This is a genomic window from Yinghuangia aomiensis, from assembly GCF_039542225.1.
Lineage (GTDB): Bacteria > Actinomycetota > Actinomycetes > Streptomycetales > Streptomycetaceae > Yinghuangia > Yinghuangia aomiensis.
The window spans coordinates 1-55,859 of sequence record NZ_BAABHS010000029.1; the positions used below are offsets into that span (position 1 = coordinate 1).

Here is a 55,859-nt window from a genome sequence, read left to right on the forward strand (position 1 = left end):
TCAGCGGCGGCGCGGGCGGTCCCGCGGGCGGCGGAGGGCCGGTGCCGCCGGGCGGGTTCCCCGGCGGATAGGGCGGCGGGGCAGGCGGCTGAGTCACGGTTCCCGACGATAGCGCGCCCCCCTTGCCGCTCCCGCGATGTCCACTCCGCGCGGGGATCCCCGCGTATTGGGGATGCCGGGGACGCCCGGAGTCAGAACCGCGTCGGGTTGCCCAGGGTGATGTCGCCCTGGTCGGAGGAGATCGTGACCGGGACTTCGCCCATGCGCCCGTCCCAGAAGTGGCAGGTGAACCGAGTGCCGACCTTGACCACGATGGAAGCGGGGCAGCTCACCCTGGTGACGGGCGTGTCCCGGTAGCCCTGGACCTGGTCGGCCACCCGCTGCTGCAGCGCCCCGGGGTCCATGAGGCGCGGAGGTGGCGGCGAACCGAAGTCGCTGCCCGTCACTTTGACCGCCACCGCTACCGAGCAGGCGGCGATGACGAGCGAGGACGTTGCCATGACAAAACGCGCGGTGTTCTTCTGATCGGCCACGCGGACAGTCATATCTGCCCGTCCCCGGGCCGGCACACGCGGGTCTCCCGGGCCGTCGCCGAGGGGCGCGGCAAGGGCCCGCCCTGTCTTACGACATCGGGCGCGTCACGTCCTCGAGGAGTTCGAGGACGTGCCGGTACCGGTGCCCGGTGGCCCGGGTCATGCCGAGTTCGCAGGTCCGGTTCAGGGAGACGTGGGCGGATCCGGGGTGTGCGGCGACGGAGCGGGATTCCGCTGTCGTCGCGGATGCCGTCAATTCCGGGTGCAGGAGGCCGCGGTCGCCGGCGAAAGCGCAGCAGTCCCAGTCGTCCGGTTCCACGACGTCGTCCGCCGTCGCGGCGGCCACGCGGAGGAACGCCGCGCGGAGGTCGAGGCGGGTGGCGGAGCACGTGTGGTGGACCACCACGGAGGAAAGCCGCCGCGCGCTGGGCAGGCGCGGGAGGACGACGGCGTCGGTGAAGGCGACGGCGTCGACCACGGTGATGCCGTGTTCGGCGAGCACCTGGGTGAGGCCCTCGGTGCACGAGGCCGCGTCGACGACGACCGGCAGTGCTCCGTTGTCCGTGGCGTGCCGCAAGGCGGGGATGAGGCGGTCGCTCATGGCGGTGTGGCCGTCCGTCAGTCCCTTGGACTTCCACGGGGTTCCGCAGCAGAGCGAGGCGATGCCGGCGGGGATGCGGATGTCGACACCGGCCCGCTCGCACAGGGCGAGGAAGGCGTCGCGGACACCGCCGCCCGTGTCGTCGGCCCCGGCCGGGCCGAACATGGTGGTGACGCACGCCGGGAAGTAGACGGCTTGCGGGGCGGTCGCGGCACGTGCCTGGCGCGCGGTCCCGCCGCGCGGCAGTTCGGCCGACCAGGCGGGAATCGCTTCCGGCCCGAACACCGCCCGGCCTGCGGCCGCGACCGTGCGGGGCAGGCCCGCGGGCAGCGCGTCGGCGGTGGTCAGGGCGGCCGCGGCGGCCCGGGTGACGCCGTCCCAGTGCTTGGCGGCCGTGGTGCCGAGCTTCTGCGCGGAGCGGCCGAGCCGTTCGGCGCGCAGGCGTCGGGTGAGGTCGCCGGTGTCGATGAGGACGGGGCAAGCGGTCTGGCACATGCCGTCCACCGCGCAGGTGTCCACGCCGTCGTACTGGTACTCGTCTTCGAGGCGGGCCGCCAGTTCGGTGTCCCCGGCCGCCTGCGCGCGGGCGATCTCGCGGCGCAGCACGATGCGTTGCCGGGGTGTCAGGGTCAGGTCGCGGCTCGGGCAGCTCGGTTCGCAGTATCCGCATTCGACGCACCGGTCCACTTCGGCTTCCACGGTGGGGGTGGATTTGAGGTGGCCGAGGTGCACGGCCGGGTCGTCGGAGAGCAGGACGCCCGGGTTGAGAAGGCCTTGCGGGTCGATGAGTTGCTTGGTTTCGCGCATGACGTCGTACAGCTCGTCGCCGTATTGGCGGCGGACGTAGGGTGCCATGATGCGGCCGGTGCCGTGTTCGGCTTTGAGCGTGCCGCCGTGGCCGAGCACCAGGTCGACCATGTCCTCGGTGAACGCCAGGTACCGCTCGACGAGCCGGGGGTCGTCGAAGTCCTCGTTGAGGAGGAAGTGGATGTTGCCGTCTTTCGCGTGGCCGAAGATGACGCTGTCGGTATAGCGGTGGCGCCCGAACAGTTCGGTGAGTTCGGTGCACGCGGGCAGGAGGCGGTCGACGGGGACGGCGATGTCTTCGAGCAGCGCGGTGGTGCCCGAGGGGCGGGCGCCCGCGACTGTGGCGTACAGGCCCTTGCGGATGTGCCACAGGGCGGCGCGGGCTTCCGCCGAGCCGGTCAGGGCGGCGGGCTCGGCGAGCGGGAGTTCGCGGAGGAGGCGGTCGGCTGCCTCCACCCGTTCCCGGAGGGCTTCGGTGGTGGGCTGCTGGTGTTCGACGAGCAGGGCCGCGTGGGTGCGGAGGTCCAGGCGGCGCAGTCGGTCGGCGGCCTTCGGGTCGCGTTGCGCGACGCGCAGGCTTGTCGTGTCGAGGAGTTCGACGGCGGCGAACCCGGCGGCGACCAGGTCCGGCAGGGCCGCGGTCGCGGTCCTCAGGTCGTCGAAGAGCAGCAGACCGGTCGCGGTGTGCGGATGGGACGGCACGGTGCGGAAGGTGGCTTCGGCGACGAAGGCGAGCGTGCCTTCGCTGCCGATCACCAGGTGCGCGAGGATGTCGACCGGGCGGGTGTGGTCGACGAAGGAGTTCACGCCGTAGCCCATGGTGTTCTTGAGGGCGTACAGGCGGCGGATCGTCGCCAGCGACGACGGGTTCGAGCGGACCCGGTCGCGCAGCCGGACGAGTCCCGCGTGGACGGCCGGTTCGAGCGCGCGGAGGCGGTCGTCGGCGTCCGGCGCACCGGTGTCCACGACGGTGCCGCTCGGCAGGACGAGGACGGCCGACTCGAGCGTGCGGTACGTGTTGCTCTCGGTGCCGCAGGCCATGCCGCTGGAGTTGTTGGCGACGACCCCGCCGATGGTGCAGGCGGTCTCGCTGGCCGGGTCCGGGCCGAGCTTCCGGCCGTACCGGGCGAGCCGGGTGTTGACGGCGCGGACGGTCGCCCCGGGCTGGACCCGGACGCGCGCGCCGTCGTCGAGGACCTCGATGCCGCGGAAGTGGCGCCGGGTATCGACGAGTACCCCGTCGCCGCCGGCCTGCCCCGACAGGCTGGTGCCGCCGGAGCGGAACGTCACCGCCACGCCGTGCGCGGCGGTGGCCCGGAACAGGGCCGCCATGTGCGGGACATCCCGGGGCCGGACCACCGCCTGCGGCACGATCAGGTAGTGCGACGCGTCGTGCGCGGCGGCGAGCCGGTCGCTCGCCCGCGCCGCGACGGCGCCCGGCAGCACGCGGTCGAGGGCGTCCCGGAGGGCGGGATCGGCGGTGGGGAGACCGGTGAGCGGGCGGTCGGCGGCGGACCGCCGCCTGCGGCGGTGGGCGAGCGGCACGGTCACGTCCGCTTCGCCGGGGGGACGAGCGGGACGGGCCGTCCCTCCAACACGGCCAGTGCCCGGCGCACGTAGCCGCCGGCGTCGGCGAGCGCGGCCCGGCAGCGTTCGGGGCTCGGTGCGGGCACGTCGGAGCGGCGGGCCAGGAGGTAGACGACGGCGGTCTTGATGTCGCCGCACGCGTCGAGTGCCTCGGCGGCCTCCCCCCGGTCCGCGCCGGTGGCCTGGCCCAGGACTTCCAGCGAACGGCCGCGCAGCTTCGCGTTGGTGGCCTGGAGGTCGACCATGAGGTTCCCGTACGTGTGCCCGAGCCGCACCATCAGCGCGGTCGAGAACGTGTTCAGGATCAGCTTCTGGGCGCTGCCCGCCTTGAGCCGGGTCGAGCCGGTCAGCGCCTCGGGGCCGGTGTCGGCCACGAGGAGGTGGTCGGCCAGGTCGGCCAGCGGCGCGGACGGGTTGGAGGTCACCAGGGCGGTGGGGACGCCGAGGGCCCGGGCCGCGGTCAAGGCCGCGCCGACGTAGGGCGTGCGGCCGGAGGCCGCCAGGCCGATGACGACGTCCCCCGAGCGGATGTCGTCGGTGTCGGTGCCGTCCATGACGTCTTCGGCGTCTTCGACCGCGGTGACGAAGGCGCGGGCGCCGCCCGCCTGGTGGGCCACCACCGTGCCGGTGCTGCCGAAGGTGGGGGTGAGTTCGGCGGCGTCGAGGACGCCGAGGCGCCCGGAGGTCCCGGCGCCGTAGTAGTGGACGCGTCCGCCGGCTTCGACGCGGGCGGCCGACACGTCGACCAGCGCGGCGAGTTCGGGGAGCACGGCGGCGACGGCGCCGGGCACGCGGTCGTCCTCGGCGTTGATGAGCCGGACGAGTTCGAGCGTCGGCACGATGTCCAGGTCGTGGGTGCGGGTGTTGACCTCCTCGGTAGGGGAGATCACGCGGATGCGGGTCTGTTTCACGTGCGGTCTTCCTCCCAGGGGCCTTCGTCGATGTCGGCGCGGCGGCTGACGACGGCCCTGCGGGTGATTTCGAGCGCGGAGATCGCCCGGTCGTAGTTGCGTTGCGCGACGGCGGCGAACAGCACGTCGACGACGCTCAGGGCGGCGATCCGCGAGGCGGTCGCTCCGGAGCGGAACGTCGTCTCGCGGCCGGCGGTGGTGAGCAGCACGTCGGCGACGCCGGCGAGCGGCGAATGCGGTGCGCTGGTCAAGGCGATGGTGTGGGCGCCGCGGGCGGCCGCTTCGCCGATGGCGTCGACGGTGTCGAGCGTGGCGCCGGTGTGCGAGACGCCGATGGCGACGTCGTCCGGGCCGAGCAGGGCGGCCGCGGTGAGTGCGGCGTGCGTGTCGTGCCAGGCGTAGGCGATGAGCCCGATGCGGTGGAGCTTCTGCTGGAGGTCGAGGGCGATCACGGCGCTCGCGCCGACCCCGACGATGTCGATGCGGCGGGCCGCGGAAGTGAGGCGCACCGCCTCGGCCATCGCCGCGCGGTCGAGGATGCGGGCGGTGTCGGCGATCGCCTGCCGGTCGTGGTAGGTGATCGTGTCGATGATGGCGTCGAGGTCGTCGTCGCGGCCGATGTCGCCGCCGACCGTGCGCTTGCCGTCGGCGCGCTCTTGCTCGCGCCCCGACTCGGTGGCGAGGGCGACGCGCAGGTCGCGGTAGCCCTGCAGGCCGAGTTCGTGGCACAGGCGCAGCACGGTCGTCTCGGACGTCTGTGCGGCCCGCGCCAGTTCGGTGATCGTCTGGGCGGCGACCGTCGCCGGGTCGCGCAGGATGCACGCCGCGACCCGGCGCTTCGACGGCACCAGGGACGGTGCCAGGCCGCGCAGTCGCGTGAGCAGATCGTGGCGGCCGGACGGTGAGCCCGTCCGGGTGCCGGATGCCGCTGCCCGGTCCTCCGCGGCGGGATCCGCGGATGCCCCCTTGCGCGCAGTAGCCTTCGTCATTCCCCCGTCTCCTTCCCCACCCGTACGGCCGGTGCGGCCGTGTGCGCCGTCGCCTGCGCAGGTGATTGTGCAGCCTCCGCCGTTTCGGCGAAGCGGCGGCGCACCACATGGCAGGCGAGGCGGTGTTCCCCGGACGGCTGGGTGCCGTCCTTCCGGAACACCGGGACGGGGAGCAGCGCGGGCTCTTCGGTCCGGCACACGTCCTCGGCGAGCGGGCAGCGCGGGTGGAAACGGCAGCCCGTGGGCGGCGCGGCCGCGTCCGGCACCTCGCCGGTGACGCCGGTTTCGGCGACGGCCGCGTCCCTGGTGGGGTCGGGGATGAGCACGGCGGCTTGCAGGGCACGGGTGTAGGGGTGCAGCGGCTCGTCGGACACGGCGTCCCACGGGCCGATCTCGACGATCTTGCCGAGGTACATCACCGCGATCTCGTCGGCGAAGTGCCGCACCATGCCCAGGTCGTGCGAGATGAAGACGAACGTCAGCCCGAGTTCCTCGCGCAGGTGGACCAGGAGGTTCATGATCTCGGCGCGCACCGAGACGTCGAGCGCGGACACCGGTTCGTCGAGGACCAGGACGTCGGGGCGCACGGCGAGCGCGCGGGCGATGCCCAGGCGCTGGCGCTGGCCGCCGGACAGCTGGTGCGGGTAGCGCTCGGCGAGCGCCGCGACCAGGCCGACCTGTTCGAGGAGTTCCCCGACCCGGTCGGGTCCCGACGGCAGGCCGTGCACGTCGAGGACTTCGGCGAGTGCGGCGCCGACCCGCTGGCGGGGGTCGAGGGACGCGTAGGGGTCCTGGAAGACGAGCTGGATGGTCCGGCGCATGCGACGCAGCGGGCCCCGTTTGGCGTTGTCGATCCGGGTGCCGAGCACCTCCACGGTGCCGTCGTCGGGCCGTTCGAGCCGGGTCAGCAGGCGGGCCAGCGTCGACTTGCCGCAGCCGCTCTCGCCGACGATGCCCAGGACCCGGCCGCGTTCGACGCGGACGCTGACGTCGTCCAGCGCGTGGACGACGCCGCGGCCGGGCGAGCGGTAGTGCCGGACCACGCCGCGGACGTCGATGGCCGGGGTGTCGGCGGCACCGGCGGCGTCCGCGGCACTGCGGGAAACCTGCGGCGCCTCCGCGGTCTTACGCACCTTGCGCATGCGAGGTCACCTCCATCGGCGTGTTCTTCCACTCGTGCGGCGGGAACCAGCAGGCCGCGCTCGCGGACCCGCGGTTCACCAGGGGCGGTTCCTCCCGCGTGCAGCGGTCGGCGCGCTGCGGGCAGCGTGCCGCGAACGGGCAGCCGGGCGGCAGGTCGGACAGCAGGATCGGGGCGCCGCCGATCTGCGGCAGCAGGGCCTGGTGGGGGTGCTCCGGGGTGGGCAGCGACCGCAGGAGACCGCTGCTGTACGGGTGCTGCGGTTCGGTGAACAGGCTTCGGGTGCGGGAGAGTTCCGCGACGCGGCCGGCGTACATGACGGCGACGCGGTCGGCGATGCGGGCGACCACCCCCAGGTCGTGGGTGATCCACACGACGGCCAGTCCGTATTCGTCGCGGAGCCGGGCGACGGTGCCCAGGATCTGCTGCTGGATGGTGACGTCGAGCGCGGTGGTCGGCTCGTCCGCGATGAGCACCTTCGGCCGGGGGGCCAGGGCGCAGGCGATGAGGACGCGCTGCCGCATGCCGCCGGAAAGCTGGTGCGGGTACTGCCGCATCAGGGCCCGCGGCGACGGCAGCCCGACTTCGCCGAGGACTTCGAGGGCCCGTTCGTGGGCGTCCTCCTTGGACCAGCCGTGCGCGCGGAGGCCTTCGGTGACCTGCTTGCCGATGCGCATGACCGGGTTCAGGGAGGTCATCGGGTCCTGGTAGACCATGCCGATCTCCGCGCCGCGGACCTTGCGGCGCTCGTCCTCGGGGAGCGGCACCAGGTCGCGTCCTTCGAGGAGCACGCTGCCGCCGGTGACGTCGGCGCCGGCGGGCAGCAGGCCGGCGATGCTCAGCGCGGTGAACGACTTGCCGGAGCCGGATTCCCCGACCACGGCGACGGTTTCGCCGCGGGCGACGTCGAGGTCGACGCCGCGCAGGATCTCCAGGGGGCCGGACGCCGTGCGGACCGCGGTGCGCAGCCCGCGGACGGTCAGGACCGGGTCGCCGGTCGGCCGCGGCGCCGCTCCGGTGTCGCTCATCGGTGCACCGTTCTCGTGCGGCCCTGTGCGGGCCTTCGTCAGCTTGTCCGTCATGACCGCGACTCCCTCCGGGGATCGAGGGCGCTGCGCAGTCCGTCGCCGAGCAGGTTGAGGGCGATGACCGCGACGACGATCGCGAGGGCCGGGAACGTGAGCGTCCACCAGGCGTTCGCGACGGTGCTTCGGGCATCCGACACCATGAGGCCGAGGCTGGCCGCCGGCGGCTGGGTGCCCAGGCCGAGGAACGACAGCGACGATTCGGTGAGGATCGCCCAGGACAACGCGAGCGTCACCTGCACGACGATCGGGGCGCTGACGTTCGGCAGGACGTGCCGCAGCATGACGCGCGGGAGCGGTGTGCCCAGGACGCGCTGCGCCTTGATGTACTCGGCGTTGCCGACGGACAGCGTGGGTCCGCGGGACACCCGGGCGAAGATCGGCGTGTAGACGACGGCGATCGCGATCGCGGTGTTCTGCCAGCCGGTGCCGAGCGCCGTGACGACGGCGAGGGCCAGCAGGATCGCGGGGAACGCGAACAGGATGTCCACGAACCGGCTGACGACCTGGTCGACCCAGCCGCGGAAGAATCCCGCGCAGATGCCGAGCAGCGAGCCGATCACCGTGGCGATGGCGACGGACAGCACGGCCACGCGCAGCGAGGTCCAGATGCCGACCGCGACCCGCGCGGCGATGTCCCGGCCGAACTGGTCGGTTCCGAACCAGTAGGTGGCGGAGGGGCCTTGCAGGCGGTCGTCGGGATGCTGGGCGATGGGGTCGTGCGGCACCGCGCCGACCGCGCCGAGGACGGCGACCAGCACGAGGAATCCGGTGACGATCAGCCCGACCCGGCCGTTGCGGTCGCGCCAGACGCGGGCGAGCAGGCGGCTGCGGGTGGCGGCCGGTGCCGACGCCGGAACGGGCTCGGCCTCGGTGACGAGAGGTTGGATGCTCATGCCGCACGCGTCCTCGGGTCGATGGCCCGGTACAGCAGGTCCACGATCAGGTTGACCAGGACGAACAGCACGGCGATGACCAGCACCGTGCCTTGCACGACCGGGTAGTCGCGGTTGGTGATGGAGGTCAGCAGCAGCCGTCCCATGCCGGGGAGCGCGAAGATCTGCTCCACGATGACCGTGCCGCCCAGCAGGTAGCCGAACTGGATGCCGGTCAGGGTCACGATCGGGATCGTCGCGTTGCGCAGGATGTGGGCGCGGCGGATCCGGCCGGGGTGCAGGCCCTTGCCGCGGGCGGTGCGCACGTAGTCGGCTTCGGCCATCTCGACGTATTCCGAGCGGGTCGTGCGCATCACGTTGGCCGCGAACGGGATCGCGAGGACGAGCGACGGGTAGAAGACCTGGCTCAGGTTCTCCGAGACCGAGTTGGTCATCGGGATGAACGTGCCGGTGCTCGGGAAGTAGCTGAACACTTCGGCGAGGATCGTGACGACGGCGGTTCCGACGACGAACTCGGGGATGGCGAGGCCGACCAGGGCGGCGCCCTGGGTGGCGGTGTCGGAGGTGCGTCCGGCCCGGGCGCCCGCGAGGACGCCGAGCACGATGCCGGCCGCGGTGCCCATCAGGGCGGCCAGGGCGGCGATCTCGACGGTCACCGGCAGCGCGGTGCCGAGCAGCTCGGTGACCGCTTTGCCGCTGGTGGTGGAGAGTCCCAGGTCACCGTGCGCGATGCCGGAGATCCACGTCCACAGCTGCTCGAACCAGGACTTGTCGATGCCGTAGTAGTGGTTGAGGGATTCGCGCTGCGCCGGGGTCAGCGTGCCGGACTCGGTGCCGAGGGACGCGGTGACGGCGTCCCCGGGGATCGTGCGCAGCACCACGAAGACGACAACCGTCACCCCCAGCAGCGTGAGCACGGCGCCCCCGAACCGCGCGGCGAACCATCGCCAGGTCAACATGCGGTCGGCTCCTCTCGTGGTCGTGGTCGTGGTCGTGGTTGTCGTTGGGGTCGTGCGGTGGGGCCGGGGGCGCCCCGGCGCAGGCTCCGGTTCCCGCGCGCGGGGCGCCACCGGGTCACTTGACTGCTGCCAGCGAGGTCAGCAGTTCGTCCGGGCGCGGCGTGAAGCCCTGGACGCCGGACTTGACCATGTAATAGTCGTCCGAGCGGAACATCCACACCCACGGCGACTCGGTCAGCAGCTGCTTCTGGAGGTTGCCGTAGATGGTCTTCCGGGCCGCGTCGTCGTTGGTGGCGTTGCCCTGGGCGAGCAGGTCCGCCAGGGCCTGGGACTCCAGGCCCGCGGGCTTGCTCAGGCTGCCGCCGGCGCTGAAGTAGCGGCCGTACATCAGGTACGGGTCGTAGGAGCCGCCGTTGAGGGCGACCGCGGCCTCGTAGTCGGCGCCGAGCCACGCCTGCACGTACGGCGACGTGGGCAGCTGGCGCAGGTTGAGGCTGACGCCGATCTTGGCGAGCTGGGCCTGGAGGTTCTGGGCCTCGGCGCCCGCGGTGGCGTATTCGCCGGTCTCCACGATGGTGTCGAGGGAGAATCCGTTGCCGTAGCCGGCCGCCGCGAGCATCTGCTTGGCCTGGGCGGTGTCGCCGGGCTTGCAGGGCAGGCCGTCGGTGGCGGGGTACGGGAACGCCGGGCTGGTGATGGGCCCGGTGACCGTGCCGTCGCCGTAGGCCGCCGTCTTGAGGACCTGGTCCCGGTCGACCGCGCAGGCGATCGCCTGGCGGACCTGCTGGTTCTGCAGGGGTCCGCGGCGGCCGTTGAGCATCAGCGTGTGGTACGCCAGGGTCGGCTGTTTGACGAGGTCGAAGCCGCCGCCGGATCCGGCCTGCTGGGCGATGCCCGGGTCGGAGATCTGGCCGAGCTGGAAGGCGCCGGCCTTCATGCCGGACAGGATCGAGGCCTCGTCCGGGATCACCCGGAAGGTGAGGGTGTTGATCGCCGGGGCGCCGCCGTAGTAGGCGGCGTTGGAGGCCAGCACGACCTGCTGCCCCTGGTCCCACTGCTTCCAGGTGAAGGGGCCGGTGCCGTCGGGCTGCTTGCCGACGGTGCCCGCGGTGATGTCCTTGGCGCTCAGGATCGAGGTGTTCACCGACGAGAGCGAGTACAGCAGCGACGCGGCGGGCTTGCTCAGGTGGAGGACCACCGTGCCCTGGTCCGGGGCGTCGATGCCGGAGATGGCGGTCAGGTTGGAACGCCCGACCGCGCCGGTGGACTGGTTGAGGATCCGCTCGAGCGAGGCCTTGACGTCCGCCGACGTGAACGGCGTCCCGTCGTGCCAGGTCACGCCGGTACGGAGGGTGAACGTGACGGTCAGGTTGTCCGGCGCGATCGTCCAGGCCGAGGCCAGGTCGGGCTGGAGCGAACCGTCGGCGCCGGTCTTGACCAGCGACGAGTACACCAGGCCGAGCGTTTGCTGGGTCTGGAAGGCGGTGGCGAGCTGCGGGTCGAGCTTGTCGATGTCGCCCGTGCGGGCGACGGTGAAGGCCGAGACGCCGCCGCCGGACGACGACGAGGAGGAGCCGCTGCTGGGGGAGCAGGCGGCCAATCCCGTCGTGAGGGCGACGGCCGTGGCCGTGATGCCGGTCAGGAGGCGGAACCGGGAAGCGGGGCCTCTTCGGGTGCCGGAACGGGCTTTCCGAGCGGTCCCCCGACGCGGCGCGGTGCGAGCTGTCATGGCGACGTCCTTCGAAACAACGGAGCGGCGAACGGCCCTCACGTTAAATGTTCACCTGGATGACAGGCAATAGGTAAACCATTAACCTGTGGCACGTGCCACTCCCCCCGACACCCCCGCAGCCGGTCCGCCAGACGTCCGGCCCCCTGGCCGAGGCCGCCTCCGACCTGGTCGGAAGCACCTTCGACGGCCTCGCCCCGCCGGGCGCCCTCGTCGCCGTGGCCGCCCACGGAAAAGTCGCGTACGCGGCCACCGGCCATGCCCGCCGCTCCCCCGACGGCGCGGCGGCGCCGCACGAGCCGATGGGCTGGGACACCCGTACCGACGCCGGCTCGGTCACCAAGATCCTGGGCACCACCGCCGCCCTCATGACCTTGGCGAACCTCGGCCACCTCGGCGTCGACGACCCCGCGGCCCGCTACCTGCCCGGCCCCGATCCGGCCATCCGCCTGCGCGACCTGCTGGAGCACCGGGCGGGACTGCGGGAGTGGTGGCCGCTGTACCTCGACGGGCCCGGCGGCACCGAAGCCGCGGCCCGCGCGGCGCGGATCCCGCGACGGTACGCCGTGGGATCCGGGCGCCACTACTCCGACCTCGGCTTCATCCTGCTCGGTGAGGTCGTGGGGCGGATCGGCGGCGGCCTGGAGCGGTCGGTCGCCGAGCTGGTGATGACACCCTACGGGCTGACCGCGACCGGCTACCGGGCCCCGGTGCCGGGCGGGCCGGTCGCGGCCAGCTCGGCCGGCGACTGGGTCGAGCGCCGCATGATCGCGACGGGCACCCCGTACCCGGTCCCGGACACCATCGCGGCGGCCGCCGACGCCTTCCCCGGCTGGCGCGAGCACGACGTGGTCGGCGAGGTCAACGACGGCAACGCCTTCCATGCCTTCGAGGGCGCGGCCGGGCACGCCGGCCTGTTCACCACGGCCGCCGACCTGCTGCGCTTCGGCACCGGACTGTCCGACAGCCTGGCCGGGCGCGGCCCGATCCGCCCGGTCACCGCCGCGGCGTTCACCGCTCCGGGAGCCGACCCCGGCCAGGCGCTCGGCTTCCGGATCTGGCACGGCCCGTGGGGACGCGCACTCGGCCACACCGGCTTCCCCGGCGTGGCGGTCGCGGCCCTTCCGGACCGGGACGCCGCCGTCGCCATGATCACCAACCGCCTGCACGCCGTGCCGGCCGACGCGGGCAACCAGCCCGCGCTCACCGACCTGCGGCCGACCGAACCGATGTGGCTCCGCGTCCTCGCGGCGGCCGCCGACCACCTGGACCACTAGACACGGCTAGCCCGCGGCCGGCCCGGACCGGCCGCAGACCAAGGAGAAACCAGATGGACCTGACCGTCATCGGCATACTCTCCGGGACGTCGTACGACGCCGTCGACGCGGCCGTCGCCGACTTCGCGCTCGACGGGACCGACGTCGTCTGCCGGCCGCGCGGCACCTACAGCGCGGACATGCCCGACGACCTCCGCGCCCGCCTCGCCGCCGCCCTGCCCCCGCACTCCACCACGCTGTCCGAGGTGTGCCGCCTGGACACCGAACTGGGCAAGTTCTTCGGCACCGTCGCGGCCCGCGCCAACGACGAGGTCGCCGGCGGCGGCGCGCACCTCGTCGTCTCGCACGGCCAAACCGTGTACCACTGGGTCGACGGCGACCACGCCCTCGGCACGCTGCAGCTCGGCGCCGCCGCCTGGATCGCCGAGGCCACCGGCCTCACCACGGTCACCGACCTGCGCACCCGCGACATCACCCGGGGCGGCCACGCCGCACCGCTGGCCTCGACCCTCGACGAACTCCTGGTCCTCTCCGAGGACTCCGAGGCCTCCGGGGTGCGGCGCGGCTCGCTCAACCTCGGCGGCATCGCCAACATCACGGTCCGGGACCGCGACGGCCGGGTCATCGCCTACGACATCGGTCCGGCCAACGCGCTGATGGACTCGGCGGTCGTCGACGCCACCGGCGGAACCGAGCGGATGGACAAGGGGGGTGCCCGGGCCGCCCGCGGCACCGTCGACCCCAAGCTCCTCGACCGCCTTCTGGCCGAGCCCTACTACCGGCTCGCGCCGCCGAAGTCGACCGGCAAGGAACTCTTCCATGCCGATTACGTCCGGGACGCCCTCGACGGCCGGACCGTCGCCACCGACGACCTCCTCGCGACCCTGACCGAACTCACCGCACAGCTGGTCGTCGAGGCGTGCCGCGACCACGACGTCACCGAACTCGTCGTCGCGGGCGGAGGCGTGCGCAACCCGACGCTGATGCGGCGGATCGCGGACCTCGCCCCCGCCACCCGGATCCGCCCCATCGACGACTTCGGGCTTCCGGCGCAGGGCAAAGAGGCCTACCTGTTCGCCCTCCTCGGCTACCTCTCCGTGCACGGCCTCGAGGGCACCGTCCCGTCGGCCACCGGTGCCCGGCGCGGCGCCATCCTCGGGTCCCTCACCCCCGGCGCGCAGCCGATCGAACTCCCCCGCCCGGCCGCCGTGCGGCCCCGGCACATGCGCGTGATCGCATGACCACCGCGGGAGGCGTTGCCGCCGGCGTCGGACTGCGCACCGCCGGCGCCGGCGACCTGGCCGCCATGGCCGAGGTCTTCGTCCACGCGTGGCGGAGCGGATACCGCGGGGTCGTGCCCGACGAGGTCATCGACGCCATGGAACCGTCGGGTGTCGCCGGGGACTTGGCCGCGGGACTGGACAACCCGCGGCTGGCCACGGTGCTGGCGGTCGGCGCCGACGGGAGCCCGGTCGGTTTCACCCGGTTCGGCGAGGACGCCGAACACGTGGACGGCGCCTACCTCGCCGCGCTGTACGTCCACCCCGCGGCCGGCGGCCTCGGGGTCGGACGCACCCTCCTCCGCCACGCCCTCGACGCGATGCCCGACCGGGACGTCCGGCTGTGGGTCTTCGAGGCCAACTCCCGTGCCCGGGACGTGTACGAGCGGGCCGGCTTCCGCCTCGAAGGCCCGCGCCGCACCGACCCGCGCTGGCGAACGCCCCAAGTCCTCATGCGGCGTCCCGCCCGCAACCGGCCGCGCCCGCTTCCGCCGCTGCCCGACCTCGAACTGCCGCCGGTCGACGGGCTGTCCAGCGCGGTGGTCCGGCGTCCGCTGCGCCGGCCGTTCCGCACCGCGCTGCGGACCGTCCGCGCGCTGTCGGCCATCGAAGTGTCCCTGCACACGTCGTCCGGGATACGGGCCGTCGGCACCACCGTGGCGACGCCCGCCATCACCGGCGACACCGAGGAATCGATCCTCGCCGCCTTGCACGGCCCGATCACCCGCGCGCTCCGGCGCGGCCCGCGCACTCTCGCAGAGGCAGTGGACGCCATCGGTGCGGCAGCCGCCGGAGTGCCGTCGGCACGGGCCGCGGCGGATCTGGCGCTGCACCACCTCGCCGCGGAGTACGCCGGGCTCGGCGGCTCGGGCGATCCGGCCCCGGGCGGCGGTGCGGCGTCGGCCGGTGCGGCGTCGGGCGATCCGGCCGAGGCCGGATGGCTCCCGGCCTTGCTCGGCAACGCGGCGGCGCCGGTCCGGTCGGACCTGACGGTCAGCGTCGACAGTCCGTCGGCGATGGCCGCCGCGGCCCGCGAGGCCGTCGCCGAGGGCTTCGACACCCTCAAACTGAAGCTCGCCGACCCGGAGGCCGACGTCCAACGGGTGGCGGCGGTCCATGCCGCGCTCGGCGGCGGCGACCGCGCGACCGTGCTGCGCGTCGACGCCAACCAAGCATGGTCGCCCGCGGACGCGGTGCGGGTCCTGGACGGGATCGCCGCGCTCGGCATCGACCTCGAACTCGTCGAACAGCCGGTCCGCGCGGACGACATCGCGGGCCTCGCCGCGGTACGCCGGGCTTCCCCGTGGCCCGTCCTCGCCGACGAAAGCGTGTTCACCGCCGAGGACGTCCGGCGCATCGCCGACGCGTCGGCGGCGGACTTGGTCAACCTCAAGCTCCTCAAGTGCGGCGGCCTCGGCCCGGCCCGCGACGTGGTCGCCGCCTGCGCGGAGACCGGACTCGGCCTCGTCGTCGGCTGCATGCTCGAACCGGCCGAAGGCGTCGCCGCCGCCCGCCACTTGGCCGCGGCCGCGACGGAGGGGCCGATGGCCCACGACCTGGATGCGGGGTGGTGGGCGGCGGTGTGAGCCCGTTCGCACGCCCGCGCCGCCGCCGGATTCTCCGTCGGCGCACAGTCCGGGCACCGGGGCCGCGTCGCGGCCCGTTGCCCGCGCCCGGAACCGGCCTCCCGACCACGCCCCCCGTGGTCGGGAGGCCTCGGTCGGGTGCGGTGGATATCCGCGCCCCTCACGGTGACCGCCGACACCGCCAAGGCTCAGGACCGCGGCTCCGCCACGGCCACGCGGCCCGAACGCAGCGACGACCGCCCCCGGGGCGGGCCGCCGAGCCGGTGCGCGAGAGTGAGGAGGTCGTCGTCCGACACCGCCCGAAATCCGTGCGCGGCGAACAGCTCGGCCATCTGCGGGGGCCGCCACAGCGACCGCCACGGTTCGGCGGATGTGGCCGAACTGCCGAGTACCCGCGCCAGCAGCCTTCCGGCCCGCGCCCGCACCGACGGAGCCTGGTAGTTGACGACCAGCGCACTGCCCGGCGCGGTCCGCGCCGCGATCGCCGTGATCGTGGCCCGGACCTGACCGCGCGTGAGGTACGGGACCACGCCCTCCCAGAGCCACACCGTCGGCGCGGACGAGTCGTGTCCCGCCGCCTCCAACGCCGCACCGAGATCGTCGACGGCGAAGTCCACCGGCGTGAACCGCACGGACCGGGCCAGGGCCGGGAGATCCTCGGCACTGCCGCCGTCCTCGCCGCTGACGCCGTCCTCGCCCCTCGCGCCGTCCGGCGCCGCGACTTCCGCAAGGCGGGCCTGCTTGTCCTGCTGGGACGCCGGATGGTCGACCTCCCACACATCCGTCCGGGCCAGCTCGGGCAGACGCCACGCGCGCGTGTCCAGCCCCGCACCCAGGATCACCAGTTGGCCGCCCGCCCTGGCGCGGACCGCGTCGTCGATCGCGACCGTCCGCGGAACGACCACCTCCGCGCAAGCCCGCACGCTCTCGTACCCGGTACGCGCCCGCCACCCCTCCGGGGGCGTGCCCGCCCGGACCTGGTCGACCGGCGTACGCTCTCCGTCGCGCAGCAGCCGCCCCGCCACCGGATCCGCGAAGCGGCCGGGCGCGACGATGCCGTCCGCGGCCGCACGCCCCTGGCAGACCAGCACCGCCGTCCGACTCGCCGCACGCTCACGCTCGTCCATGGAGCCATCGTGCCGCACGGCGTCCCGCGAGGGGCATCTCGCCCCGTCGGGTAATCGGCGCGCCGCCCGCGCCACATTCACTCCGCGTCGGAAATGTAAATAGGACTTACCAAGAACACCGGTCTGATCTGCGGGAATTCGGCAGGGGCATTCCGGCGCGGCCCCCGGAGGGCGCAAGCTGGCCGACCTTCGCCCGTGCGGGTGGAGATCCGTGCACCGGCAATCATCCGTTGACGCGGAATCCGCGCGGGCGTAAAGGTATATCCCCTGCACTTCTCGTCGCATTCGGGGGAGGCGGACAAGAGTTCCGTCCGGGCCGCCGAGTGCCGCCCGAGTCGAAGCTCGAAGCCGCAGTTCGCGACCGATTCCGGAGAGTTGGTTGGCGAGACGGCGACCGAGCCCGACCGCGGGCGGCTCGATTTGCCGACGACTCGAACAGCGGGGACCCGTTGCGCGGGATATTCGTCGATGGTGCGCACATTGCGGCGCGCATCGGCATTCGCGGCGGGCATCGATTTCCGAACACGCGCAGCACGGCAATCCGAAGACACCGCGAAAGCAGAGCAGAGGAGCCTGGGAAGTGTCCGTCGGCCGCAGTCACTCCGTCGTCGTGTCCGTGCCGCCTCGGTTCGCCGGCGGCGCCGACGCCGAGCCGGCGTTCGAGGTGATACGCGCCGGAGGATGGTCGATGGTCGCGGACCCGGCCGCCAACGTCCATGCCCGCCACCCCGGCGGCCTCGTCTACGCGGGCTGGTTGCCCGCCGCCGGCGTCTGGACCTGGCGCATCCGGTGCACGGACGGCCTCCGCACGTCCGTGCTGTGGACCGCGGACTTCAGCGACGACGCGCCGACCGCCGCCGTGGCCGCCTACCTCGGTGCGCTGGCCGACGGGCTCCGCGACGGACCGGGGCCGTGCGCGCCCGACGCCGGCCCGGGCGGACCCTTCTGTCCCGACATCGCGACCGCGCACGCGCACTTGGCCGCCGCCGGATGGGAAATCCGGGAGTTGAACGGCTGGTTCATCGAGGCCCGGCACGGCGACGGCGACCTGCTCGTCGCGTACGGGACTCTCGCGCCGAAGTGGCACATCCCCTGGATGCTGCGCGTCGGCTCGGGTTGGGCGGTGAGGTGCACGGTCGGCGGGGACGGCCCGGAAGCGTGGCGGGCGGTGTTCGACGGCGACGCCCCGATGGCCGCGGTTGCCGCGTTCCTCGCCGCCGCCACCGCCCCCGGACCCGTCGCCTGCTACGCCGACAGCCTCAGCAGCGACGTCTTGGCCCGTCACGGGGAAGGCACGCGCCTGCGGCGGCAGCGGCCGACCACGGACCCGAGGGAGCGGTTTCCGTCATGACCGCTTCCCCGCACCGCCCTACCCGCAGCCCCCGACCGTCGACCACGCGTCCGGCAGCCCGCCGGACGCCCTCCTCCGAAGGACTCAGATTCCGCCATGCGCTTCCGCATTCCCACCGAGCCGGTGGGTCAGCGCCTGTCTGTCAGACAGCTGACCGCCGTGCATGTCACGCAGTGCGGCGTCGACTTCGACGGCCCCGTCTACCCGCCCGGTGTGACCGTCGAACTACCCGAGGGTGCCCTGGTGATGATCACCCGCATCGGGACCGGCGAGTTGGGCCTCGACACCGTAGGTGTCCTGCTCGCGATGGCCGATCCCGACACCGGGCGGCTGCGCCAACTCCACGACGAGTACCCGGCCGAAAGCGTCGACGCCGTCGTGCGCTACCTCATCCCCGACCTGCTCGCGCACCTCGAACGCCGAGCCCCGGCGCACCGCTGACGCCGACCGCGACGTGTCCGCGAACTCGACCCGGCGAAACAGGCGTTCGACGGTTTTGCCCGTGCGGCAATTCCCGGGAACACGGAAATGGCACGGGATTTCCCCGGCGCCTCCCCCGCAAGGATCAACCCGGACGAAGTTCGCCCGTGCGGGTGGATAGCCCTTCTCGGGTAATCAGCCGTTGACGGGAATCGTTTCCCGCGTGAAGGTGTGTTCCTGGCACTTCGCGGCCCGAGGGGGGCGGCAGCGGACGGACGGCCTGCGTGCCCCCGGATGCCACTAACTCGGGTGCTTGAGAAACCGCAACCCCCGTGGATTTCGAACGGGTTGGTGGGTCGCACGGCGGCCCCCGCACCAGCCTCTGGAGGTATCCGTTGCCCGGAACAACGCGCGGCGACGGCCGAAGACCTCGGCCGCGGCTCCGCTCTCGATTACGCACGGCTGTCGGCGGCGTCCCGCACGTGAGGATGCGCCGCATCGGCCCGGCCACGGTTCCGAGCGCCAAGCGGCTCGGCCGGATGCTCCACCAGCACGCACGCGCAACGACCGCCACCGGTTCGGCACGCGACGGAAATTGCGTCGGCCGCCGCACGGTGCCGACGGGCGGACGATCCGGTTCGACACGGATCACTTTTTCCGGCAGGTAGCAGTGAGGCGCCCGCTGCCGCGGCACGGGGTGGTCCCGGCACTCGGGGGGTGTCGGGAGCTCCCCGCCTCCTCACGCAACGGCGGCCGGCGGCGTGCAAAGGAGCATGTCGATGTCGATCCATCCGGAACTGGTCCACGCCGCGATCCTCGCCGCGGTCGGCCGTCACGGCATTCCGCTGAGTTCGGCGGACATCGAGAAGATCGTCGATGCGGTCGTGCGGTCGATCGGCTCCGCGCGGCCGCACTTCCCGCCGCATCCGGGCAGCCCGCTCAATACCCGGGAAATCGAGATCGTGGCCGGTATCGCGCGCGGCAGCACGAACAAGGAAATGGCGTGTTCGCTCGGCCTGTCGCCGTTCACCGTCAAAAGCCATCTGAACCGCATCACCGCCCGGGTGGGCGAACGGGACCGGGCGGGTCTGGTGGGTTTGGCCTACCGGGAGGGCTGGCTGACCGGCCTGCCCGCCGAGCCGCGGGAGGCCGTCGAACTGAAGCCCGACCACCTCGACGTCCTCGAAGGCATGGCCCACGGACGCAGCAATGCGGAGATCGCGGAGCGCCTCGTATTGTCCGAGGAAGCGGTCCGTTCCCGGGCCCGCGGACTGTTCGAGGTGCTCCGCGCACGCACGCGTGCGCACGCGGTGGCGCTCGGGTACCAGCATGGCCACCTCGTGGCGGTGCCCCGGGGGGCCGGCACCGCCACGTCCGCTCCGGGCGTCCGGGTGCGCGTGGGCACCGTCCGGAAATGCCCTCTGCGGCCGCGTACTTCGGCGGGCGGACGAGGATTGCCGTAGGTGCGCCGTGCCGAGACCCGGAGCCCCGTGCCCCACGGGGGCACGGGGGCACAGGGGCGCGGGGACGCGCGGTCACACCGGGAGGGCGTCTCCGGGGAAGCCGAAACACGCGTGCACGTCGCAGGTCATCATCCCGGCTTGCACACAGGGGTCCCCGGCCATGATCTCCTCGGCTTCCTCGGCCGGGACGGTCATGATCGCGATGCCGGCCATGGTGTCGGAGGCGACCGGGCACAGGATCGCGATGACGCCGTCGGCGCGCAACGACACCATTCGGCGCTGGTGTTCGCGTTCCACGGCGTCCGCGCCGTCCATGGTCCGCCCTGGCGCCCACCGCAGGAGTGCCACGCTGTAGGGCTTCGCGCTCGCCGCCAGAGCCTGGATCTGCTCGTCGGTCACGGTCGTGGTCATGGTGTCTCCCTGCTTCTCGATGTGCGCGGCCAACGAGACGATGATCCTGCAGTCCGCTGCCCGCGGCCGATTCCGCGGTCAGTTCATGGTGATCAGTGTCTTGCCGAGGGCCTGGCGCGACTCGATGGCGGCATGCGCGGCCGCGGCCCGGTCCAGCGGGAAGGTCTGGCCGACCATGGGGCGGACGCGGCCCGCCGCCGCGGCGGCCATGATTTCTTCGGCCCAGCCGTGCATGCGCGGGCCGAACGTGAACAACTGGTCCAGCGCGAGCACCCGCACTCCGCGGTCGTGCGCCTCGTTCGGGTCGACGACGGTGGGTTCCCCGCTGGAGGCACCGTGCACCGAGAAGCGGCCTCCCCGTGCGATGACCTCGAACGCGGCGCGTCCGATAGCGCCGCCGACGCCGTCGAAGACCACGTCGGGGCCGCCGCCGGTCACCTCGCGCACCCGCTCGGCCCACCCCGGCTCGGAGTAGTCCACGACGGCGGCGGCCCCCAGCGCGCGGGCCGCGTCCAGCTTCCTGGTGCCGCGCGCGGCGGCGACCACGTGCGCGCCTGCGGCCGCCGCGAGTTGCACGAGGATGCTGCCGACCCCGCCGGCCGCGGCTTCGACGAGGACCCAGTCGTCCGGCTTGATCTGCGCGCCTTCGACCAGCCCCAGGGCCGTACTGCCGTCCGTGTGCAACGCGAGAGCGACGGACAGGTCCAGCCCGTCCGGGACCGGGATCAGCTCGCCCGCATCGGCCACCGCACGTTCCGCGAACCCGCCGGTCTCCCCCGTGCCGGCGAGCACCCGCCGGCCGACCCACGCCGAGTCCGCTCCGTCACCCACCGCGCCGACCCGCCCGGCGACCATGCCCCCGGGGACGAACGGCAGTTCCGGCCGTTCGTGCCATCGGTCGGTGCCCGCCCGGATCTGCGTCTCGACGAACGTCACCCCGGCGAACGCGACATCGACCAGAACCTGCCCCGCCCCGGGAACCGGGTCCGGCGCTTCCCGCAGGACCATGACCTCGGGTCCCCCGAACCGTGTCACGAAAACCGCGCGCATGCTGCAGCCCCTCTCGGTCTCGTCCCGACCGGTCCGCCGGAACGCTCTACCGCGTCGAACGATCGGCATGCCGGGAACATTCGATCCCGGTGTGTGAGGAACCCGATAGCCGTATCCCCGCCGGCGCCCGCTTGGTGACATAGCCCCCGCAGCCCTGGTAGGCATGACGGAGCCGAGCGCAAGCGAGGAGGAACGACACATGAGCGACGAGCTGAGCGATGCAGCCAAAGCCGCCATACGACGGGCCGACCGGCGCGAGGGCGAAATCCGTAGAGACGTGCTGAGAGGTGCCCCCGTGCGGGGGCTTCGCCCCATGGCACCTTCCGAGAGAGTGGCTTCCGCCCAGGCCGCGCGGGACAGGGCCAACAAAAGCGTCGGCCTTACCCCGTCACCTGGCCTGTCAGCCGCCGAGAAGCGGCGCTTCGGCCTGGAGTACGTCCCGGGCACCTGACATCCGCGCCGGCGTGCCTTGCGGTCGTCCGTGTTACCGCGGGAAACGGACAAACCCCGGGGCGGGCTGAAGCGTCTGGCAGCCTTGGACGCGATCGGTCCGATCGAAGGAACGCCGCGTGGTGATACGGGAGGCGGCCAGATGACGGTCCACTACGCCAGTTACGGCTCCAACATGGACGACCGGCGCTTCAAGCCGTACGTCCTGGGCGGACCGGTCCCGGGAACGGACATCGTGGAGCGGGGAAGCAGCGACCGCACACCGATCGACTTGGACCGCAGCCAACTCGTGCAAGTGCCCGGACTTCTGTTCACCGCCGGGAACTCCCAGCGCTGGGAAGGAAAGGGCGTCGCCTTCGTCGACCTGGCGGACGGTCAGGGGCACGAGACCATCATGCGCACCTACCCGCTGTCCGAACAGCAGTTCGCCGACGTGGTGACGCAGGAACTCGACGCGGGGGAACCCCTCCGCGTCGATATCGACCGGATCGTCGAGCAGGGCGCCGTGCAGGTCTCCCCGGGGGCGTACGGCACGGTGTTCCATCTCGGCAACATCGACGGCGAGCCGCTGCTCACGTTCACCGCCCCGTTCCGCGCCGACGAGGTCGTGCACAACAAGCCGAACGCGGCGTACGTGAACCGCATCAGGGACGGCCTCGTCAACGCGGGCTTGGACGCGGACGCCGCGAAGGCCTACGTCCATGCGACGCCGGGAAGCAAGCTCGGCCTCACGGTTCCGGCGCACGTGGCGGCGAACCGGGAAGGCCCCCAGTCCGGCCGGCGGGGCGCTTCGGCATCACTCACCCCGCCGGGCCGGTCCCGTGGGATCGGCTCTCGGCACCGCGGGGAACGCGTCCCGGCGTCGCCGTTGCCGACCCCACTGGCCCATATCGCCGCGGCGATTCCCAGCGTCCGGCGGATGGCCGAGAGCTACGCCCGGTTGGACCGCGGATGGGATCCTCGCGGGCGCCTGACCAACCCCGGCGGAGGCCTCACGGTGTACCGCCGCGACGGCGGCGTCGACAAGGCGCTGGACCAGGGGCTGAACCACTGACCTGGCGTCGGCCGGTCCTCGGCGGCGGCCAGGGTTCAGCGAGGCCCGTAGGTGTGGAGGTACAGCACCGTGCCGTTGCCCAGGTCGCCTCGGTTGTTCAGGGCGCGGACGGCGGCCAAAGCCTTTGCGGTGTAGACCGGTTCGAGGTCGGGGCCGCCGGCGGCGCGGGAGTCTTCGATGATGCGGTCGGCCTCGGGGGTCGGGTGGCCGTAGCCGGCGCCCAGCCAGTCGCGGGTCATCGTGACGTCCTCCGGGCACAGGCCGGCGATGCGGAGGTCGCCGGTGCGCTTGCGCAGCAGCCGTGCCGTCTTGTTGGCCATCGCGGTGATGTGGGCTGCGTCAAGTGGCAGTTGGTCGTTGACGACGACGCCCGTGACGCGGGTGCGGAGCCCGGCGAGGCGCAGGCCGAGGGCGAGTCCGGCCGCCGTGCCGCCGCTGCCGACCGGGAGAACCACGTGCGACGGCTCCGGCAGGTCGCCGGCCCGGACCTGGGCGGCGATCTCCAGGCCGCATTCGACGTACCCGAGCATGCCGACGGGTGACGAGCCACCGGTCGGCAGCACGTACGCGGGCCGGAACCGGCCGCCGGCGAACCGGCCGTGGCGCAGGATCAGCCAGGGCGCGAGCAGGTAGGTGCGCCGCTTGGTCCGCGTGCGGTGGATCGTCGCACCGGACGCCTCAAGACGTGCGAGCTGCGCGCGCACGTGGTCGTCCACCGGCTGGTCGACGAGCGCGAGCGCGACCCGCACGCCGTGCGCCTGCGCGAACCGCGCGGTGGCCAGCCCGTGGTTGGTGCCCAGCGCGCCGAAGGTGAGGATCGTCGGCGAGCGCCGTGCCTGCGCGTCGGCGATGATCCACTCGAGCTTGCGGATCTTGTTGCCGCCCCAGAGGTCGCCGAACACGCTCTCGTCCTTGACCCACACGTCGGCCGGGCCGTCGGCGAGTCCGGGGGCCAGCCGGGCGACCGGCGTCGGCCGGTCGCCGAGCGGGACGTGCCGGAAGAACGGCGCGTCCGGATCGTGGGAGGGGAAACGCTCGTGCAGCAGCGGAGTGTCCACGGTGACCAGCGTACGGATCACTCGGCCTCGCGGGTCACTTCGCGGCGGCGGGTCAGAAGATGACGGAGGCGCCGCCGTCGACGGGGATGTTCAGGCCCGTGGTGAAGGATGCCTCCGGGCGGCACACGTTGACGATCCACCAGGCGACTTCCTCCGGGCGGCCGATGCGGCCGAGGGGGACGCGTTGGCGCTGGCGTTCGCGGAGTTGGGTGATCTGTTCCGGTGTCAGGCCCGCGCTCTCGATGATCGGAGTGTCCACCGGCCCCGGGGAGACCGCGACGACCCGGATGCCCCGGGGGGCGAGTTCGAGGGCCCAGGTGCGGGTGAGGAAGTCCAGGCCCGCTTTGGCCGCGCCGTAGACGGACTGGCCGGGCCAGCCGCGGCCCGCGCCCGCGGTGGAGACGTTCACCACCGCGCCCTTGGCATCGGCGAGGTGCGGCAGCGCGGCTTGGGTGAGGAACAGCGGGGCGAGCAGGTTGGTGGCCACCTGGGCCTGCGCCTCGCGCACGTCGATCGCGCCGAGGGGGGCGATCCGTACCTGCGCGGCGTTGTTGACCAGGATGTCGATGCCGCCGAGGAGGTCGAGGGCGGTCTCGACGATCGCCGCCGGAGCCTCGGGGGCTCCGACGTCGGCGGCGAGGCAGTGCACCCGCGGATGCTCGCGGGCGGTCTCCGCCAGCGTGGCCGCGGTGCGTCCGACGACCAGGACGCGGGCGCCCGCGGCGGCGAACGCGTGCGCCGCGGCCCGGCCGATCCCGGTGCCGCCCCCGGTCACGACGACCCGGCTGCCGAGCAGGGCGTCGTCGGGGCGGGGAACGGCAACGGAGGCATCGAAGGCATCAGACGTGTCGGACCTGTCGGGGGTGCCGGGCATGGGGATTCCTTCCGGTCGGCAGGGGTCAGGGCGGTCGGCGCCGGGCAAGGCAGCGCGTTCCGATGCCGCTCCCAGCGGCCTTCGGCACGCAACCCCGGCCCGGCACACGACCGCCCCTCCCCCGGCTGCGGTCTTCTCGGACGAGTGGGGAGGCCGCCTCAGATGCCCGTGCGCCGCCCGTCGTCGCCCACCGGGGACCACCACAGGTTCGCCCGGGTGGCGCCGTCGCCGAAGAGGCCGCCGCGGCCCTCGTACACGCGGCCGTCCCGCCAGCGCAGCAGGTGGGCGCCTTCGATGGCCAGGAAGTCGTAGGGCGAGGACACCCCCTCCGGGGCGTGGCCCCGCTTGCCGCTGATGCGGTAGACGTCGAGTGTGATGCCCTTGCCGGCGTCGACGAGCACGTCCAGCGTCTCGGACTTCATGACGCCGCCGCACGCCTCTATCAGCTTGGCGGTGGACGCGAGGTAGGCGTCCAGGCCCTCGTGCCAGCCGGCCTGGTGGTGGTTGCCGGGCATCTGGAAGCGGACGTCCTCCGTCCAGTACTCCAGGGCGCGGTCCCGGTCCAGGGACATCAGGGCGTCGTACGCTGCGGCGACCCGGTCGGCCGTCAGTTCCGTGCTCTTCGGCATGGCGGTACTCCTGTCCGCGGTGGGGCGGGTCGTGGTCGGCCGGCCGCGTCGTCGGGCCGGAGGCGGGGTGGCTCAGTCGGTCGCGTCGTGGACGACGAGGCGGTCCTGCACGAGCCATTCGCCGTCGCGGCGGACGAGGATGTCCGCGCCGGTGCAGCTGAGGTGGAAGACGCCTTTCCCGCCGCGCGGCGTCTCGAAGACGAGCGCGTAGTACATGGTGTGGACGGTGCCGTCCGCGCGCTGCTCGGCGTCGACCATGCCGAACCAGTGCCGGCGCACCAGGCCCCGTTCGGCGAGGCCGGCCAGGGCGGCGCGGCCCAGTTCGGCGATCGCGGTCCGGCCGCGGCACGGCTCGGGGACGACGTTCTGCGCGAAGACCCCGTCCTCGGTGAATCCCGCCGTCCAGGCGTCGGTGCGGCCGTCGTCGAGGTGGCGCATGTGACGGGCGTAGAAGGCGTTGATCTCCGCGTACATCTCCGCGGTGACGGGGCCGGCGGCCTCTGTCTGTGCGGTCATAGGTGCATCTCCTCGCTGATCGTGCGGGGGTTCCGCCGGAGGTGTGCGGGGCGACAAGGCGGGCGGGCCGCGGAGCGGAAAGCGGCGGCGCACCGCGTCACGCGGGGAGCGGGAAACTCGCGCTGACCACGTCGCCGGTGTGCGGGTCGCCCTTCATGAGCGTGAACATGGGCTCCAGCCGGGCGTGGAACTCCGGGTGGGCCATGGCGTTCGCGAGCGACTCGTGGTCGACCCACTCGGCGATGTTGAAGTAGACGGACGGGTCCTTCCGAGAGCGCACGAACGCGTACCGGAGGAAGCCGGGCTGCGTCTCCATGAACGCCGCGGCGTGCGCGTAGATGCGCTCCAACTCCTCGGCGGATCCAGTCAGTTCGAGTCGGTTGACGAACGCGATCACGGTGCCTCCCGGCGGTGGCGTGCGGCGGACGGGTTCGCAGCCCACCGTCGCGCCGTCCGCTGAAGGCGCGCTGGAGCGCCGGTCGAGCACGGCCGTGCCCGCCCCGAAATCAGCCCCCACGGGCGGCCTCGATCCGTCGTCGACCCGCCTGCGACGGGTCCGCGAGCCGCCGCGGCGAGCCTGGGGTGGGCCCGGCCCCTTCCGCGGTCCGGCCTGTTCCGGCGCGGGCCGCGCCGGGACGCCCCCCTGACCGCCGGCGACCTCCTTGGGAGCGACGTGTACGACGAACGAGTCCCTGTCCTCATCATCGGCGGCGGCCTGGCCGGGCTGTCCGCCGCGGTGTTCCTCGGCCTGCACGGCGCGCCGCCGATGCTGGTGGAGAAGCACCCGACCACGAGCACGGTGCCGAAGGCGCGCGGGCAGTACCCGCACACCATGGAGGCGCTGCGGATCGCCGGTGTGGCCGACGAGATCCTGTCGGCGTCGCCCGGTGGAACGGGCGATTTCTACATGGCGGTCGCCGAGTCCCTGACCGGTGCCGTGACGCTGGACATCAACACGGACGGCCAGATGCAGATGCTGCACGTCTCCCCGGAGGCGTGGGCGATGGCCAGTCAGGAGCGGACGGAGGCGATCCTCGCCGAGCGCGCCGTGGGCCTGGGCGCGCGGGTCTGCTTCTCGACCGAGCTGGTCGCGTTCGAGCAGGACGCGGACGGCGTGACGGCGGTCCTGCGCGATGCCGGCACGGGCGCGCAGCGCACGGTCCGCGCCGACTACCTGGTCGCCGCGGACGGGTGGCGCAGCCCGATCCGCGAAGCCCTGGGGGTCGGCACGCACAGCCGGGGCACGCTCGGGCATCTGGTGCGGGTCTTCTTCGACGCCGACCTGCACGACGTCCTCGCGCACGTCGACGGGGTCGCCGACGCCCGCAAGTTCGCGCTGTGGCACCTGACGCAGCCGTTTCCGTCGATCTTCTACAACATCGACCTGCCGGGCCGCTACGGCTTCATCGGCACGCTGACCCCGGAGCCGCTCCGGCCCGAGACGATGCCGCCGGGCTGGTTCGCCGATCTGGTGCGTACCGGACTCGGCCTGCCAGACCTGGAGTTGACCGTCACCGAGGTCGGCGAGACACCGTTGCTCGCCTACGTGGCGAACGGGTTCTCGCGCGGCCGCGTCCATCTGATCGGCGATGCCGCCCGCGTCGTTCCGGCACCGGGCGGGCTCGGCGGCAACACCGCGGTCATGGACGGGTTCTACCTGGCGTGGAAGCTCGCGCTGGTTGTGCGCGGCCTGGCGGGCCCGGGGCTGTTGGACAGCCACGACGCGGAGCGCCGCCCGGTGTCCGACATGATCGCCGAGCAGCAGTTCACCAACACGGTCGTCCGGATGGCGCCCGAACTGGCCGACGGAAACGACGACATCGCCGAGCTGATCGACCCGGTGACGCAGGTGTTCGGATACCGCTGCGCGCACGCCGGCGCGGTCGTCCGCGAGCCGGGCGACGCCGGGGAACTGCTGGAGGACCCGACCGCACCGACCGGGCGCCCGGGATCGCGGGCGCCGTACGTGGTCTTGGAGCACGACGGCCTTCCGACGTCCACCACCGCGCTGTTCGGCCGCGGCTTCGTGCTGCTCACGGGCGCGGACGACGGCTCGGGACGCTGGGAGCGCGCCGCGCGGTCGGTGTCCGACCGGCTCGGCGTCGCCGTCGACGTGCAGCGGATCGGCGGTCCCGCCGGCGAGTTCGACCCGTGCGGCAGCGCCGGCCTGGTCGACCCGGCCGGCCAGTGGGCGAAGGTCCACGGGATCGCCGCGGGCGGCGCGGTGCTCGTCCGGCCCGACCGCTTCGTCGGCTGGCGGGCACCGGACGGCGCGGCCGACGACCCGGCCGCGGCGCACGCGCTGGAGACGGCGCTGCGGACGATCCTGCACCGGCTGCCGGGCGCCGACGCCGAGGAGCGGTCATGATCCTGGTCACCGGGGCCACCGGCACGGTGGGCGGCCGCGTCCTGCGGCGTCTGCGCGAAGAAGGCCGCCACGTGCGGGCGGTGACGCGCGATCCGGCGCGTGCCGCGTTCCCCGGCGACGTGTCCGTCGCCGCCTGCGACCTCGACGTGCCGAGCGGGCTCGACGAGGCCCTCGACGGCGTGGACCGGGTGTTCCTGATGTCGTTGGGCCACCACAAGGCGACGCACGACACGCGCGTCGTGGCCGCCGCACGCAAGGCGGGCGTGGTGCGGATCGTCCAACTGTCCTCGCTCGGCGTCGAAGAGGTCGCCGACCGGCAGGACAATCCCTTGGCGCGCTGGCACCGCGAGGCCGAGGAGGCGCTGTGCGCGTCGGGGATGGAGTGGACGGTCCTGCGTCCGGGCGGGTTCATGAGCAACGCGCTCTCGTGGGCGGACTCGGTGCGGGCCGAAGGTGTCGCGCGCGGCCCGGTCGCGGACATGCCGGAGGCGGTCGTGCACCCGGAGGACATCGCGGAAGTCGCCGTCCGCGCGCTGACGGACGACGGCCTGGTCGGCGAGACCGTCGCGCTGAGCGGCCCCGAGAGCCTGACGCCGCGGGCGCAGGCCGCCGTCCTGGCCGGCGTGCTGGGCCGCGACATCCGCTTCGAGAGCGTCCCGTTGGCCGTGCACCGGCAGAAGATGCTGGCCAAGTACTCGGCCGAGACCGTGGACGGGGTGCTCGCCGCTCTCGCCGACGTGCTCGCCGGCGGCGACGACCTGCGCGCACACGTCCTCCCCGGCGTCGAGCGGGTGCTCGGGCGCCCGGCGCGCACCTTCACCCGCTGGGTCTGCGAGAACCTCCACGAATTCCGGTGATTCCCGGCACCGGGACGGGTGCCGCCGCCACGCGGGCGGCGGCACCCGTTTGCCGTGTCAGGCTCCTGTGCGTGCCCCGCGCAGGCGGCGCTTCTCGGCGACGAACGCCGCCGCGTTCAGCGCGAGCGTCACGCCGGCCATGACCGGCTGCCCGGCCTTGCGGCTGCACCCCGGGTCGGTGAAGGCGGTGCCCGGGTACAGGATCGACGACATCTGGGTGATCCAGTACGCCGAGGCGCACGCCGTGGCCAGTTGCAGCGTCCCGTAGGTCCAGGGCCGGCGGCCCCACACGAAGTACAGCGTGGCCGCGCCCAAGGCGAGGCCGGTGCTCATGGTCTGCCCGTTGTGGAACTTCGCGTGCGGCGGCCAGTCGGGGTTGAACACGTGGGTGTCGTTCCAGTCCGCGATGTACGCGCCGCACATCGTGGTGAGCCCGGTGACGGTGAGGAGGACGCGCCCGGTGGTCGTGCGCGCGGTCCGGCCCGGTGCCGGGTCCGTGTCGTGCATGGTGGATCCGTTCGGTGGTTTCGGCAGGAGAGATCAGGAGGACTGCAGTGGGCAAGGCTGCTCCCCCGCCGGCGGCGCACGGGCCCGGTCCGGCCGCCACCGGACCGGGCCCGCGGCCCGGACGCATGCCGCCGCGCGCCCGGGCGCGCGGCTCAGATGGCGGCGCCTGCCATCTCCGGGTCGATCTCGTCCTTGCGGACACGGATCACCAGGGCCGCGACGAGGAACGCCGCGATCATCACGAAGCCCGCTATTCCGAAGGCCCGGGCGTACCCGTCGGCGTACGCGGCGCCGACACTGTGCGGGTCCGCCGCCGCGCCGAGGTCGGCCACCCGGTCCCGGGTGAGGTGCGCGGCAACCGTGCCGAGCACCGCCAGGCCGAGCGAACCGCCCACCTGCTGGCCGGTGTTGAGCACCGCCGAGGAGATGCCCGCCTCGTGGTCGTGCACCCCTGCGACGGCCGCCAGCGTCAGCGGCACGAAGCAGATCGCCACGCCCGCCCCGATGAGGAGCAGCGGGCCGAGCAGCTGCGCCGTGTAGCCGTCCTCCGCGGACAGTCGGGAGAACCAGAACAGCGCGCCCGCGGCGAGCAGGGTGCCGGTCATGAGCAGCGGTTTCGGGCCGATCTTCCCGACGAGCTGCCCGGCCACGCCGGCGAGGACCATGACGATCACCGCGAAGGGCAGGAACGCCAGACCGGTCTTCAGCGGGCTGTACCCGGCGACCTGCTGCATGAACAGCGTGAGGAAGTAGAACATCGCGAACAGCACCGCGCCGATGGCGAACATGATGATGTACGAGCCGGTGCGGTTGCGGTTGGAGAAGATGCTCAGCGGCATCAGCGGGTCGGAACTGCGGGCCTCGACCACGACGAAGAGGGCCAGCAGGACGAGGCCGCCGACGATCGGCCCCATGGTGAGCGCGTCGCCCCAGTCGTGCGTGGCGGCGTTCACCAGGCCGTAGACGAGCAGGGTGGCGCCCGCGGTGGCGGTGAGCGCGCCCGGCAGGTCGAGCGGCTCCTTGCGGGTGCGGCTCTCGCGCAGCACGCGGGGGCCGAGCAGGGCGAGGACGAGCGCGATGGGCACGTTCACGAACAGCACCCAGCGCCAGCTGAGCACGTCGGTGAAGACGCCGCCGAGGAGGTTGCCGATCGCTCCGCCCGCCCCGGACATGGCCGCGTACACGCCCATCGCCCGGTTGCGTTCCTTGCCCTCGGTGAACATCGTGGCGATCAGCGCCAGTGCCGCCGGCGCGACCATCGCCCCGCAGACGCCCTGGGCGGCACGGGCGGCGATCAGCCAAGCCTGGGTCGTCGCGAGGCCGCCGAGGAGCGAGGCGACGGCGAGCAGCGAGATGCCCCACAGGAACACGCGCCGCTGGCCGTACAGGTCGCAGGCGCGGCCGCCGAGCAGCAGCAGCCCGCCGAAGGCGAGGGTGTAGGCGTTGACGACCCATTCCAGGTTCGCCCACGAGAAGCCCAGCGAGTCCTTCATGGACGGCAGCGCGACGTTCACGATCGAGACGTCGAGCACGACCATGAGCTGGGCCGTCGCGATGACCGCGAGGGCGAGGCCGTTGTTGCGCCGTTCCGGTGTCGGCGGCGGTGCCGCCGTTCCGCCGCCGGCGCGGCCGTTCGGATGGGTGACGGAAGCCTCGACGGTCTTCCCGGTTGTTCTGTCGGTCACGGTGGTCGCTCCTGCGGTAGGGCTCCGCGTCGGGCGCGAGAGCCGTGCGGGCCGTGCGAGCGGGGGTTCGGAGGCGAACCGGTCGCGTCCGAACGCGGATTCGAGGCACGGGCTCGGAGACCAGCTTGTGGAACATTCTGTACTGGAGTTGACTTCGGCGCAAGTTGTTCCACAGTTCCGCGCGTCGGCGCGGACACATCCCGCGGCACCGGCCCGCGTGTCCGGCGTGCCCGCGCATTTACCGGGTCGACCTGCGATGGGAGAATCACCGCCATGCCCCGCAACAGCTCTTCGTCCGGCACCGCGCCCGCTTCCCTGGACCCCCGGGTCGTGCGCAGCCGCGCCGCCGTCCTCGGCGCGGCGCGGGAAATCCTCTTCGCGGAAGGCTGGGACGCGGTGACACACGCCTCCGTCGCGGCCCGGAGCGGCGTGGGCCGCACCACGCTCTACCGGCACTGGCCGGAGGCCGCCGACCTCATCCGCGACGTCATCGCCGAGCAGCTCGCCATCACCCGGATCGCCCCCACCGGGGACCTCCGCGAAGACCTGATCGCCCAGCTGGAGGCCTTCCGGCTCCAACTCCACGACCCCGGCATGGAGCGGGCGCTGCGCGTCATCATCGAGCGGGCCGGCTACCTCCCGGCGTTCACCGAGATGAAGGAAACGCTGTACCAGGAGGGCTCACGGGGCTTCCGGGAGATCCTGCGGCAGGCCAAGGCCGCCGGCGAAGTCGACGCACGCCTCGACGTCGGACGCGCGATCGACCAGCTCGCCGGGCCGCTCGTCTACCGGCGCTTCCTCGCCGGCCGCTCCTTCACCGCCGCGTACGTGCGGCACGTGGTCGACGACTTCCTCACCGCCCACGCCCCGCGCGACCCGGGCGCCGGCACCGCGAGCCCCTGACCCGGGCTCGTCCCCGACTCCAGACGCCCCCCGCAAGGTGGCCGTGCGGTCCTCCGCCGGCCTTTCGCGGCCGACGGCCCGCCGCCCGCGCACGCCTGCGCGGCAGCGCCCACCTGCGCGCCCACCTGCGGAAACGGAGTCATCCCGATGAGCCTGCCGACCACCAGCGACCCGCGCGCCGCCGACCGCGCGGCACCCGGACGCGGGAAACTCACCGAGGTCGCCGACCGCGTCCTCGCCTACATCCAGCCGGACGGGGGCTGGTGCGTCAGCAACTCCGGCGCGCTGATCGGGCCGGACGCGGTCGCCGTCATCGACACCGCGGCCACCCGGGCGCGCGCGCTGGCCCTCGCCGACGCCCTCGCCGCGGTGACCCCGCTGCGCCCCCGGACGCTCATCAACACCCATGCGCACGGCGACCACACCTTCGGCAACTTCGCCTTCGCGCCCGAGGCGACCGTCATCGGGCACGACCTCGCCCGCGCCGAGATCGTGGCGAACGGCCACATGCTGCGCGACCTGTGGCCGGGCACCGAGTGGGGCGAATTCCCGATCGTGCCGCCGTCGGTCACGTTCCCGACCCGGCTCACCCTGCACGTGGGCGACATCCTCGTCGAGCTGATCCATGTCGGCCCCGCGCACACCACCGGAGACGTGGTGGCCTGGCTGCCGGAGGAGCGGGTGCTTTTCGCCGGGGACGTCCTGCTGTCCGGCTGTACGCCCTTCGTGCTGATGGGCTCGGTGGCCGGGTCGCTGCGCGCCGTCGCGCGGCTCCGCGCGCTGGGTCCGCGCACGGTCGTGTGCGGGCACGGCCCGGTGTGCGGGCCCGAAGTCCTGGACGCCACCGAGGCATATCTGAACTGGCTGCACGCCACGGCCCGCGCCGGGATCGACGCGGGCCTGACGCCGCTGCAGACCGCGCTCGACACCGCGCTCGGCGACTTCGCCGGACTCCTGGACCCGGAGCGCCTGGTGGGCAACCTGCACCGCGCCTACGCCGAGGAACGCGGCGCGCCCGAAGGGGCCACCGTCCCTCTCGGGCCCGCGCTGGAGGACATGGTCGCGTGGAACGGGGGCCGCCCCCTCACCTGCCTGGCCTGACGCCGCTGCGCCGCGCGGCCGACGGCCGTGCGGCGCAGCAGGGAGAACAGGAGGAGCAGGAGAACAGGAGGAGCAGGGAAGGCAGGGAGAGCAGCGGCCCGCCGGAACCGCCCGTCAGCCCGTGGCCGACGGGCGGTGGTGTTCCGCGTACTCCTTCGCGTGGCGCAGGGTGATCAGGCTGTTGGTGCCGAGCGCCGCACGCGCGTACGCGAGCGCGTCGTCGACCGTCGCGTCGGGGCCCAGCACGTCCGCAATCGCGTCGCGCCGCACCACGATCGTGTGCCGCGAGACCGCACGGACCGAATCGCCGGCTTCCGTGAGCACCCACTCCCCCGTGTGCGCCGTGAGCATCGCGGGCACCCGGAGCTGCTTGTAGACGATGCGCCCCGGCGCGAACCCCACCCGGATGGACTTCGTCGTGTGCCGTGAGCCGTCCTTGGCCTTGGTGTCCATCTCCAGCACCTGGAGGTCGGGTCCGGGGGTGCCCAGGTCCACGCGCGACACGTGCGGCAGCCGCTGCGGCCACGCGTGCGCCTGCCACACGAAGTCGTACACGTCCGCGAGCGGCCCGTCGACGGACACCGCGTCCTCGAAGGTCAGCAGCAGTTCGTCCAGCGCGCCGGGGGCCTCCGCGGTCGACCGCAGCGCCTCCAGTTCGGCGGTGCTGTTGCGGTCCACCGCCTGCTCGATCCACGCCAGCGCTTCGGGCGCGTCGCCGTCCGCGGTGAACGCGTGGTCCAGGACCACCTCGCAGCTGGTGTCGCCGGTCGGGGTGACCGTCCACGTGCCGCTCATCGCGGCCACCGGCGACTGCGGGATTTCCTGGCGGAACGCCGCGGTCATCGCCTCGTCGTCGAGTTCGCGCCGGGACGTCCACGTCTTGACGGTGTCGCCTGCGGTGGCCCACAGCCGTATCCGTTCCGTACGGCCGTCGCCGTCCACCCGTTCGGCGTGCACGGTCGGCGGGAAGATCCGCGGCCACGTCGCGACGTCGGCGACGATGCCGTACACGGTGCGGGCGGGCGCGGCGACGGCGATGCGGTGCCGCGCGGTGCCGGAACGGGTTCCGCGGCCGGCCGCGGGCTGGGGAATGGTCCGGGTCATGGCGTCGGTGCCTTCCTTGGGTCGGCGGACATCGGGTGGGACGGACTCAGTAGTTGCCGAGGCCGCCGCAGACGTTGAGGGCCTGCGCGGTGATCGAGGCCGCGATCGGGCCGGCCAGGTAGCCGACGAGCGCCGCGACTTCCTCCGGGTCCGTGTACCGGCCGAGCGGGATCTTGGCGTTGAAGCGCTCGAGGACGTCCTCGGGCGTCGTGTTCCAGATGGCGGCGTAGTTGTCGCGGACGTGGGCGGCCATCGGCGTCTCGACGTAGCCGGGGCAGACCGCGTTCACGGTGATCCCGGACTTCGCCAGCTCCAGGCCGAGCGCCTTGGTGAACCCGACGACGCCGTGCTTCGACGCGGAGTACGGCGCACCCAGCACGACGCCCTGCTTGCCGCCCGTCGACGCGATGTTGACGATCCGGCCGGAGGGCAGCTCCCGCATCCCGCCGCGCGCCAGCACCTCGCGGGTCAGCAGGAAGACGCTGTTGAGGTTGGTGTCGATGACGTCGTACCAGACCTCGTCGGGGATCTCGTGGGTCGGACCGCCGCCGCTGCGGCCGGCGTTGTTCACCAGCACGCCGACCGGGCCGAAGCGTTCCACGGCGGCCGCGACCAGCCGTGCCACGTCCTCGCGCGAGCGCACGTCCGCGGCGATGCCGTCGGCGTCGATGCCCGCGTCGGCCAACTCCTTGACGGTTTCGGCGACGTGGTCGGCGGTGCGCGCGGTGATGAAGACGCGCATGCCCAGGGCGCCCAGCGTGCGGGCGACGGCGAGGCCGATGCCGCTGGTCGCGCCCGTGACCAGGGCGCACCGACCGGACTGGCCGGGCCGGTCGGGCTGGTCGGACTGGCCGGGCTGCGGGGAAACGGGTGCGGTCATGAGGCGTCTCCGTTCGCGGAAGGGGTGGGCGAGGGGGCTGCGGGCTCCGGCAGGACGTGGGACACCAGCGAGGTGTCGTGCTTGGCGCGCAGGAACAGCGGATGCTCGATCACGGTGCGCAGAAAGCCGCTCGTCGTGCGCACGCCCGGCCCGGCGATGCGGAACTCGTCGAGGGCGCGCCGCATGCGGGCCACCGCCTGGTCGCGGTCGGGGGCCCACACGACGAGCTTGGCGAGCAGCGAGTCGTAGGAGGCCGGGATGCGGTAGCCGGTGTACCCGTGCGTGTCGACCCGGACGAACGGGCCGCCGGGGGGCACGAATTCGTCGAGCACACCGGGCGCCGGCGCGAAGCCGCGGGCGGCGTCCTCCGCATTGATCCGGCACTCGATCGCGGCGCCCGAGCAGACCACGTCCTCCTGGCGGAGCGTCAGCGGGCGCCCCGCCGCCACCAGGAACTGCTCGCGGACCAGGTCGACCCCGGTCACCATCTCGGTCACCGGATGCTCCACCTGGATACGGCAGTTCACCTCCATGAACACGAACGTGCCGTCGGGCGCGACCAGGAACTCGAACGTGCCGGCACCCACGTATCCGGCCGCGCGGGCGCCGCGCACCGCGGCCTCGCCCATACGGGCGGCGAGGCCGTCGGGCAGCCCGGGGGCGGGGGACTCCTCGATGAGCTTCTGGTGCCGCCGCTGCACCGAGCAGTCCCGCTCCCCCAGGTGGATCGCGTTGCCGTGGGTGTCGCAGAGGACCTGCACCTCCACGTGCCGCGCCGACTCCAGATAGCGCTCGACGTACACGCGGCCGTCGCCGAACAGCGTCTGCGCACGGGCCCGCGTCTCGTGGTAGGCGCGCACGAAGTCCTCGGGGCGCGTCACCACCGTCATGCCGCGGCCGCCGCCGCCGGCCGCGGCCTTGACGATGACCGGGCAGCCGATGGCGTCCACCACGGCCTGGGCTTCCTCGGCCGTGTCGAGCGCGTGCAGGCTGCCCGGGAGGAGCGGCAGACCGGCCTCGGCCATGAGCGCGCGGGCGGCGGTCTTGTCGCCCAGGCGGGCGATGACGTCGGGCGGCGGGCCGACGAAGGTGATGCCGTGCGCCGCGCACGCCTCGGCGAGGTCCGGGTTCTCGGACAGGAACCCGTACCCGGGGTGCACGGCGTCGGCACCGGTCCGCAGCGCCGCCTCGACGACGGCGGGGATGTTGAGGTAGCTGCGGCGGGCGGCGGCGGGGCCGATCTGCACGACCTCGTCGGCGAGGCGCAGGACCGCCGAGTCGCGGTCGTCGGTCGAGTGCACCGCGACCACCCGCATGCCCATTTCCTTGCAGGCGCGGGCGACCCGTACGGCGATCTCGCCCCGGTTGGCGATCAGGACGGTCGTGAACACGGTGCCGTCACCGCCCGTCCGAGGCGACCGGTTCGAGGGAGAACAGCGGGTCCCCGTACTCGACCTGGTCGCCGTTGCCGACCAGCACGCCGGTGATCCGCCCGGCCCGGTCCGCCTCCACCGGGATCATCAGCTTCATCACCTCGACGATGCCGACCTGGCGGCCCGGCGCGACCACGTCGCCCACCCGGACGAACGGCGCCGCACCGGGCTCCGGGGCGTGGTAGAAGACGCCGACGGTCGGCGCGTCGATCCGTGCGGACGGGGCGAGCGGCACGGCCGCCCCCGCCGGCCCGGAGGGCGCACCGGCCGTGGCGGCGGGCGCGGCACCGGCGAGGACGCCTGCCGCGGCGGTGTCGACCGCGGCGACGGCGGCGGGCGCGGCCACCGGGCTCCCGGGCTGCCATTCCAGCGCCATTTCGACGGCGCCGACACGGAGCCGCAGCGCGGTCGGCGGATGGGCCAACCCGGACAGCAGCCGTGCCGCGCTGTCCCGTACCGCCTCCATGAGGACGGTCAGCTCCCCCGCGGGGACCACGGGGCCGGTCCCGGCCGACGGGTCGGCGAGCGGCCCGCCGAGGGGGTCGGCCAGGGGCTCGCCGAGAGGGCCGTCCGGCGGGGCTTCCCCGCCGACTGCGGCGGCGGCAACGGTCACGACACACCTCCGAGGACGGTCGCGCGCACCGGCACGGCGCGGGCGTTCGCGTCGCGCCCGGCGTCCGGGCGCCCGAAGCGGCGGAACCGCTCGCGCCGCGATTCCGGGAGCCCCGCCGGGTCCACGGCGGCCAGTTCGCGCAGCGCCGCCGCGAGGGCTCCCCGGAGGTTCCGGGCCACCTCGGCGTGGTCGGCTTGCGCGCCGCCCGGCGGGACGGGCACCACCGCGTCGACGATGCCGTGGCGCAGCAGGTTCGCGGCGTCCAGGCGCAGGGCCTCCGCGGCGGTCCGGGCGGCCGCCGGGTCCTGCCACAGGATCGCGGCGCAGCCCTCGGGGCTGATGACGGAGTACACCGCGTCCTCGAGGATCATCACCCGGTCGGCGACGGCCAGCGCGAGCGCGCCGCCGCTGCCGCCCTCACCGGTGACGACGGTGACCACGGGCACCGGCAGTCCGGCCATCAGGCGCAGGTTCTCGGCGATGGCGACGGACTGCCCCCGCTCCTCCGCCGCCACGCCCGGGTAGGCACCCGGGGTGTCGACGAACGTGAGCACCGGCATCCGCAGTTTTGCGGCGAGGCGCATGAGTCTGGCGGCCTTGCGGTATCCGGCGGGGTTCGCCATTCCGTAGTTGCGGTCGGCGAGTTCGGCCAGGGTGTGGCCTTTCTGGTGGCCGACGACCATGACCGGCCGCCCCTCGAAGAGCGCGGGTCCGCCCACGATCGCGGGGCAGTCGCCGGTCAGGCGGTCGCCGCGCAGCTCCTCGAAGTCCTCGACGAGGCGGCCGAGATGGTCGAGTGTCGTGGGACGTCCGAGGTCGCGGGCAGCGCGGACGGTGTGCCACGGGTCGCGCGGGGTCAGGCGTTCCGGCTCGCGGATGCGCGGGTCGGTGGCGTCCGCGGCGGACGGCTCTCCCGGACGGTGGGCGGCGGCCCTCCGCGGGGAGCCCGCCGCCAGCAGCCGGGCGAGGACGGTGCGCAGTTCGCCGCGTCGGCGCACGAGGTCGACCATGCCGTTCGCCAGCAGGAACTCGGCGGTCTGGAAGCCCTCCGGGAGGGTCTGGCGGATCGTCTGCGCGATGACGCGGGGGCCGGCGAATCCCAGCCGTGCCCCGGACTCGACGACGATGACGTCGGCCAGGGTCGCGAACGATGCCGCGACGCCGCCGAAGGTCGGGTCGGTCACCAGCGAGAGGGTCAGGATCCCGGCCTCGTCGAGCCGCCCGAGCGCCTCGGCGGTCTTGGCCATCTGCATCAGCGCGATCGCGCCTTCCTGCATGCGCGCGCCGCCGGAGGCGGTCACGATCAGCAGCGGTGTGCGGTCGCGCAGCGCGCGTTCGGCGGTCAGGGCGATCAGTTCGCCGACGGCGCCGCCCAGGCTGCCCCCCATGAAGCGGAAGTCCATCGCGGCGACGACCACCGGGTGGCCGCCGATGGTGCCCTGCGCGCAGAGGACGGCCTCGTCGAGGCCGGTTTCGCGGCGCGCCCGGCGCAGCCGCTCGGGGTAGGGCAGCGAGTCGGTGAACCCGAGCGGGTCGGCGTGCCGCACCGGGAAGTCGAGCAGTGTGTACGCGTCGGGGTCCATGAGCTGGCGGATCCGCTCGGGTGCGCCGAGCCGCGCGTGGTCCCCGCATTCGGGGCACACGTCGAGGTTGGCGGCCCGGCGTCCGCGGTGCACCGGGAACCGGCACGCGGGGCAGACGGCCCACAGCTCCGCGCCCGAGGCGGCGGGCCCGCGCTCGTCGAGGGCCGAGGAGGCCGCAAGGGCTGTGGGGGCTGTGGGGTCTGAGGGGGCGTCGAGGGTCCTCGTGTCCGGCGGGATTACGGACGTCATCGCGATCTCCTAGGCGGCCGCGGTCGTCGCGGAGTTGACCAGGTCCATGAACATGCGCGGGGTCTCGGCGTCCTGGATGGTGTCGTCGGACAACGCGATCGAGAACTCGCGTTCGACCATGCCCAGGAGTTCGAGGAGCGCGAGCGAGTCGTAGCCCAGGTCGACGAACGTCACGTCGATGATGTCGCCGCTCAGGTCGGGGGCGTCGCCCTCGGCTTCGCCGGCGGCTTTGCGCAGCATCTCGGTGAGGACGGGAAGGGTGAGCTCTGCCATGGGGGGTTCTCCTTCGTGCGTGCGTTCGTGGTCGGGGAATCCGGGGTCAGGCGGCGTCGCGCGGTGCGGACACGGCCATCGCCGAGGTGAATCCGCCGTATCCGCGCGCGATCACCAGCGCGGTGCGCGGCGTGCCCGGCCGGGGTTCGCCGAGCACCAGGTCGAGGTCTTCGCATCCGGGTGCGGGTGTCGCGACGTGCACGGTCGGCGGGATGGCGCCGTGCCGCAGGGTGAGCAGGGCGGTGGCGAGGTCGAGTGCCGACCCGCCCGCGGCGAGTCGGCCGGTCATGGTCTTGGGTGCCGTGACGGGGACACCGCGGACCCCGAAGACGGCGGTGATCGCCGCGGCTTCGATCCGGTCGAGCTCGGGGACGCCCGCCGCGTCCGCGAACACCACGTCGATGTCGGCGGGGGCAAGCCCCGCGTCGGCGAGCGCCTGTTCGATCACCCGCCGCAGCACGGGCGGCCGTCCGGTCTCCGGCGCCGGGTCGAAGCCCGCGGCGTACCCGCGGATTTCGCCGTACGGGCGGGAGGCACCACGGGCACGGGCGCCGGCCTCGTCCTCGACGACGAGCAGCGCGCCGCCTTCGCCGGGGATCCAGCCCGAGGCGGCCGCGTCGAACGGCAGATAGGCCCGCTCCGGGTCGGTGGCGGTGCTCAGTTGGGAGTTGGTCAGGTACGCGGCCCAGCCGAACGGGCACAGGGCGCCGTCGATACCGCCGCTGAGCAGGAGCGGCATGCCCTTGCGGACCTGGCGGCGCGACTGGGCCACCGCGTCCAGGCCGCCGGACTGCTCGCTCACGATCACGCCGCCGGGGCCGCGCATCCCGTGCCGGATCGAGACCTGGCCGGAGTTGACCGCGTAGAACCACGCGAACGACTGGTATGCGCTGACATGGTTGCCGCCGCGGCTCCACAGCTTCTCCAGCTCGCGCTGGCTGAACTCGAAGCCGCCGTAGGCGTTGGCCGTGACGACGCCCATGTCGAACGTGGGCAGCGATCCGGGCGTGACGCCGGCGTCCTCGAGCGCCCACTCCGCGGCGGTGAGCGCGAGCTGCGTCATGTGGTCGGTCTGCGGGAGGAGGCGGCTGGGCAGGTGGTCCTTCGCGGTGAAGTCCGGCACCTCCCCGAACAGGGTGACCGGGTACTGCGCGGGGTCGAAGCGGCGGATGCGGTCGATGCCGTTCCGTCCGCGGAGCAGGGCGTGCCAGTACGCCTCGGTGCCAAGGCCGTTCGGCGCGGCGATGCCGATGCCGGTGACGACGGTCCGGCCGCTGTGCGGCCGGACCGACGGGGCGGCGGTGTCCGCCGCCGGGTCGTCGCCGGTGCCGGGCGTGGCGGGCGCGGTGCGGGTGGCGGGTCCGGCGGCGGTCATGCGGCGGCCTCCGCGCCGGCCCGGTCCGGGCGGGCCAGGACCATGGCGCTCTGGAAGCCGCCGAAGCCGCTGCCGACGGTGAGCACGGTGTCGGTGCGCTGCTCGCGGGCGACCAGCGGCACGTAGTCCAGGTCGCACTCGGGGTCGGGCTCGTGCAGGTTCGCCGTCGGCGGGACCAGGCCGTGTTCCATCGCGAGGACGGAGGCGGCGATCTCGATCGAGCCGATGGCGCCGAGCGAGTGGCCGATCATGGATTTGATGGAGCTGACGGGCGTCGCGTAGGCGTGGGCGCCGAGGGCGTGCTTGAAGGCGGCGGTCTCGTGCCGGTCGTTCTGCTTGGTGCTGGATCCGTGGGCGTTGATGTAGTCGACCGCGGTGCCCGGCAGCCGGGCCTCGTCGAGGGCGACGCGGATGGCCTCGGCCATCTCGCGTCCGTCCGGCCGCAGGCCCGTCATGTGGAAGGCGTTGCAGCGGGTGGCGAAGCCGGCGATCTCGGCATAGATGTGCGCGCCGCGGGCCCGGGCCCGGCCGAGTTCCTCCAGCACGAACACCGCGCTGCCTTCGCCGAGGACGAAGCCGTTGCGGGTGCGGTCGAACGGCCGCGACGCGTGCTCGGGGTCGTCGTTGCGCGGTGTGGTGGCCTTGATCGCGTCGAAACAGGCCACCGCGATCGGGGAGATCGGGGCGTCGGTGGCGCCCGCGACCATGACGTCGGCCGAGCCGTCGCGGATCAGCTCGGCGGCGTGCCCGACGGCGTCCAGCCCGGACGTGCAGCCCGAGGAGACGACGGCCGCGGGGCCTTCGGCGGCGGCGGTGTGGGCGACCTCGCGGGCGAGGGAGCCGGGGGTGAACCAGTCGTAGAAGTGCGGCATCCCGTAGACGTGGTCGACGTTCCACAGGCGCCCGGCGTCGCTGATGGCCGCGTACTCGCGTTCCAGGCTCATGGTGCTGCCGACCGCGGTTCCGATCGTCACGCCGGTGCGGGCGGGGTCGGCGTCGTGCGCGTCGACGCCGCTGTCGGCGAGGGCTTCGCGGGCGGCGACGATCGCGAACTGGCCGGCCCGGTCGGTGCGCCGGATCTGCTGCTGCGTCAGGCCTTCCGCGACCGGGTCGAAGTCGGCTTCGCCGGCGACCCGGGAGCGGTAGGAGGACGCGTCGAACAGGGAGATGCGGCGGGTGGCGGTGCGGCCGGAGGAGACGAGTTCCCAGAATGCCTTGGTGCCCAGGCCTCCGGGGGCGACCACTCCGATTCCGGTGATCACCACCCGGCGGGGCCGGCCGCCGTCGGCGGGTGAAGTCCGTGTCACAGCGCTGCCTTTCCGTGTCACCGCGAGGGCGGTGCGCTTGCTGCGGTCTTGCTGCGGTGCTGCCGCAGGGCCTGACGGGTCGATGTGCGATTCACGTTGGGCCCCCCGGCTGGAGCCGCGCTGGAGTGCGGACCGCAAGCCGCACGAGTGCCCGGCGGAGCGGTCCCGAACGGGCCTCCGAGGCCCCCAACTTAGGAACATTCAGTTCCGCAAGTTCAAGATTCGGGGCTTGATGTACCAGAGTTAACGGCGTTTCCAACCGGCCGGAAAACTCCTCGGCCGCGCCGCTCCATAGCCTCTGACCTGCGACGGAAGGATCAGCGACGGGTATACGCCCACCACATGGGACGCCGTCCGCGATCTTGTCTCAAAGTGAAGCGATAGAAGGAGCCGCACCCGAAGGCAACACAGAATTTACCGTCGGCGCCTGGAACTCCACACGTGGCTATGCCTAACTTCGTCCGTGTGGCGGGGTCCGCCGGCGACCCTTCGCGGCCTTCCCGCCACCGCCGGAACAGCCCGAGGCGTCTAGGCCATTCATCACATATTGGAGTTGGGCATGACGGGGGAACACCTGGGCCTGCCGTCCCCGTAGGCGCGGTCGGGATGGTTCACGGACGACCGACCGACACCCGCCGCGGAATCACCCCGGCGGTAGGGAGAGGCAATCCAGCCATGGAATTCGGAATTCTCGGCCCGCTGCGCATGACCGCGGCAGGCCGCTCGTACGTGCCGAGCGCACCGAAGCAACGACAGCTCCTGGCATTCCTGTTACTGAACGCCAACCATGTCACTTCCACCAAGTCCTGCATCGAGGAACTGTGGGACCTGCAGCCGCCCGACAGCGCGCTGTCGACCCTCCAGACCTACGTGCTGCAGCTGCGCCGAGCCTTGGCGCTGTGCCCGGAGATCGGTTCGCTCCGGCACGCACGCACCATACTGCGAACCCATGACAATGGCTACCAACTGGTCGTCGGGCCGGGGCAGTTGGACCGTCACGTCTACGAGGCGCTGGTCGCGGACGGGCGCGCGGCACTGGCGCGCGGCGACGACCTCACGGCCTCGGCCTGCTTCGGGGACGCCCTCGCCCTGTGGTGCGGGGACGCCTTGGCCGACGTCAAGGCCGGCCCCCTGATGCGGGCCCACCTGATCGGACTGGCGGAACGCCGAACCGCCGTCCTGGAGCAGCGCATCGAAGCCGACCTGCGCTTGGGGCGCCACCACCAGATCGTGGGCGAGCTGGCCGAACTGGCCGCCACGCACCTCACGAACGAGAACTACCACGCCCAACTGATGCTCGCCCTGTACCGGTCCGGCCGGCAGGCGCAGGCGCTGGAGTCGTTCCAGCGGCTGCGGACGACCCTCGACGTCGAGCTGGGCCTCACCCCGTCACCCCGGATGCGCCGCCTCCACCAGGCCGTCCTGTCCTGCGACCCGACGATCGACGCCCCGCCCGGGCACGACCCCGGTCTCACCCTGGACCTCGCGGTGCGCAGCGGCTGACATGCGGCGCCGCAGCAGGCCGCGCGCACCCGGGCGGTGCGGGAGGGGAACGTCCGCGGCCGGCGCGAAATGACGGGGCCATGGGCCGCCACAGCGTGGTGGCGCCCATGGCCCTCGGTGCGTGCGGTCAGTCGGCGAAGTGCGGGGCGACCTGCTCGCCGAACAGGCGCACGGTGCGCACCGCGTCCTCATAGGACGGGTTGCCGGTGATGACCTGCAGGCTGATCGTGACGTCGCCGAACCAGTCGCGGATGGCCCGCAGTTGGCCGGTGACCTGCTCCGGGGTGCCGACCAGCAGCCGGTTGTCGGCCAGGGCACCGGCGAAGTCGTGCTGGGCGATCTTCTTGACGATGTTCTCGTAGCCCACGTAGTTGTCGCTGCGGGTGCGCCCCCAGGCCGCGACCGCGTCGCGCATCGCGTGGTTCATCCGCAGCGAGCAGGCGTCGCCGCCGGCGAACGCCTCGTCGGCGTCCTCGGCCAGGTAGGCGTTGTACGACAGGTGCACGACGTCCGCGCCGGGCTCGTGCCCCGCGTCCGCCCAGGCTTTGCGGTACAGCCCGAGCATGTCCTGCACCTTCTCGCGCGGGTTGATGGCCGGGACGAGCATCAGCCCGTACCCGTTGCGCCCGGCGGCCTCGCAGGAGGACGGCGTGAGCGCCGCCGCGACGAGGATCGGCGGATGCGGCTGCCGGAACGGCCGGGGCAGCAGCGTGACCGGGCCGAACCGGTGGTAGGTGCCCCGCCACTCGACGTCTTCCTCGGCCCACAGCCGCCGGCACGCCTCGACGCCCTCGTCGAACCGCGACCGGCTCTCGTCGATCGGGACCTCGAACCACGCGAACTCGTCAGGCAGGAAAGCGCGTCCGAACCCGGCGTCGAGCCGGCCGCCGGAGATGTTGTCCAGCATCGCGAGCTTCGCGGCGAGCTTGATCGGGTGGGTGAAGGCGGGCAGGACCGCGCCGGTGACCAGCCGGATCCGGGACGTGCGTGCGGCCGCGGCGGCGAGGAACGTGACCGGGTCCGGGCTGTATCCGCCGTACTCGAAGAAGTAGTGCTCGACGGCCTTGACGTGGTCGTAGCCCAGTTCCTCGGCAAGCTCGACCAGCGCCAGGCACTCGGCGTAGTGCCGGTACGCGTCCTTGTCCGCCGGTCCGACCGTCGGGAAGAAGCTGATGCCGAACTTCACCGGGCACCCCCGGGGGCCGCCGGGACGGTGCCCTCCGGCGCCGGGAACCCGCTGAACACCACGTCGTTCATGTGCGAGTGGTCCTGCGCGACCACGGCGAACAGCGGGCGCAGCCGGACCATGAACTCCGGCTCGGCGACGGCCGCGCGGAACGACTCCTCGGCGTCCCACTCGGCGATGTTGAAGAACACTCCCGGGTCCTTGGTGGAGCGCACGAGCAGCCAGCGGACGAAGCCCGGGCGGTCCGCCATGAACTCGGCGATCCGCTGGTGGATCCGCCGGAACTCGGGTTCCGTGCCGGTGAGGGAGAGTTGTTCGACGAAGACGACCACGGCGACTCCTTGAGTTCCGAAGACGGACGGGGCCGGCCGGCGCGACCTGGCCGGCCCCGGCGACCACCCTCGCGCCCCGTGCTCAACGCTCGGGCAAGCACGGATGGAGAACCGGACGGCCGGCCGGTGCCGCCCACAGCCAAAACTCTGGAACATCTTGCACCGAAAGGCCGGGAGCGGCCATGCTGGGGATACTCAGTTTTTGGAACAATATGTTCCATACATTGGACGGCGGACCCCCGGCACCGGACGCACCGGACGCACCGGGCACACCGGGGGGCAGCCGCACCGGGCCTGGACAGGACACCGACATGACGACCGGAACGACCGGCACCGCGACCCCCGACCTCACCCTCATGCACGCCGCACACGAAGCCTTCCGGCGCGACGCCGAGCGCCTGCGCCGGGCCGCCGGAAGCGGACGCGGCACCATCTCCCTGGAAGGCTGGCAGGTCTTCCGGCGCTTCCTCGACATCCACCACCGCTTCGAGGACGAATACCTGTGGCCGCCGCTGCGCCCCCTCGTCCGGGACCTGCCCGGCGCCGCCCTGATGCTCGACGCGATGGAGGAGGAGCACCAGCGCCTCAACCCGGTCCTGGACGCCATCGAGGCGCGCCTGTACGGCCACCTCGCGGACACCGGGGAACTCCCCGGCCTTTTCGACGAGTTGGCCACCGTACTAGGCGGCCACCTGGAGCACGAGGAACGCGAGGCGCTGCCGCTCGTCGAGCAGCGGCTGCCCCTGGCCGACTGGAAAGCCTTCAGCGACGCGCAGCGCAAGGCGATGGGCCTCTCCGGCGCCGCCGAGTTCTTCCCGTGGCTGGTCGACGCCCGCCCCCAGCCCGCGGCCCGCGCCATCCGCGGCATGCTGCCGCCGCCGGTGCGGGCGATCTGCCGGCTGGTCTGGGAGCCGCGCTACGCCCGCCGCACGACGCGCCGCCCGGTCGGCGCCTGACCGGGCACGCCGCGCCGCGCGGCCGGTCGGCCGCGCGGCGCCTCCCTCCCTGGACCAGGGCTTCAGCCGGGCTCGATGCCCACCGGCGAGTCTCGACGGGACACCGCGGACCGCGTCGTCCGCCTCGCCCGCCGATCCGCGGCGGCACAACCGGGAGGCCCTGTGGAAGCGACACACGAACGCGCCGACGTCGTCATCGTCGGAAGCGGCTACGGCGGCGCGATCACCGCGCTGCGGCTGGCCGAGGCGGGAGTCCGGTGCGTGCTGATCGAGCGCGGACGCCGCTGGCCCGTCACCCCGGCCGGCGACACGTTCACCACCCAGGTCGCCCCCGACGGCCGGGCCGCCTGGCTCGACACGAAGTCGCCGTTGAGCGAAGCCGTGTTCGACAAGTACACGGGCATCCTGGAGTCCTTCGAAGGTGAGGGGACCACCGTGCTCGCCGCGGCCGGATACGGCGGCGCGTCCCTCACCAGCAACGGCACGATGATCGAACCGCTCCCCCGGCTCTTCCGCGACGCCTTCGGCGACAGCCTCGACTACGACGAGATGCACGAGCGCTGGTACCCCGAGGCGCGTTCGCTGATCGGCTGCAGCCCCATCCCGGACGAGCTGTACGCGTCGCCCTTCTACGAGTCCGCGCGCACGTTCGCCGACCAGGCCGCCAAAGCCGGGCTCAGCGTGGAGAAGGTCGCCCTCGCCGTCGACTGGGACGCCATCCGCGGCGAGGCGGACGGCACCCGGGTCATGGCCGAACTCCTCGGCCTGAACCTGTTCGGCGTCAACAGCGGCGCCCAGCGCAGCCTGGACCGCACCCTGCTCGCCCGGGCCGAGGCGACCCTGCGGGTCGACGTCCGCACGCTCACCGACGTGACCGGCGTGCACCCGGACGGCGCCGGCTACCGCGTGGAGTACCGGCGGATCGACGAGACGGGCCGGGTCCTCGGCCGCGGCAGCCTGACCGCCCGGCACCTCATCTTGTCCGCAGGCTCGCTCGGCACCACCCGGATGCTCGTCCGAGCCCGCGGAACCGGCGCCCTCCCCGACCTGGACGCGTCCGTCGGCAGCATGATCGGCAACAGCGAGCTGGTCACCATCCGCACGGGCATGCCGGAGAACAACCCGGGCCAGGGCGGCCCTTCGGCGATCCTCGTCCGCGACACGGAGAACCCGCACGCGCCGACCGCGATGCTCAACTTCCCGTGGGTCGACGCGCCTCCCGGCGTGGGCGCCATCGCCGCCATCGGCGCCTCCCCTTCCCCGCCGGCCGGCAGCTACCGCTACGACGCCGACAGCGGCGAAGTGCGCATGACCTGGCCGGTCGACGACCCCCGCGTCCGCCGCATGACGGACGCGATGCACGCCACCCTGGACAAGCTGAACGCGGCCAACCCGGGCACCCGCACGGAACTCACCATCTCCGGCGCCAGCGGCAACACCGTCGGCGGCGTCCCGCTCGGCCTCGCGTGCGACACCGCGGGCCGCCTCCACGGCTACCGCAACCTGTACGTCGTGGACGGTTCCCTGCTGCACGGCTCGTCGGCGGGAGTGCCGCCGGCGCTCACCGTCTCCGCGGTGGCGGCGCGCTGCGCGGCCCGGATCGTGCCGACGATCGCGGCGGACACCGGCCGCTACGGCGGCTGAACGGCGGCCGCCGCTGCGCACCGCCGTGCGCACCGGGGCCGCCGAGCCCGCCGGCTACGGGGCAGTGCCGGGCCCGGCACTGCCCCGTAGCCGGGGATCCGTCCTCCGCTGGCAGGCAGGGCCGACCGGGGGCAGGCTCGAACCAAGGGCAAACACCCGGTCGAGAGCAAGCGACCGGTCGAGCCCTCGCGGTCAGGAGGCCCCCATGGACACCGACCACGCCGGTCCGGCCCCCACTCCCGCGAGGCCGAGAACCCCGGCCCGCTTGGAAGGGGCGTTGGCGCCCGACCTGTCGCGCTGGCTGTGGCTGGTCAAGTGGCTGCTGATCATCCCCCACGCCATCGTGCTCGTGTTCCTGTGGATCGGCTTCCTGCTCGCGACCATCGTCGCGTTCTTCGCCATCCTGTTCACCGAGCGCTATCCGCGGGCCCTCTTCGACTTCAACCTCGGCGTCATGCGGTGGACCTGGCGGGTCGCCTTCTACAGCTACAACGCCCTGGGGACCGACCGCTACCCGCCGTTCAGCCTCCGCGAGGAACCCGGCTACCCCGCGCATCTGGACGTCGACTACCCCGAACACCTGTCCCGCGGCCTGGTGCTGGTCAAGTGGTGGCTCCTCGCCCTGCCGCAGTACCTCATCGTCGTGGCCTTCACGTCGGGCTTCTGGAAGGGGCCCGGCCTGCTGGCCGCGCTGGTGTTCATCGCGGGCGTGGCCCTGCTGTTCACCCGGCGCTACCCGCTCGGCCTCTTCGCCTTCGCGATGGGCCTGAACCGCTGGACACTCAGGGTCACCGCCTATGCGGCGTTGATGACCGACGTCTACCCGCCGTTCCGGCTCGACCAGGGCGGCGCAGAACCGGCCGACTAGACCGGTCGGAGCGATGGCACCACGCGCAGCTCCGCCGCGGTCGCGGCGATCACCTGCTCCGGCGTCACGCCCGGGGCGGTCTCCACCAGGTCGAGGCCGGTCGGGGTGACGTCGAGGACCGCGAGGTCGGTGATCACGCGGTGCACGACACCGCGCCCGGTGAGCGGCAGGGTGCAGCGCTCGACGATCTTGGGCGTCCCGTCCTTGGCGGTGTGCTCCATGAGCACGATGACCCGGCCCGCGCCGTGCACCAGGTCCATCGCCCCGCCCATGCCCTTGACCATGCGGCCGGGGACCGTCCAGTTCGCCAGGTCGCCGGCCGCCGAGACCTGCATGCCGCCGAGCACCGCGGTGTCGATGTGCCCGCCGCGGATCATCGCGAAGGACAGCGCGGAGTCGAAGAACGACGCCCCGGTCCGGACGGTCACGGTCTCCTTGCCCGCGTTGATCAGGTCCGGATCGACGTACGGCTCCGCCGGGTACGGGCCGACGCCGAGGATGCCGTTCTCGCTCTGCAGGACGACGTCGGCGCCCGGCGGGAGGTGGTCGGGGATGAGGGTCGGCAGCCCGATGCCCAGGTTGACGTAGCTGCCGGGGGTCAGTTCGCGGGCCGCGCGGGCGGCCATCTCTTCACGGGTGAGGGCCATGTCAGTTCCCGGTCTCGGTCGTGGTCGCGGTCGTCGCGGACGGGGCGGTCGTGCGCTTCTCGATGCGCTTCCGCGCCGGGTCGGCGACGGCGACCACGCGCTGCACGAACACCCCCGGCAGGTGCACCGCGTCGGGGTCCAGTTCGCCCGCGGGGACCAGGCGCTCCACCTCGGCGACGGTGATACGCCCGGCCATCGCCGCCAGGGGATTGAAGTTGCGGGCGGAGGCGTGGAAGACGAGGTTGCCGTCGGTGTCCCCCACCGCGGCGCGCACCAGCGCGAAGTCGGTGCGGACCGACTCCTCGAGGACGTACTCGACACCGCCGAACAACCGGGTCTCCCGGGCCGGCGACGCCACCGCGACGGACCCGTCGGCGGCGTAGCGCCAGGGCAGGCCGCCTTCGGCGACCGCGGTGCCGACGCCCGCCGGGGTGTAGAACGCGGGGATGCCGGAGCCGCCGGCCCGCAGGCGCTCGGCGAGCGTGCCCTGCGGGACCAGTTCCACCTCCAGTTCGCCGGCGAGGTACTGCCGGGCGAACTCCTTGTTCTCGCCCACGTAGCTCGACGTGGTGCGGACGATGCGCTTGGCGGCGAGCAGCACGCCCAGGCCGCCGTCGTCGACGCCGCAGTTGTTGGAGACCACGTGGAGCCCGCCGGCTCCCGCGTCCAGCAGCGCTTCGATCAGGTCGTGCGGGATGCCGCAGAGGCCGAATCCGCCGACCGCGACGGTGGCCCCGTCCGGGATGTCGGCGACCGCGTCGGCGGCGGAAGTCCATGTCTTGTCCATAGTCGGCTGACCCTAGGCACCGCCGACCGGGGTCGGATACGGTCCGGGCACACACATACCTCCCTCGGAGTGTGTGGCGATTCCCCATGCTCTGCCGCTCGCGCGCCGCATAACCTGACGGGGCCGGGGCGGCGGTGTTCGGCGGGCCGGGACTTCCGCGCCGCCGCGGGGTGTCGCCTGTCGCCCCGCGCTTGATCCCCCCGATGGACAACACCATGGACACGCTGACCGCGGTCGCCGCCGTGCGCGGGCTGCTCGATCTGCTGCTGCGCGAGGCCGACCCCGCCGAGCTGGAAGCCGCGGTCGGCCGGCTGCGCGCCGCGGGCGCCGATGCGGCGGTCCTCGCCGAGGCCGACGCCGCATACGCCTCGGCCTTGCGGCTGCGCGACGTCCTCCGGGAGAGCCGCCGCCGCGAAGCGGAGCTGGCCGCCCTCAACGAAACCGCGGGCGATCTGGCGGCACTGCGCGGCGAGGACGAGATCCTGCGGGCGATCGTGCAGCGCGCACGGTCGCTGCTCGCCACGGACACCGCCTACCTGTCCCTCGACGACCCCGCCGTCGGAGACACCTACCTGCGGGTGACGGCGGGCGTCGTGTCCCCGCGGTTCCGACGGGTGCGGATGGCCGCCGGAGAGGGCATCGGCGGTCTCGTCGCCGCCCGCGGGACGCCGTTCACCACCGCCGACTACTTCGCGGACGACAGCTTCCGGCACACCCGCGGCCTCGACGACGACGTCCGCGACGAGGGCCTCGTCGCCATGCTCGCGGTGCCGCTCCTGGCCGGCGACCGGGTGATCGGTGTGCTGTGGGCGTCCGACCGGCGGACCCGGGTCTTCGGCGCGCACGAGGTGTCCCTGCTCGCTTCGCTGGCCGCGCACGCGGCCGTGGCCATCGGGAACGCCGCGCTGCTCGCCGACACCCGGGCCGCCGTCGCCGACTTGGCGGAGGCCAACGAACGCTCCCGGCGGCACGGCGATTCGGTCGAGCGGGCGGCCGCGGCACACGACCGGCTCACCGGGCTGGTGCTGGCCGGCTCCGGGGTCGGCCAGGTCGTCGAGACGGTCGCCGAACTCGTCGCGGGCGAGGTCGTCCTGCTGCTCGGGGAGACCCCGGATACCGCCGAAATCCGAACGGAAGAACCGGATTTCGCCGCGGCAAACGAACAGGCGACGGCCACCGGACGGGCCGCCCGGGCAGGTTGTGTCGACGTCGTCCCGGTGGTCGCGGGCACCGAGCGGCTGGGCCTGCTCGTCCGGCGCGGTGCCGACAGCGCGGCATCGGCGGCTTCCGACACCCGGATTCTGGAACGCGCGGCGATGATCGTCGCGCTGCTGCTGCTGTTCCGGCGCTCGGTCGCCGAAGCCGAGCACCGGCAGGCGAGCGAGCTGGTCCACGACCTGATCGACGGGACCGCGCGCGACCGTGCGGCGCTCGCCGACCGTGCCGCACGGCTCGGCGCCGATCTGGCGCAGCCGCACGCCGTCGTCGTGGCGGATGCCCCCGGTGCCGATCGAAGTCGGCTGGCCTCTGCCGCCGGGCATTTGGCCGCGACAGCGGGCGGCCTCGCGGGCGAGGTCGACGGCCACACCGTGCTGCTGCTCCCCCGCATGGCGGCGGCCGCCGCTGCCCGGCGCACGGCCGCCGAGATCGGAACCGCCCTGGGACGCCCGGTCACCGCCGGTGCCGCGGGACCCGTCGCCGATGCGGCGGCTCCGGCCGCCGCCTACACCGAGGCACGCCGCTGCCTGGCCGCGCTGTACGCGCTCGGCCGCGGCGGCGAAGGGGCGGCAGCCGACGAACTCGGCTTCGTGGGACTGCTTCTGGCGAATACGAAGGACGTTCCCGGCTTCGTACAGGACGCCTTGGGACCGCTCCTCGCCTACGACCGCGCCCGGGGAACGGAGTTGACCCGCACCGTGGAGGCCTACTTCGCCGCCGGGCGAAGCGTGGCCCGCACCGGCGAGACCCTGCATATCCACGTCAACACGGTCGCCCAGCGGCTCGACCGCATCACGGCCCTGCTCGGCGCCGAGTGGCGGGACGCCGGACGCGAACTCCAGGTCCGCCTCGCCCTGCACCTGTGGCGGCTGCTGCCGGAGTGACCCGCGGGCGGCGGCTCCTCCGCCGGACCACCGCGGTGCCGGGCCCGGCACCGTTTCCGACGCATGGCCGCAACCCGACGATCCAAGACCTTCGCCATGTGACGACTGGAGACTTCCGTAATCCCTTGATCCCTTGTGATCCCGTCATCTGATGATCACTTGTGATCCCGTCATCCCTGCCCATTCCGAGGGAACAGCCGCTGAGCGGCGGCGACCACGCCCGCGCGGCGGGCCGCGAGATACGCGGCCCGCTCGGACGCGGGGAGCGCCGCGGCGAGGTCGGGTTGGTCGGCCCAGGACGTCGCGATCTGGTTGAGCAGGACGAGGATGTCGAGCGGGTCCCAGGACGGGTCCAGGTGCCCGGACGCCTGGGCGCGGCGCACCTGGTCGACCTTGTGGGCGATGGTCGTGCGGATCGGGTCGTCGTCCGGGCCTTCGGCGCCGCCGAGTTCGAGTTGGCCCCAAGCCATGAGCCGGTAGCGGTCCGGATGGGCGGCGAAGTAGTCGTGGATGCGGCCCGCGTAACCGGGCAGGTCGGTCGGGTCCATCCGGGTGGCTTCGGCGACCGCACTGAGTTCCTGGGCGCGGACGACGCGGTAGAGGTCTTCCTTGCTGCGGAAGTACGCGTAGACGCGTTCCTTGCTGGTGCGGGCGCTCTTGGCGATGCGGTCGACGCGGGCGCCGGCGATGCCGTGCCGGGCGAACTCGTCCGTGGCCGCGGCGAGGATGCGGTCGCGGGTGGAGTCGGCGGCGCCGGAACGGGTCATGACGCCATCGTACCGAACCGTTCGGTTTGACCTGGGCGGGCGCCCGGCGTAGCGTCATACCGAACGGTTCGGTTTGACGACGGGAGCAGGCCATGCAGCGCAGGAAACTCGGCACCCAGGGGCTGGAAGTCTCGGCGATCGGCTACGGGGCGATGGGGCTGACGCTGGCCTACGGGCCCGGCGACGTACAGGAGGGCGTCGCCACCCTCCGGCGCGCCCACGACCTGGGCGTCACGTTCTTCGACACCGCCGAGCTGTACGGCATGGGCACCGGCTCCAACGAGACCCTGGTCGGACAGGCCGTCAAGGACTTCCGCGACGAGGTGGTCCTGGCCACCAAGTTCGGCTTCGACCTGGCCGCCCAGCCGTTCACCGGGGCCCTGAACAGCCGCCCGGACAACATCCGCAAGGTCGCCGACAACAGCCTGCGCTACCTCGGCACCGACCACATCGACGTGCTCTACCAGCACCGCGTCGACCCCGAGGTGCCGATCGAGGACGTCGCCGGGACGGTGAAGGAGCTGATCGACGCGGGCAAGGTGAAGTACTTCGGCCTGAGCGAGGCCGGCCCCGAGACCATCCGCCGCGCCCACGCCGTCCAGCCGGTGTCCGTGCTGCAGACCGAGTACTCCCTGTTCGAGCGCGACGTCGAACAGCTCTTCCCGGTCCTGGACGGACTCGGCATCGGCTTCGTCGCCTACTCCCCCCTCGGGCGCGGCTTCATCACCGGCACCGCCAAGCCCGCCGGACAGTACGACGCCACCGACATGCGCAACACCGACCCGCGCTGGCAGCCCGGCAACTTCGAGAAGAACGTCGCCGCCGTCGACCGGCTCGCCGAACTGGCCGCCGGCAAGGGCATCACCGTCTCGCAGCTCGCCCTGGCCTGGCTGCTCGCCCAAGGCGAGCACATCGTCCCCATCCCCGGCACGCGCAGCATCGCCCGCATCGAGGAGAACACCGCCGCGGCCGACGTCACCCTCACCGAGGCCGACCAGGCAGCGATCCGCGCCATTCTGCCGGAGGGCGGCCACGGGGCCCGCTACGCCCAGGTGCCTGCCTGGATCTGACGCGCGGGCGTTCCTTCTGCATGCGTTCGGCAACTCGCCGCACTTCCGGCCGACCGGGCCGGTGTCGGGTCGGCCGTCGGGAACCTCTCCCGGCTGCTCGCCGCCACCGTCCTCGTGGTCTTCCCCGCCACCTTGACCGCCGACCCGACGCCCACCGTCGCCGACGGCGCGGATGCCACCCCGACACGGCGCGGCCGGCGACCGCCCGGCCGGCTCACGGGCGTCCGCGCCGCGGCGAGCGACCGCGGAAGCGGAGTCCCGCGACCACGAGGACGCCGGCGAAGATCACGACTCCGACGACGAGGAGCCAGATCAGCCCCTTCGCCAGAACGCCGATGAAGCCGCAGACCACGGCGACCAGGAGCAGGAACCAGAACCATCCCACGGGGCCTCCTCGACGGTGTCCGCGTCCGACGTCAGCGGCGGGCCAGCCGGCGTTCGCCGTCCATGCCGGGCTCGTACGGGAGACCGTAGTAGCCGAAGATGCCCGGCTCGTCTTCGGCGGCGAGCACCCCGTCGGTCTCGATCGAGGGCGCCGACTTCACGTGCGGCTTCGAGAAGGGCACCTCGACGTAGTCCGGGCCGACGACCGCGTCGTGGACCGGGACGAAGACCAGTCGGCGTCGGCCGCCGTGCCCCGTCGTCACGGTCGCCATCGCCGGGTCATCGGATCGGGTGTCCACGTAGACCGCCTCCAGGGAGCCGATCTTCTTGCCCTTCGCGTCGACCACGTGGTGCCCGACCCATTCCCGCAGGTCCGCCGTGTTGACCATCTCCGCCTCCGGGTCCGCCGCACGAGCCACCCCTCCAGCTTGCGCGCGTTCGCAAAGGACGCCAACCGGGCGGCATATGCGCGAGGACACGCACACACGTGGCTGCCGGGGTGGTGGCGCGTGTACGCGTCACCACCCCGGCAGCATTCGAACGGGCCTCGCGGCCCCGATCGGGGGATCAGGCGGTCAGCAGGGAATCGTCGCCGGGTTGCGCGCCGGGCAGCCGGTGTCGTGCGGCGACCAGCGCGGCGTCGACGTCGGAGGTGCCGGTGGACACACACAGGGTGTAAGCCAAGTCGTCCATGCGGCGCTGCACTTCGGGCGTGCTCCGCTCGGCGCCCAAGAGCGCCAGCGCGTCGTAGTCCGCGACCAACTTCGCCAGGACCGCCGGGTGGGCCATCAGCATGTAAGCCTCCTCAAGACCCGAGCGCCCGGCGATCGGGGCTCGTCACCAGCCGCTACCCGCATCCGACGGGGCCACACCCCCACGGGTCTCGGCAGCCTTCCCGGGACGACCGGGAAGCCCCGAAACCACGCCGGGCAATGCGCACATGAACTACCAGCGGTACCAGCGCCCGCGCCCGCCGCCCGTTCCGGTGCTGCGGAACAGGAATCCGAGCAGCCAGAAGACCAGAACGATGATCGCTATCCACCACAAGGCCTTCAGTGCGAACCCCGCGCCGAAGAGGACGAGCGCCAGCAAGAGAACCAGGATAATAGGAATCATAACTACGCGGTGCCCGCAAATCGCTTCTTAATGTGCCGAGTTCGGCGAATTCTTTCCCTGCCGGGTCCGAGGGGCGCGGCGATGCGGCAAGTCGCTGCGCGAGCGGCCTGCGGGCCGCGCGCAACTGCGCGGCGACACGGTCCAAGTCCGCGGCGGAAGCCGCCCCGCAGAGCGCGGGGAAGAGCACGTGCTCCTGCCGCCGGGCGTGGTCCCTGAAGTCGAACAGCACTCGGGTGACGAGCGTGTCGGCCTGCGGGCCGGAGCCGCGTGCGGAGGAGAGATCCCCCAGCAGACGATCGAGGCGCGTCCGGTCGGTCTGCTCGCGGCCGGCGAGGTCGGCGCCTTCGTCCACCCGCAACCGCAGCAGGGGATCCAGGAACCGGGCCTCGGCGCCGGCATGGCGGCTCAGAACGACGATCGCCTCGCCGATGAGGCGTCGGCGACGGGGATCCCCCCACGGCAGCGCCTTGATCCG

The 55,859-nt window shown here is 73.0% G+C and carries 53 protein-coding genes and 1 pseudogene (1 of these 54 running past the window's edge); 17 read left to right on the forward strand and 37 right to left on the reverse strand.

The genetic code is table 11. The annotated features are described in order from the left end of the window. Positions 1–191: 191 nt before the first annotated feature. The 9 genes from ABEA93_RS31255 to ABEA93_RS31295 all read right to left on the reverse strand — a co-directional run bounded on the left by ABEA93_RS31255 (position 192) and on the right by ABEA93_RS31295 (position 11,238). The gene (locus ABEA93_RS31255) at positions 192–533 is read right to left on the reverse strand and encodes a DUF4333 domain-containing protein (protein WP_345679223.1); all 342 of its coding nucleotides are present in this window, start codon (positions 531–533) and stop codon (positions 192–194) included. Positions 534–621: 88 nt separating this feature from the next. Further along, positions 622–3,492, reverse strand: coding sequence for an FAD-binding and (Fe-S)-binding domain-containing protein (locus ABEA93_RS31260; RefSeq protein WP_345679224.1), 2,871 nt, complete (start codon positions 3,490–3,492; stop codon positions 622–624). Beyond that, positions 3,489–4,439: an N-acetylmuramic acid 6-phosphate etherase gene (locus ABEA93_RS31265; protein ID WP_345679225.1), complete on the reverse strand. Its 951-nt coding sequence runs from the start codon at positions 4,437–4,439 to the stop codon at positions 3,489–3,491. The genes ABEA93_RS31260 and ABEA93_RS31265 overlap by 4 nt, the downstream gene beginning before the upstream one ends. Next, entirely contained in the window at positions 4,436–5,428 is a 993-nt protein-coding gene (locus ABEA93_RS31270) for a MurR/RpiR family transcriptional regulator (RefSeq protein ID WP_345679226.1), read from the reverse strand. Before ABEA93_RS31270 ends, ABEA93_RS31265 begins: the two co-directional genes overlap by 4 nt. Continuing rightward, the gene (locus tag ABEA93_RS31275; RefSeq protein ID WP_345679227.1) at positions 5,425–6,570 is read right to left on the reverse strand and encodes an ABC transporter ATP-binding protein; all 1,146 of its coding nucleotides are present in this window, start codon (positions 6,568–6,570) and stop codon (positions 5,425–5,427) included. The genes ABEA93_RS31270 and ABEA93_RS31275 overlap by 4 nt, the downstream gene beginning before the upstream one ends. Then, positions 6,554–7,651, reverse strand: a complete 1,098-nt coding sequence (locus tag ABEA93_RS31280; protein WP_345679228.1) for an ABC transporter ATP-binding protein — start codon at positions 7,649–7,651, stop codon at positions 6,554–6,556. Before ABEA93_RS31280 ends, ABEA93_RS31275 begins: the two co-directional genes overlap by 17 nt. Further along, the gene (locus ABEA93_RS31285; protein WP_345679229.1) at positions 7,648–8,550 is read right to left on the reverse strand and encodes an ABC transporter permease; all 903 of its coding nucleotides are present in this window, start codon (positions 8,548–8,550) and stop codon (positions 7,648–7,650) included. Before ABEA93_RS31285 ends, ABEA93_RS31280 begins: the two co-directional genes overlap by 4 nt. Beyond that, the gene (locus tag ABEA93_RS31290; RefSeq protein ID WP_345679230.1) at positions 8,547–9,509 is read right to left on the reverse strand and encodes an ABC transporter permease; all 963 of its coding nucleotides are present in this window, start codon (positions 9,507–9,509) and stop codon (positions 8,547–8,549) included. Before ABEA93_RS31290 ends, ABEA93_RS31285 begins: the two co-directional genes overlap by 4 nt. A gap of 115 nt (positions 9,510–9,624) precedes the next feature. Further along, positions 9,625–11,238, reverse strand: a complete 1,614-nt coding sequence (locus tag ABEA93_RS31295) for an ABC transporter substrate-binding protein (protein WP_345679231.1) — start codon at positions 11,236–11,238, stop codon at positions 9,625–9,627. A 95-nt stretch (positions 11,239–11,333) separates the two neighbouring features. Here ABEA93_RS31295 and ABEA93_RS31300 point away from each other — a divergent pair, with 95 nt between their 5' ends. The 3 genes from ABEA93_RS31300 to ABEA93_RS31310 are packed head-to-tail and all read left to right on the forward strand — an operon-like array spanning position 11,334 to position 15,381. Next, complete coding sequence (locus ABEA93_RS31300) at positions 11,334–12,515, forward strand: serine hydrolase domain-containing protein (protein ID WP_345679232.1); 1,182 nt, start codon at positions 11,334–11,336, stop codon at positions 12,513–12,515. 59 nt (positions 12,516–12,574) lie between these two features. Next, complete coding sequence (locus ABEA93_RS31305) at positions 12,575–13,756, forward strand: anhydro-N-acetylmuramic acid kinase (RefSeq protein ID WP_345679317.1); 1,182 nt, start codon at positions 12,575–12,577, stop codon at positions 13,754–13,756. Continuing rightward, positions 13,753–15,381, forward strand: coding sequence for a GNAT family N-acetyltransferase (locus ABEA93_RS31310; RefSeq protein WP_345679233.1), 1,629 nt, complete (start codon positions 13,753–13,755; stop codon positions 15,379–15,381). The genes ABEA93_RS31305 and ABEA93_RS31310 overlap by 4 nt, the downstream gene beginning before the upstream one ends. A 188-nt stretch (positions 15,382–15,569) precedes the next feature. On the opposite strand, the gene ABEA93_RS31315 is transcribed toward ABEA93_RS31310, so the two are convergent. Continuing rightward, positions 15,570–16,508 (reverse strand): class I SAM-dependent methyltransferase, encoded by a 939-nt coding sequence (locus tag ABEA93_RS31315; protein ID WP_345679234.1) that lies wholly within the window; start codon positions 16,506–16,508, stop codon positions 15,570–15,572. A 580-nt stretch (positions 16,509–17,088) separates the two neighbouring features. Here ABEA93_RS31315 and ABEA93_RS31320 point away from each other — a divergent pair. The 3 genes from ABEA93_RS31320 (at position 17,089) to ABEA93_RS31330 (ending at position 19,742) form a co-directional block, all read left to right on the forward strand. Next, positions 17,089–17,859: a DUF317 domain-containing protein gene (locus tag ABEA93_RS31320; RefSeq protein ID WP_345679235.1), complete on the forward strand. Its 771-nt coding sequence runs from the start codon at positions 17,089–17,091 to the stop codon at positions 17,857–17,859. Between the two features lie 96 nt (positions 17,860–17,955). Beyond that, positions 17,956–18,300, forward strand: a complete 345-nt coding sequence (locus ABEA93_RS31325) for a hypothetical protein (protein ID WP_345679236.1) — start codon at positions 17,956–17,958, stop codon at positions 18,298–18,300. Positions 18,301–19,058: 758 nt separating this feature from the next. Next, positions 19,059–19,742 (forward strand): response regulator transcription factor, encoded by a 684-nt coding sequence (locus tag ABEA93_RS31330; protein WP_425585175.1) that lies wholly within the window; start codon positions 19,059–19,061, stop codon positions 19,740–19,742. A 72-nt stretch (positions 19,743–19,814) separates the two neighbouring features. On the opposite strand, the gene ABEA93_RS31335 is transcribed toward ABEA93_RS31330, so the two are convergent. Together ABEA93_RS31335 and ABEA93_RS31340 are read right to left on the reverse strand one after the other, a co-directional pair. Then, the gene (locus ABEA93_RS31335) at positions 19,815–20,153 is read right to left on the reverse strand and encodes a YciI family protein (protein ID WP_345679237.1); all 339 of its coding nucleotides are present in this window, start codon (positions 20,151–20,153) and stop codon (positions 19,815–19,817) included. Positions 20,154–20,231: 78 nt separating this feature from the next. Further along, positions 20,232–21,203, reverse strand: coding sequence for a zinc-binding dehydrogenase (locus ABEA93_RS31340; RefSeq protein WP_345679238.1), 972 nt, complete (start codon positions 21,201–21,203; stop codon positions 20,232–20,234). Between the two features lie 592 nt (positions 21,204–21,795). Between ABEA93_RS31340 and ABEA93_RS31345 the strand changes: the two genes are divergently transcribed. Next, positions 21,796–22,707 carry a hypothetical protein gene (locus ABEA93_RS31345; RefSeq protein WP_345679239.1) on the forward strand — a complete coding sequence of 304 codons (912 nt, stop codon included), beginning with the start codon at positions 21,796–21,798 and terminating at the stop codon, positions 22,705–22,707. Positions 22,708–22,742: 35 nt separating this feature from the next. Here ABEA93_RS31345 and ABEA93_RS31350 read toward each other — a convergent pair whose 3' ends face one another. The 5 genes from ABEA93_RS31350 to ABEA93_RS31370 form a co-directional block, all read right to left on the reverse strand. Further along, positions 22,743–23,765 carry a 1-aminocyclopropane-1-carboxylate deaminase/D-cysteine desulfhydrase gene (locus tag ABEA93_RS31350; protein ID WP_345679240.1) on the reverse strand — a complete coding sequence of 341 codons (1,023 nt, stop codon included), beginning with the start codon at positions 23,763–23,765 and terminating at the stop codon, positions 22,743–22,745. Between the two features lie 52 nt (positions 23,766–23,817). After that, positions 23,818–24,639 (reverse strand): SDR family NAD(P)-dependent oxidoreductase, encoded by an 822-nt coding sequence (locus ABEA93_RS31355; RefSeq protein WP_345679241.1) that lies wholly within the window; start codon positions 24,637–24,639, stop codon positions 23,818–23,820. Between the two features lie 158 nt (positions 24,640–24,797). Beyond that, positions 24,798–25,268 (reverse strand): nuclear transport factor 2 family protein, encoded by a 471-nt coding sequence (locus ABEA93_RS31360; RefSeq protein WP_345679242.1) that lies wholly within the window; start codon positions 25,266–25,268, stop codon positions 24,798–24,800. 72 nt (positions 25,269–25,340) lie between these two features. Further along, the gene (locus ABEA93_RS31365) at positions 25,341–25,784 is read right to left on the reverse strand and encodes a nuclear transport factor 2 family protein (protein WP_345679243.1); all 444 of its coding nucleotides are present in this window, start codon (positions 25,782–25,784) and stop codon (positions 25,341–25,343) included. A 97-nt stretch (positions 25,785–25,881) separates the two neighbouring features. Then, complete coding sequence (locus ABEA93_RS31370) at positions 25,882–26,181, reverse strand: antibiotic biosynthesis monooxygenase family protein (RefSeq protein WP_345679244.1); 300 nt, start codon at positions 26,179–26,181, stop codon at positions 25,882–25,884. Between the two features lie 276 nt (positions 26,182–26,457). Between ABEA93_RS31370 and ABEA93_RS31375 the strand changes: the two genes are divergently transcribed. Together ABEA93_RS31375 and ABEA93_RS31380 are read left to right on the forward strand one after the other, a co-directional pair. After that, positions 26,458–28,152 (forward strand): FAD-dependent monooxygenase, encoded by a 1,695-nt coding sequence (locus tag ABEA93_RS31375; RefSeq protein WP_345679245.1) that lies wholly within the window; start codon positions 26,458–26,460, stop codon positions 28,150–28,152. Further along, on the forward strand, positions 28,149–29,009 hold the full coding sequence (locus ABEA93_RS31380; protein ID WP_345679246.1) for an NAD(P)H-binding protein: 861 nt from the start codon (positions 28,149–28,151) through the stop codon (positions 29,007–29,009). The genes ABEA93_RS31375 and ABEA93_RS31380 overlap by 4 nt, the downstream gene beginning before the upstream one ends. A gap of 57 nt (positions 29,010–29,066) precedes the next feature. Here ABEA93_RS31380 and ABEA93_RS31385 read toward each other — a convergent pair whose 3' ends face one another. Both ABEA93_RS31385 and ABEA93_RS31390 read right to left on the reverse strand, forming a co-directional pair. Further along, positions 29,067–29,516, reverse strand: a complete 450-nt coding sequence (locus ABEA93_RS31385) for a DUF6640 family protein (protein WP_345679247.1) — start codon at positions 29,514–29,516, stop codon at positions 29,067–29,069. A 152-nt stretch (positions 29,517–29,668) separates the two neighbouring features. Next, on the reverse strand, positions 29,669–31,201 hold the full coding sequence (locus ABEA93_RS31390) for an MFS transporter (protein WP_345679248.1): 1,533 nt from the start codon (positions 31,199–31,201) through the stop codon (positions 29,669–29,671). Between the two features lie 273 nt (positions 31,202–31,474). Between ABEA93_RS31390 and ABEA93_RS31395 the strand changes: the two genes are divergently transcribed. After that, positions 31,475–32,104 (forward strand): TetR/AcrR family transcriptional regulator, encoded by a 630-nt coding sequence (locus tag ABEA93_RS31395; RefSeq protein ID WP_345679249.1) that lies wholly within the window; start codon positions 31,475–31,477, stop codon positions 32,102–32,104. Between the two features lie 147 nt (positions 32,105–32,251). Then, complete coding sequence (locus ABEA93_RS31400) at positions 32,252–33,205, forward strand: MBL fold metallo-hydrolase (RefSeq protein WP_345679250.1); 954 nt, start codon at positions 32,252–32,254, stop codon at positions 33,203–33,205. A 114-nt stretch (positions 33,206–33,319) separates the two neighbouring features. Here the strand turns inward: ABEA93_RS31400 and ABEA93_RS31405 are convergent, their stop codons facing one another. Genes ABEA93_RS31405 through ABEA93_RS31440 form a run of 8 tightly spaced genes read right to left on the reverse strand, consistent with a single transcriptional unit; the run spans position 33,320 to position 42,022 of the window. Next, a complete protein-coding gene (locus ABEA93_RS31405; RefSeq protein WP_345679251.1) occupies positions 33,320–34,309 on the reverse strand; it encodes an aromatase/cyclase in 990 nt (329 codons plus the stop codon). 46 nt (positions 34,310–34,355) lie between these two features. Further along, positions 34,356–35,189, reverse strand: coding sequence for an SDR family NAD(P)-dependent oxidoreductase (locus ABEA93_RS31410; RefSeq protein ID WP_345679252.1), 834 nt, complete (start codon positions 35,187–35,189; stop codon positions 34,356–34,358). Beyond that, on the reverse strand, positions 35,186–36,580 hold the full coding sequence (locus tag ABEA93_RS31415) for an acetyl-CoA carboxylase biotin carboxylase subunit (RefSeq protein WP_345679253.1): 1,395 nt from the start codon (positions 36,578–36,580) through the stop codon (positions 35,186–35,188). Before ABEA93_RS31415 ends, ABEA93_RS31410 begins: the two co-directional genes overlap by 4 nt. Before the next feature lie 7 nt (positions 36,581–36,587). Continuing rightward, positions 36,588–37,235: an acetyl-CoA carboxylase biotin carboxyl carrier protein gene (locus ABEA93_RS31420; protein WP_345679254.1), complete on the reverse strand. Its 648-nt coding sequence runs from the start codon at positions 37,233–37,235 to the stop codon at positions 36,588–36,590. Continuing rightward, on the reverse strand, positions 37,232–39,067 hold the full coding sequence (accA, locus tag ABEA93_RS31425) for an acetyl-CoA carboxylase carboxyl transferase subunit alpha (protein WP_345679255.1): 1,836 nt from the start codon (positions 39,065–39,067) through the stop codon (positions 37,232–37,234). The genes ABEA93_RS31420 and accA overlap by 4 nt, the downstream gene beginning before the upstream one ends. 9 nt (positions 39,068–39,076) lie before the next feature. Then, a complete protein-coding gene (locus ABEA93_RS31430; protein ID WP_345679256.1) occupies positions 39,077–39,340 on the reverse strand; it encodes an acyl carrier protein in 264 nt (87 codons plus the stop codon). A gap of 46 nt (positions 39,341–39,386) precedes the next feature. Next, complete coding sequence (locus tag ABEA93_RS31435; protein ID WP_345679257.1) at positions 39,387–40,715, reverse strand: ketosynthase chain-length factor; 1,329 nt, start codon at positions 40,713–40,715, stop codon at positions 39,387–39,389. After that, a complete protein-coding gene (locus tag ABEA93_RS31440) occupies positions 40,712–42,022 on the reverse strand; it encodes a beta-ketoacyl-[acyl-carrier-protein] synthase family protein (protein ID WP_345679258.1) in 1,311 nt (436 codons plus the stop codon). Before ABEA93_RS31440 ends, ABEA93_RS31435 begins: the two co-directional genes overlap by 4 nt. Positions 42,023–42,697: 675 nt before the next feature. Between ABEA93_RS31440 and ABEA93_RS31445 the strand changes: the two genes are divergently transcribed. Further along, the gene (locus tag ABEA93_RS31445) at positions 42,698–43,525 is read left to right on the forward strand and encodes an AfsR/SARP family transcriptional regulator (RefSeq protein WP_345679259.1); all 828 of its coding nucleotides are present in this window, start codon (positions 42,698–42,700) and stop codon (positions 43,523–43,525) included. A gap of 127 nt (positions 43,526–43,652) precedes the next feature. Here ABEA93_RS31445 and ABEA93_RS31450 read toward each other — a convergent pair whose 3' ends face one another. Next, positions 43,653–44,711 (reverse strand): LLM class flavin-dependent oxidoreductase, encoded by a 1,059-nt coding sequence (locus tag ABEA93_RS31450; protein ID WP_345679260.1) that lies wholly within the window; start codon positions 44,709–44,711, stop codon positions 43,653–43,655. Then, positions 44,708–45,043, reverse strand: a complete 336-nt coding sequence (locus ABEA93_RS31455; protein ID WP_345679261.1) for an antibiotic biosynthesis monooxygenase family protein — start codon at positions 45,041–45,043, stop codon at positions 44,708–44,710. The genes ABEA93_RS31450 and ABEA93_RS31455 overlap by 4 nt, the downstream gene beginning before the upstream one ends. 311 nt (positions 45,044–45,354) lie before the next feature. On the opposite strand from ABEA93_RS31455, the gene ABEA93_RS31460 reads away from it, so the two are divergent. From ABEA93_RS31460 to ABEA93_RS31470, 3 genes are all read left to right on the forward strand, one after another. After that, entirely contained in the window at positions 45,355–45,999 is a 645-nt protein-coding gene (locus tag ABEA93_RS31460) for a hemerythrin domain-containing protein (RefSeq protein ID WP_345679262.1), read from the forward strand. Positions 46,000–46,161: 162 nt separating this feature from the next. Next, positions 46,162–47,643 carry an FAD-dependent monooxygenase gene (locus ABEA93_RS31465; RefSeq protein WP_345679263.1) on the forward strand — a complete coding sequence of 494 codons (1,482 nt, stop codon included), beginning with the start codon at positions 46,162–46,164 and terminating at the stop codon, positions 47,641–47,643. A gap of 205 nt (positions 47,644–47,848) precedes the next feature. Beyond that, the gene (locus tag ABEA93_RS31470; protein ID WP_345679264.1) at positions 47,849–48,511 is read left to right on the forward strand and encodes a DUF4389 domain-containing protein; all 663 of its coding nucleotides are present in this window, start codon (positions 47,849–47,851) and stop codon (positions 48,509–48,511) included. Here ABEA93_RS31470 and ABEA93_RS31475 read toward each other — a convergent pair. After that, the gene (locus tag ABEA93_RS31475; RefSeq protein WP_345679265.1) at positions 48,508–49,158 is read right to left on the reverse strand and encodes a 3-oxoacid CoA-transferase subunit B; all 651 of its coding nucleotides are present in this window, start codon (positions 49,156–49,158) and stop codon (positions 48,508–48,510) included. The genes ABEA93_RS31470 and ABEA93_RS31475 overlap by 4 nt on opposite strands. A 1-nt stretch (position 49,159) precedes the next feature. Then, positions 49,160–49,945: a CoA transferase subunit A gene (locus ABEA93_RS31480; protein ID WP_345679266.1), complete on the reverse strand. Its 786-nt coding sequence runs from the start codon at positions 49,943–49,945 to the stop codon at positions 49,160–49,162. Between the two features lie 203 nt (positions 49,946–50,148). Here ABEA93_RS31480 and ABEA93_RS31485 point away from each other — a divergent pair, with 203 nt between their 5' ends. Next, entirely contained in the window at positions 50,149–52,047 is a 1,899-nt protein-coding gene (locus ABEA93_RS31485; RefSeq protein ID WP_345679267.1) for a helix-turn-helix domain-containing protein, read from the forward strand. Positions 52,048–52,217: 170 nt separating this feature from the next. Here the strand turns inward: ABEA93_RS31485 and ABEA93_RS31490 are convergent, their stop codons facing one another. Then, the gene (locus ABEA93_RS31490) at positions 52,218–52,814 is read right to left on the reverse strand and encodes a TetR/AcrR family transcriptional regulator (protein ID WP_345679268.1); all 597 of its coding nucleotides are present in this window, start codon (positions 52,812–52,814) and stop codon (positions 52,218–52,220) included. Positions 52,815–52,906: 92 nt separating this feature from the next. Here ABEA93_RS31490 and ABEA93_RS31495 point away from each other — a divergent pair, with 92 nt between their 5' ends. Continuing rightward, complete coding sequence (locus tag ABEA93_RS31495; RefSeq protein WP_345679269.1) at positions 52,907–53,884, forward strand: aldo/keto reductase; 978 nt, start codon at positions 52,907–52,909, stop codon at positions 53,882–53,884. Positions 53,885–54,098: 214 nt separating this feature from the next. On the opposite strand, the gene ABEA93_RS31500 is transcribed toward ABEA93_RS31495, so the two are convergent. The 5 genes and pseudogenes from ABEA93_RS31500 to ABEA93_RS42205 form a co-directional block, all read right to left on the reverse strand. Then, complete coding sequence (locus ABEA93_RS31500; protein ID WP_345679270.1) at positions 54,099–54,269, reverse strand: hypothetical protein; 171 nt, start codon at positions 54,267–54,269, stop codon at positions 54,099–54,101. Positions 54,270–54,300: 31 nt separating this feature from the next. Next, the gene (locus ABEA93_RS31505) at positions 54,301–54,687 is read right to left on the reverse strand and encodes a PRC-barrel domain-containing protein (protein ID WP_425585177.1); all 387 of its coding nucleotides are present in this window, start codon (positions 54,685–54,687) and stop codon (positions 54,301–54,303) included. Between the two features lie 148 nt (positions 54,688–54,835). Beyond that, a complete protein-coding gene (locus ABEA93_RS31510) occupies positions 54,836–55,063 on the reverse strand; it encodes a DUF5133 domain-containing protein (protein ID WP_345679271.1) in 228 nt (75 codons plus the stop codon). 150 nt (positions 55,064–55,213) lie between these two features. Beyond that, the gene (locus ABEA93_RS31515) at positions 55,214–55,384 is read right to left on the reverse strand and encodes a DUF5670 family protein (RefSeq protein ID WP_345679272.1); all 171 of its coding nucleotides are present in this window, start codon (positions 55,382–55,384) and stop codon (positions 55,214–55,216) included. A 229-nt stretch (positions 55,385–55,613) separates the two neighbouring features. Beyond that, a pseudogene (locus ABEA93_RS42205) lies at positions 55,614–55,859 on the reverse strand (hypothetical protein) (its annotated part continues 69 nt past the right edge of the window); the annotation flags it as partial.

Excerpts from the sequence above, each read along its gene's own strand:
- ABEA93_RS31360 (WP_345679242.1), bottom strand. The coding sequence starts at position 25,268 with ATGCCGAAGAGCACGGAACTGACGGCCGACCGGGTCGCCGCAGCGTAC.
- ABEA93_RS31310 (WP_345679233.1), top strand. The coding sequence starts at position 13,753 with ATGACCACCGCGGGAGGCGTTGCCGCCGGCGTCGGACTGCGCACCGCC.
- ABEA93_RS31315 (WP_345679234.1), bottom strand. The coding sequence starts at position 16,508 with ATGGACGAGCGTGAGCGTGCGGCGAGTCGGACGGCGGTGCTGGTCTGC.
- ABEA93_RS31485 (WP_345679267.1), top strand. The coding sequence starts at position 50,149 with ATGGACAACACCATGGACACGCTGACCGCGGTCGCCGCCGTGCGCGGG.
- ABEA93_RS31495 (WP_345679269.1), top strand. The coding sequence starts at position 52,907 with ATGCAGCGCAGGAAACTCGGCACCCAGGGGCTGGAAGTCTCGGCGATC.
- ABEA93_RS31290 (WP_345679230.1), bottom strand. The coding sequence starts at position 9,509 with ATGTTGACCTGGCGATGGTTCGCCGCGCGGTTCGGGGGCGCCGTGCTC.
- ABEA93_RS31430 (WP_345679256.1), bottom strand. The coding sequence starts at position 39,340 with ATGGCAGAGCTCACCCTTCCCGTCCTCACCGAGATGCTGCGCAAAGCC.
- ABEA93_RS31435 (WP_345679257.1), bottom strand. The coding sequence starts at position 40,715 with ATGACCGCCGCCGGACCCGCCACCCGCACCGCGCCCGCCACGCCCGGC.
- ABEA93_RS31515 (WP_345679272.1), bottom strand. The coding sequence starts at position 55,384 with ATGATTCCTATTATCCTGGTTCTCTTGCTGGCGCTCGTCCTCTTCGGC.
- ABEA93_RS31480 (WP_345679266.1), bottom strand. The coding sequence starts at position 49,945 with ATGGACAAGACATGGACTTCCGCCGCCGACGCGGTCGCCGACATCCCG.
- ABEA93_RS31395 (WP_345679249.1), top strand. The coding sequence starts at position 31,475 with ATGCCCCGCAACAGCTCTTCGTCCGGCACCGCGCCCGCTTCCCTGGAC.
- ABEA93_RS31405 (WP_345679251.1), bottom strand. The coding sequence starts at position 34,309 with ATGACCCGGACCATTCCCCAGCCCGCGGCCGGCCGCGGAACCCGTTCC.
- ABEA93_RS31295 (WP_345679231.1), bottom strand. The coding sequence starts at position 11,238 with ATGACAGCTCGCACCGCGCCGCGTCGGGGGACCGCTCGGAAAGCCCGT.
- ABEA93_RS31330 (WP_425585175.1), top strand. The coding sequence starts at position 19,059 with ATGTCGATCCATCCGGAACTGGTCCACGCCGCGATCCTCGCCGCGGTC.
- ABEA93_RS31340 (WP_345679238.1), bottom strand. The coding sequence starts at position 21,203 with ATGCGCGCGGTTTTCGTGACACGGTTCGGGGGACCCGAGGTCATGGTC.
- ABEA93_RS31470 (WP_345679264.1), top strand. The coding sequence starts at position 47,849 with ATGGACACCGACCACGCCGGTCCGGCCCCCACTCCCGCGAGGCCGAGA.
- ABEA93_RS31410 (WP_345679252.1), bottom strand. The coding sequence starts at position 35,189 with ATGACCGCACCCGTTTCCCCGCAGCCCGGCCAGTCCGACCAGCCCGAC.
- ABEA93_RS31335 (WP_345679237.1), bottom strand. The coding sequence starts at position 20,153 with ATGACCACGACCGTGACCGACGAGCAGATCCAGGCTCTGGCGGCGAGC.
- ABEA93_RS31285 (WP_345679229.1), bottom strand. The coding sequence starts at position 8,550 with ATGAGCATCCAACCTCTCGTCACCGAGGCCGAGCCCGTTCCGGCGTCG.
- ABEA93_RS31325 (WP_345679236.1), top strand. The coding sequence starts at position 17,956 with ATGCGCTTCCGCATTCCCACCGAGCCGGTGGGTCAGCGCCTGTCTGTC.
- ABEA93_RS31345 (WP_345679239.1), top strand. The coding sequence starts at position 21,796 with ATGACGGTCCACTACGCCAGTTACGGCTCCAACATGGACGACCGGCGC.
- ABEA93_RS31385 (WP_345679247.1), bottom strand. The coding sequence starts at position 29,516 with ATGCACGACACGGACCCGGCACCGGGCCGGACCGCGCGCACGACCACC.
- ABEA93_RS31475 (WP_345679265.1), bottom strand. The coding sequence starts at position 49,158 with ATGGCCCTCACCCGTGAAGAGATGGCCGCCCGCGCGGCCCGCGAACTG.
- ABEA93_RS31400 (WP_345679250.1), top strand. The coding sequence starts at position 32,252 with ATGAGCCTGCCGACCACCAGCGACCCGCGCGCCGCCGACCGCGCGGCA.
- ABEA93_RS31365 (WP_345679243.1), bottom strand. The coding sequence starts at position 25,784 with ATGACCGCACAGACAGAGGCCGCCGGCCCCGTCACCGCGGAGATGTAC.
- ABEA93_RS31280 (WP_345679228.1), bottom strand. The coding sequence starts at position 7,651 with ATGACGGACAAGCTGACGAAGGCCCGCACAGGGCCGCACGAGAACGGT.
- ABEA93_RS31460 (WP_345679262.1), top strand. The coding sequence starts at position 45,355 with ATGACGACCGGAACGACCGGCACCGCGACCCCCGACCTCACCCTCATG.
- ABEA93_RS31380 (WP_345679246.1), top strand. The coding sequence starts at position 28,149 with ATGATCCTGGTCACCGGGGCCACCGGCACGGTGGGCGGCCGCGTCCTG.
- ABEA93_RS31490 (WP_345679268.1), bottom strand. The coding sequence starts at position 52,814 with ATGACCCGTTCCGGCGCCGCCGACTCCACCCGCGACCGCATCCTCGCC.
- ABEA93_RS31270 (WP_345679226.1), bottom strand. The coding sequence starts at position 5,428 with ATGACGAAGGCTACTGCGCGCAAGGGGGCATCCGCGGATCCCGCCGCG.
- ABEA93_RS31510 (WP_345679271.1), bottom strand. The coding sequence starts at position 55,063 with ATGCTGATGGCCCACCCGGCGGTCCTGGCGAAGTTGGTCGCGGACTAC.
- accA (WP_345679255.1), bottom strand. The coding sequence starts at position 39,067 with ATGACGTCCGTAATCCCGCCGGACACGAGGACCCTCGACGCCCCCTCA.
- ABEA93_RS31445 (WP_345679259.1), top strand. The coding sequence starts at position 42,698 with ATGGAATTCGGAATTCTCGGCCCGCTGCGCATGACCGCGGCAGGCCGC.
- ABEA93_RS31275 (WP_345679227.1), bottom strand. The coding sequence starts at position 6,570 with ATGCGCAAGGTGCGTAAGACCGCGGAGGCGCCGCAGGTTTCCCGCAGT.
- ABEA93_RS31355 (WP_345679241.1), bottom strand. The coding sequence starts at position 24,639 with ATGCCCGGCACCCCCGACAGGTCCGACACGTCTGATGCCTTCGATGCC.